This is a genomic window from Paraburkholderia nodosa DSM 21604, assembly GCF_000519185.1.
In the GTDB taxonomy this organism is placed as follows: Bacteria; Pseudomonadota; Gammaproteobacteria; order Burkholderiales; family Burkholderiaceae; genus Paraburkholderia; species Paraburkholderia nodosa.
On the sequence record NZ_JAFA01000030.1, the window covers coordinates 1 to 57,671 of the forward strand.

The 57,671-nt window shown below is 62.4% G+C and carries 47 protein-coding genes and 3 pseudogenes (1 of these 50 running past the window's edge); 7 read left to right on the top strand and 43 right to left on the bottom strand.

Annotated features, from left to right (window positions below; genetic code table 11):
- Positions 1-524 precede the first annotated feature (524 nt).
- The 3 genes from A3CW_RS0131990 to A3CW_RS0132000 all read right to left on the bottom strand — a co-directional run bounded on the left by A3CW_RS0131990 (position 525) and on the right by A3CW_RS0132000 (position 3,322).
- Complete coding sequence (locus A3CW_RS0131990; protein WP_028207207.1) at positions 525-866, bottom strand: BON domain-containing protein; 342 nt, start codon at positions 864-866, stop codon at positions 525-527.
- Positions 867-1,107: 241 nt separating this feature from the next.
- Positions 1,108-1,944, bottom strand: coding sequence for an alpha/beta hydrolase (locus tag A3CW_RS0131995; protein ID WP_322787974.1), 837 nt, complete (start codon positions 1,942-1,944; stop codon positions 1,108-1,110).
- A 202-nt stretch (positions 1,945-2,146) separates the two neighbouring features.
- Positions 2,147-3,322: a porin gene (locus tag A3CW_RS0132000; RefSeq protein WP_028207209.1), complete on the bottom strand. Its 1,176-nt coding sequence runs from the start codon at positions 3,320-3,322 to the stop codon at positions 2,147-2,149.
- 646 nt (positions 3,323-3,968) lie between these two features.
- Between A3CW_RS0132000 and A3CW_RS0132010 the strand changes: the two genes are divergently transcribed.
- Positions 3,969-4,895, top strand: a complete 927-nt coding sequence (locus tag A3CW_RS0132010; RefSeq protein WP_028207210.1) for a LysR family transcriptional regulator — start codon at positions 3,969-3,971, stop codon at positions 4,893-4,895.
- Here A3CW_RS0132010 and A3CW_RS0132015 read toward each other — a convergent pair.
- The 3 genes and pseudogenes from A3CW_RS0132015 to A3CW_RS0132025 form a co-directional block, all read right to left on the bottom strand.
- Positions 4,872-5,588, bottom strand: coding sequence for an SDR family oxidoreductase (locus A3CW_RS0132015; protein ID WP_028207211.1), 717 nt, complete (start codon positions 5,586-5,588; stop codon positions 4,872-4,874). The genes A3CW_RS0132010 and A3CW_RS0132015 overlap by 24 nt on opposite strands.
- A 73-nt stretch (positions 5,589-5,661) precedes the next feature.
- A pseudogene (locus A3CW_RS48185) lies at positions 5,662-6,277 on the bottom strand (peroxiredoxin-like family protein).
- A gap of 34 nt (positions 6,278-6,311) precedes the next feature.
- Positions 6,312-6,887, bottom strand: coding sequence for a carboxymuconolactone decarboxylase family protein (locus A3CW_RS0132025; protein WP_028207212.1), 576 nt, complete (start codon positions 6,885-6,887; stop codon positions 6,312-6,314).
- Positions 6,888-7,504: 617 nt separating this feature from the next.
- Here A3CW_RS0132025 and A3CW_RS48190 point away from each other — a divergent pair.
- Positions 7,505-7,747, top strand: a pseudogene (locus tag A3CW_RS48190) (cupin domain-containing protein); the annotation flags it as partial.
- Between the two features lie 70 nt (positions 7,748-7,817).
- Here A3CW_RS48190 and A3CW_RS0132035 read toward each other — a convergent pair.
- From A3CW_RS0132035 to A3CW_RS0132065, 7 genes are all read right to left on the bottom strand, one after another.
- Entirely contained in the window at positions 7,818-9,056 is a 1,239-nt protein-coding gene (locus A3CW_RS0132035) for an acyl-CoA dehydrogenase family protein (protein ID WP_028207213.1), read from the bottom strand.
- A 69-nt stretch (positions 9,057-9,125) separates the two neighbouring features.
- A complete protein-coding gene (locus tag A3CW_RS0132040) occupies positions 9,126-9,890 on the bottom strand; it encodes an SDR family oxidoreductase (RefSeq protein WP_028207214.1) in 765 nt (254 codons plus the stop codon).
- Positions 9,891-9,936: 46 nt separating this feature from the next.
- Positions 9,937-10,956, bottom strand: a complete 1,020-nt coding sequence (locus A3CW_RS0132045) for a phosphotransferase (protein WP_028207215.1) — start codon at positions 10,954-10,956, stop codon at positions 9,937-9,939.
- Between the two features lie 22 nt (positions 10,957-10,978).
- A complete protein-coding gene (locus A3CW_RS0132050) occupies positions 10,979-11,653 on the bottom strand; it encodes a histidine phosphatase family protein (protein ID WP_028207216.1) in 675 nt (224 codons plus the stop codon).
- Between the two features lie 95 nt (positions 11,654-11,748).
- Positions 11,749-12,648, bottom strand: a complete 900-nt coding sequence (locus A3CW_RS0132055) for a LysR family transcriptional regulator (RefSeq protein WP_028207217.1) — start codon at positions 12,646-12,648, stop codon at positions 11,749-11,751.
- A 76-nt stretch (positions 12,649-12,724) separates the two neighbouring features.
- Complete coding sequence (locus A3CW_RS0132060; RefSeq protein WP_028207218.1) at positions 12,725-13,492, bottom strand: class II aldolase/adducin family protein; 768 nt, start codon at positions 13,490-13,492, stop codon at positions 12,725-12,727.
- 132 nt (positions 13,493-13,624) lie between these two features.
- A complete protein-coding gene (locus A3CW_RS0132065) occupies positions 13,625-14,542 on the bottom strand; it encodes a LysR family transcriptional regulator (protein WP_028207219.1) in 918 nt (305 codons plus the stop codon).
- A gap of 115 nt (positions 14,543-14,657) precedes the next feature.
- Here A3CW_RS0132065 and A3CW_RS48195 point away from each other — a divergent pair, with 115 nt between their 5' ends.
- Positions 14,658-15,509: an alpha/beta fold hydrolase gene (locus tag A3CW_RS48195; RefSeq protein WP_245623792.1), complete on the top strand. Its 852-nt coding sequence runs from the start codon at positions 14,658-14,660 to the stop codon at positions 15,507-15,509.
- On the opposite strand, the gene A3CW_RS0132075 is transcribed toward A3CW_RS48195, so the two are convergent.
- The 3 genes from A3CW_RS0132075 to A3CW_RS50380 all read right to left on the bottom strand — a co-directional run bounded on the left by A3CW_RS0132075 (position 15,463) and on the right by A3CW_RS50380 (position 18,284).
- Complete coding sequence (locus tag A3CW_RS0132075; protein ID WP_063750880.1) at positions 15,463-15,858, bottom strand: carboxymuconolactone decarboxylase family protein; 396 nt, start codon at positions 15,856-15,858, stop codon at positions 15,463-15,465. The genes A3CW_RS48195 and A3CW_RS0132075 overlap by 47 nt on opposite strands.
- Positions 15,788-16,231, bottom strand: a complete 444-nt coding sequence (locus A3CW_RS0132080; RefSeq protein ID WP_028207221.1) for a MerR family transcriptional regulator — start codon at positions 16,229-16,231, stop codon at positions 15,788-15,790. Before A3CW_RS0132080 ends, A3CW_RS0132075 begins: the two co-directional genes overlap by 71 nt.
- A gap of 1,429 nt (positions 16,232-17,660) precedes the next feature.
- On the bottom strand, positions 17,661-18,284 hold the full coding sequence (locus A3CW_RS50380) for an HNH endonuclease (protein WP_154678087.1): 624 nt from the start codon (positions 18,282-18,284) through the stop codon (positions 17,661-17,663).
- 60 nt (positions 18,285-18,344) lie between these two features.
- Here A3CW_RS50380 and A3CW_RS0132095 point away from each other — a divergent pair, with 60 nt between their 5' ends.
- Positions 18,345-19,016, top strand: a complete 672-nt coding sequence (locus A3CW_RS0132095; protein ID WP_028207222.1) for an IS6 family transposase — start codon at positions 18,345-18,347, stop codon at positions 19,014-19,016.
- Between the two features lie 187 nt (positions 19,017-19,203).
- Here the strand turns inward: A3CW_RS0132095 and A3CW_RS0132100 are convergent, their stop codons facing one another.
- The 13 genes from A3CW_RS0132100 to A3CW_RS0132160 all read right to left on the bottom strand — a co-directional run bounded on the left by A3CW_RS0132100 (position 19,204) and on the right by A3CW_RS0132160 (position 30,579).
- Positions 19,204-19,842 (bottom strand): type II secretion system protein, encoded by a 639-nt coding sequence (locus A3CW_RS0132100; RefSeq protein ID WP_245623793.1) that lies wholly within the window; start codon positions 19,840-19,842, stop codon positions 19,204-19,206.
- On the bottom strand, positions 19,839-20,228 hold the full coding sequence (locus A3CW_RS0132105) for a type IV pilin protein (RefSeq protein WP_028207224.1): 390 nt from the start codon (positions 20,226-20,228) through the stop codon (positions 19,839-19,841). The genes A3CW_RS0132100 and A3CW_RS0132105 overlap by 4 nt, the downstream gene beginning before the upstream one ends.
- 9 nt (positions 20,229-20,237) lie before the next feature.
- Positions 20,238-20,765 (bottom strand): type II secretion system protein, encoded by a 528-nt coding sequence (locus A3CW_RS0132110; protein ID WP_051481851.1) that lies wholly within the window; start codon positions 20,763-20,765, stop codon positions 20,238-20,240.
- A gap of 24 nt (positions 20,766-20,789) precedes the next feature.
- Positions 20,790-23,039, bottom strand: a complete 2,250-nt coding sequence (locus A3CW_RS0132115) for a type IV pilus secretin PilQ (protein WP_028207226.1) — start codon at positions 23,037-23,039, stop codon at positions 20,790-20,792.
- A complete protein-coding gene (locus A3CW_RS0132120; RefSeq protein WP_028207227.1) occupies positions 23,040-23,645 on the bottom strand; it encodes a hypothetical protein in 606 nt (201 codons plus the stop codon).
- Complete coding sequence (locus A3CW_RS0132125; RefSeq protein ID WP_028207228.1) at positions 23,642-24,208, bottom strand: hypothetical protein; 567 nt, start codon at positions 24,206-24,208, stop codon at positions 23,642-23,644. Before A3CW_RS0132125 ends, A3CW_RS0132120 begins: the two co-directional genes overlap by 4 nt.
- Positions 24,205-24,735, bottom strand: coding sequence for a hypothetical protein (locus tag A3CW_RS0132130; RefSeq protein ID WP_028207229.1), 531 nt, complete (start codon positions 24,733-24,735; stop codon positions 24,205-24,207). Before A3CW_RS0132130 ends, A3CW_RS0132125 begins: the two co-directional genes overlap by 4 nt.
- Positions 24,732-25,613: a hypothetical protein gene (locus tag A3CW_RS0132135; RefSeq protein WP_028207230.1), complete on the bottom strand. Its 882-nt coding sequence runs from the start codon at positions 25,611-25,613 to the stop codon at positions 24,732-24,734. Before A3CW_RS0132135 ends, A3CW_RS0132130 begins: the two co-directional genes overlap by 4 nt.
- Positions 25,594-27,318 carry a GspE/PulE family protein gene (locus A3CW_RS0132140; RefSeq protein WP_081771901.1) on the bottom strand — a complete coding sequence of 575 codons (1,725 nt, stop codon included), beginning with the start codon at positions 27,316-27,318 and terminating at the stop codon, positions 25,594-25,596. The genes A3CW_RS0132135 and A3CW_RS0132140 overlap by 20 nt, the downstream gene beginning before the upstream one ends.
- Before the next feature lie 18 nt (positions 27,319-27,336).
- Positions 27,337-28,539 (bottom strand): type II secretion system F family protein, encoded by a 1,203-nt coding sequence (locus tag A3CW_RS0132145; RefSeq protein ID WP_028207232.1) that lies wholly within the window; start codon positions 28,537-28,539, stop codon positions 27,337-27,339.
- Positions 28,540-28,594: 55 nt separating this feature from the next.
- Positions 28,595-29,056, bottom strand: a complete 462-nt coding sequence (gene gspG, locus A3CW_RS0132150; RefSeq protein ID WP_028207233.1) for a type II secretion system major pseudopilin GspG — start codon at positions 29,054-29,056, stop codon at positions 28,595-28,597.
- A gap of 188 nt (positions 29,057-29,244) precedes the next feature.
- Entirely contained in the window at positions 29,245-29,919 is a 675-nt protein-coding gene (locus tag A3CW_RS0132155) for a response regulator (protein WP_028207234.1), read from the bottom strand.
- Positions 29,920-29,949: 30 nt separating this feature from the next.
- A complete protein-coding gene (locus A3CW_RS0132160) occupies positions 29,950-30,579 on the bottom strand; it encodes an SCO family protein (protein WP_028207235.1) in 630 nt (209 codons plus the stop codon).
- 320 nt (positions 30,580-30,899) lie between these two features.
- On the opposite strand from A3CW_RS0132160, the gene A3CW_RS0132165 reads away from it, so the two are divergent.
- Positions 30,900-31,997: a sensor histidine kinase gene (locus A3CW_RS0132165; protein ID WP_245623794.1), complete on the top strand. Its 1,098-nt coding sequence runs from the start codon at positions 30,900-30,902 to the stop codon at positions 31,995-31,997.
- A 17-nt stretch (positions 31,998-32,014) separates the two neighbouring features.
- Here the strand turns inward: A3CW_RS0132165 and A3CW_RS48205 are convergent, their stop codons facing one another.
- Complete coding sequence (locus A3CW_RS48205) at positions 32,015-32,794, bottom strand: response regulator (protein ID WP_081771908.1); 780 nt, start codon at positions 32,792-32,794, stop codon at positions 32,015-32,017.
- 553 nt (positions 32,795-33,347) lie between these two features.
- Here A3CW_RS48205 and A3CW_RS0132175 point away from each other — a divergent pair.
- Positions 33,348-33,980 (top strand): lytic transglycosylase domain-containing protein, encoded by a 633-nt coding sequence (locus A3CW_RS0132175; protein WP_028207237.1) that lies wholly within the window; start codon positions 33,348-33,350, stop codon positions 33,978-33,980.
- A 463-nt stretch (positions 33,981-34,443) separates the two neighbouring features.
- Here A3CW_RS0132175 and A3CW_RS0132180 read toward each other — a convergent pair whose 3' ends face one another.
- The 11 genes from A3CW_RS0132180 to A3CW_RS0132230 all read right to left on the bottom strand — a co-directional run bounded on the left by A3CW_RS0132180 (position 34,444) and on the right by A3CW_RS0132230 (position 54,705).
- On the bottom strand, positions 34,444-34,953 hold the full coding sequence (locus tag A3CW_RS0132180; protein WP_028207238.1) for a hypothetical protein: 510 nt from the start codon (positions 34,951-34,953) through the stop codon (positions 34,444-34,446).
- Positions 34,954-35,088: 135 nt separating this feature from the next.
- A complete protein-coding gene (gene ccsB, locus A3CW_RS0132185; RefSeq protein WP_081771903.1) occupies positions 35,089-36,312 on the bottom strand; it encodes a c-type cytochrome biogenesis protein CcsB in 1,224 nt (407 codons plus the stop codon).
- Positions 36,313-36,478: 166 nt separating this feature from the next.
- Positions 36,479-37,150, bottom strand: coding sequence for a c-type cytochrome (locus tag A3CW_RS0132190; protein WP_028207240.1), 672 nt, complete (start codon positions 37,148-37,150; stop codon positions 36,479-36,481).
- A gap of 146 nt (positions 37,151-37,296) precedes the next feature.
- Entirely contained in the window at positions 37,297-38,490 is a 1,194-nt protein-coding gene (locus A3CW_RS0132195) for a cytochrome C (RefSeq protein ID WP_245623795.1), read from the bottom strand.
- A 575-nt stretch (positions 38,491-39,065) separates the two neighbouring features.
- Positions 39,066-40,682, bottom strand: coding sequence for a c-type cytochrome (locus A3CW_RS0132200; protein WP_154678088.1), 1,617 nt, complete (start codon positions 40,680-40,682; stop codon positions 39,066-39,068).
- A gap of 98 nt (positions 40,683-40,780) precedes the next feature.
- Complete coding sequence (locus tag A3CW_RS0132205; protein WP_028207243.1) at positions 40,781-41,617, bottom strand: LolA-like protein; 837 nt, start codon at positions 41,615-41,617, stop codon at positions 40,781-40,783.
- A gap of 30 nt (positions 41,618-41,647) precedes the next feature.
- Entirely contained in the window at positions 41,648-42,586 is a 939-nt protein-coding gene (locus A3CW_RS48210; protein WP_063750881.1) for a LolA-like protein, read from the bottom strand.
- Between the two features lie 43 nt (positions 42,587-42,629).
- A complete protein-coding gene (locus tag A3CW_RS0132215) occupies positions 42,630-43,124 on the bottom strand; it encodes a hypothetical protein (RefSeq protein ID WP_028207244.1) in 495 nt (164 codons plus the stop codon).
- The gene (locus tag A3CW_RS48215) at positions 43,121-51,418 is read right to left on the bottom strand and encodes a choice-of-anchor Q domain-containing protein (protein ID WP_051481853.1); all 8,298 of its coding nucleotides are present in this window, start codon (positions 51,416-51,418) and stop codon (positions 43,121-43,123) included. The genes A3CW_RS0132215 and A3CW_RS48215 overlap by 4 nt, the downstream gene beginning before the upstream one ends.
- A gap of 17 nt (positions 51,419-51,435) precedes the next feature.
- On the bottom strand, positions 51,436-53,052 hold the full coding sequence (locus tag A3CW_RS0132225; protein ID WP_028207245.1) for a multicopper oxidase domain-containing protein: 1,617 nt from the start codon (positions 53,050-53,052) through the stop codon (positions 51,436-51,438).
- Positions 53,053-53,136: 84 nt separating this feature from the next.
- Positions 53,137-54,705, bottom strand: a complete 1,569-nt coding sequence (locus tag A3CW_RS0132230; RefSeq protein WP_028207246.1) for a multicopper oxidase domain-containing protein — start codon at positions 54,703-54,705, stop codon at positions 53,137-53,139.
- A gap of 597 nt (positions 54,706-55,302) precedes the next feature.
- Here A3CW_RS0132230 and A3CW_RS0132235 point away from each other — a divergent pair.
- On the top strand, positions 55,303-56,154 hold the full coding sequence (locus tag A3CW_RS0132235) for a hypothetical protein (RefSeq protein WP_154678089.1): 852 nt from the start codon (positions 55,303-55,305) through the stop codon (positions 56,152-56,154).
- Positions 56,155-57,006: 852 nt separating this feature from the next.
- On the opposite strand, the pseudogene A3CW_RS54600 reads toward A3CW_RS0132235, so the two are convergent.
- Both A3CW_RS54600 and A3CW_RS0132250 read right to left on the bottom strand, forming a co-directional pair.
- A pseudogene (locus tag A3CW_RS54600) lies at positions 57,007-57,423 on the bottom strand (TrlF family ATPase); the annotation flags it as partial.
- A 124-nt stretch (positions 57,424-57,547) separates the two neighbouring features.
- Positions 57,548-57,671, bottom strand: the end of a protein-coding gene (locus A3CW_RS0132250) for a branched-chain amino acid ABC transporter substrate-binding protein (RefSeq protein WP_028207248.1). Its footprint extends 1,022 nt past the window's final position; 124 of the gene's 1,146 nt are visible here — the last part of the coding sequence; its start codon lies off the right edge, out of view; it ends in the stop codon at positions 57,548-57,550.

Below are 57,671 nucleotides of genomic sequence, written 5' to 3' on the forward strand. Positions count from 1 at the left end.
GTCGCGACCCGGTATTGCACCGCCGTCGTACTGACGTTTCGTGAGTTGGCTCGCGTTGGACACCGAAGAGACGGTTTCGATTTCGAATGCTTCGACANTTGAGGTACGGCCGGAAGATACAGCCCGCCGTCCGGTTCGTGGGGCGTGTCAACGCTATCCGCTTGGACGGTCGCCAGGTCGCTTACGGCCCCGTCGATTTTGGACTTTGCCAACTGACAAGACCGCGCAACCGGCCGTTGTACCTTGGAAGCCGCCGTTGCGCCGACCTTGGCGCGTAAGTCCGCTCAGGGTCGAGCCAGTCAAACGAAGCGGCCGCGCCCCGCTCGTACCGTCTGCGTCGCAACCGACAAGGCGGGCTAGAAACGGAGAACCGCTTCCTTCCGACACTTCCTATCCGCAGCGCGTGCATCGCGCGTTTGTCGCGCTGGTCGGCTGAACAAAGGGAACTGTGGCGGGAGTATCAGGGGGAATGGCGAAGCCGCGTGCTTGCGTAAGCGAAAGGGCGGCACCGCCAAAGGCCTGGCTTACTGACCCGGTTCTTTGATGGTCAGTGCGTTCTTCACCGATGTCACGCCGGGAACGCCCTGAGCGACTTGAGCGGCCTTGTCGACCTGCGAGGAATCCGGAACGGTGCCTTCCAGCGTCACCGCGCCACCGCGAGCGCGAATCACAATGTTTTCCACTTTGATGTCCTTCGCGTGCTCCAGCGCGGCACGCACTTTCTTCTCCAACGCGTGGTTCGCCTGCTTCGACGATTGCGAAGTGGCCGGCGCCGTGCCCGTATCGTTCCCCTGGGCCCATGCGCTGACAGAAACGGCGACGAGCAGTGCGCCACCGGCTAGCTTGATTGCCTGAGTAGCCTTCATTCACTTTCTCCTTTTTCAGAGTTGCTACGAATCCGAACAGTGGTCTCACAGATACACAAACGGAACGTTGGACAAACTATGACTACTCGTACTCAGTGCAACGCTGCTAAAGGTGTGGGGCCGATTTCGCCAAGCCGACGTTGCAATACAACTGCCCCGGCTGCCTGCGGGCAGGCAATGTGTTTCCAACTTTATGTTTTCACCAGCCAAACCGCTGCATTGGCGACTCAAAACTTTTCGCCTACTTCGAAGGGATATATGGCGATGCCCACGCAGCGATACAACGTGCCACATACTCTGCATCTTTGCTGCCGCTGAGTAGATGGTCAGACTGATCCAGCGATATGAAACTCTTTGGATGTTTCGCCGCAAGGAAAATCTTCTGCGCCTGGTCAATGCTAACGGTGTCGTCCAGAGGAGAATGGAAAACTAGTAATGCCCTCTTCAACCTAGCGACTTTCTCTTCCAGCCGGTGTTCGTTAACGTCCTCGAGGAATTGACGCTTGATTGTGAAATCCCTACCGGCAAGCTGTACCGTCAAGGTGCCGAGCCTTTCGATTGATTCGATGCTGTCCTTGAACAAATGCTTAATATGCCGCACGTCGCCAGGAGCCCCGATCGTAACGACCGCTTTTGATTCCGGTATGTCGGAAGCCGACGCCAAAACTGCCGCGCCACCCAAGCTATGACCAATCAGTAGGGTTGGGGCCTGATGTGCCCTCCTGAGGAAATCCGCTGCCGCCAACAGGTCGCTAATGTTGGAGGAAAAGTTACTGTTGGAGAAATCGCCGTCACTGTTGCCAAGCCCTGTAAAGTCGAAGCGAAGTACGGCAATCGACTGCTCAGTCAGCGCCCGTGCGATCTTCGACGCGGACTTCAGGTCCTTACCGCAAGTAAAGCAATGTGCGAACAGCGCATATGCGACAGGTTTGTCAGGAAGCTCAAGGAGTCCGGCTAGTGATTCGCCTTGAGCGTTCTCGAAAATAATCTTCTGTTTAATCATCGCCGAGGTGTCGCATAGGTGTGAATTCAGTGCAGCCTTAAAGTTGAATACCGGCGTTTCGAAAGCGGAAAGCAAGCTAAATGCTGTCAAAAAAAGAGGGAACTGTCTGGCACAGAGATTCGTCGTCGGATCGGAAGTGTTCGAATACAGTATAGGACCTGCGGCACGGGGCCTTAGAGAGAGGTTGAATCTGATATCGTCGAGAAAGGGCCCCGACGCTGTTGCGCTGGCCCGCGTACCCAACGCGGAGTCCGCGGCCGCGGGTATGAACGCGTCTTTAGAACATCGTGCGAAGTCCGACTGCCACGCCCACCTGATTAGTCCGGCCAATGGTGTTGGTCGGAACGCCCTCACCGTTGACCCCGCCCGGGTAGTCGGCAGAGAAGGCGCCTGTGCCGCGCGCGAAGTCCGTGATCCCGTAGACTTCCGTGCGCTTCGTGAACGAGTATTCGGCGAGAACGGTAGCCGATTGGTTCACCCCTCTGCCGAGCGTGCCGTCGAGCAGTTCAGCATTGCGCGTCTGCCCATAGTAGTAGGCGAATGTGAACAGCAGCGCAGGGATGGCGTGCCAGTTCACACCGACGTACCAGGTGTCGTCGATACGGTTGGGGCTGCCACCCTTCAGTGTGGGCGCGCCCGATTGCTGCATGTAGCTGTCAGTCAAACCGGTCTGGTCCTGACCCCGCAGCCAGCCGGCCAGCAGGCGGATTTCATGGGTGACCTGAAACGCGCCGCTAATGTGCAGGAAATTGGTTTTGGCGCCATTGATTGAGCTGCCGACGCTGCTGCCGACCGAAGAGCCGGTTGCAGATGTCGGCACCGAGACCTGCTGGAAGCCTGCGTTGAGCATGGCAGGGCCATAGGTGTACGTCACTTCCACGGCATAGGTGGCGCCGAGACCGACCGCGCCCGGCTGGTTGCCAAAGCCGTAAAGGGCATTGACATCAAGGCCATCGAAGCTGCCCTTGTACTTGACCGAGTTGTCGACTTCGAGGTAAGGGCCTATGCCGTTATACATCCAGCTGTTTTGCCAATAGTTGCCAACGGTCAGCGGGTCGAAGATATCGCCCAAGGTGTCGTAGGCCGGCGCATATTGCCTGCCAAAGGTCAGCGAGCCCCACGTTTTGTTCGACAGACCCACGAAAGCCTGCCGGCTGAACAGTGTGCCGGGGACGTGTAGCTGCCCATTGAAGGCTTCGAAGCCGTTCTCGAGGCGGAAGACTGCGGACCAGCCGTCGCCCAGATCCTCACTACCCCTCAAGCCCCAGCGGCTGTGGGTTTCCGGGCCGGACGTCATCGCGACCTGATCATTGCCACCCGGCCCGGCATTCGTCTGATAACGGATGGCTTCATCGACGATGCCGTACAGCGTGACCGAGCTTTGTGCGAATGCCAACGACGCCACGACAGCGAAAAGCGCGCCCGTGGCGCTGGAAATAAGTATTTTTTTCATTAGCAATCCACAGTAATTGGTTAACTGACTGGGGAAAGGCTTTCCAGGCGCGAACAACAAGACCGTGAACGGGAGCGTAACGTGTCATTTCATTGAGGCACAGATATTCGTTACGGGTTGTTGTTTATTTGCTGTATCGGGACAGGCATGTGCCAATCGTCTGACAATTAGAAATGCAGGATAACGGCCTTTCGGTTGACGTTGACGCGCTGCGCTGTCCACCGGCACGAGCGCACAGATTCTTCAATCTCGCGATTGATAGCAAACTTTCGAGCATGTGATCGGACGCGGCGACTTGTGCAGGATATCTGTGAGGGCTCTCACGTCGGGTCACGGACAATCGTCAAACGCTGGACGCGCCGCGTGTAGTAGTCGATCATCAGATCGCCCGGGACGTTGCCTTCTTCGGTACGCATGCGCGCGAGCACGACGCGGTGATCGCGTTCCGAAATGGGCGATATCGGCGATCGAGAAATCTTTCTCCGCGACGCTCAGGAAGGGCGAACAGAAGCACGCCGATTTCGTCGTCCGGCGCTCATGGCATCAGGCTGCTGTATAGTTGCGCGGTCGTTTGCGCGGAGTGCGATAGGTCTCGCGTTCAGCAGCGCCGCGAGCGTTCCCTCCCCCATCCCGAGACACAGACCGCATGGATCGCCTTGCCGCAATGGAAACCTTCGTCGCCGTCGTCGAGGCGGGTTCGTTCTCGGCTGCGGCGCGACGGCTTCAGATTGGACAACCCGCCGTGTCGAAGTCGCTCGCGCAGCTGGAAGAGCATCTGAACGCCCGGCTCCTGTTGCGCTCGACCCGGGGCCTGACGCCCACCGACGCAGGCCAGCGGTTCTATGAACATGCGTGCCTCGCGATTGAAGAAGCCGATCGCGCGGAACATTCAGTGCGTGAATCGTCCGAGGGACTTACAGGGCGGCTGCGCGTGGGCGCAGCCGTCACGTTCGCGCGGCTGCACGTCATCCCTGCGCTGGGCGCGTTCCTCGAGCAGCACCCCAAACTTGACGTGGAGATCGTGATGGACGACCGTCCGATCGATCTGCTCGAAGAAGGCGTCGACGTCGCGCTGCGCATGGGACGGCTTAACGACTCAGGGATGACTGCGCGTCGTGTCGCAAGCGGAAGAAGGCTGGTGGTCGGCACGAAGGCGTACTTCTCGCGGCATGGCGTGCCGCATACGCCCGCCGATCTCAGCCAGCATCAGGCCATCGTTCACGCGATGCGCAGCGGTGGCGATGCATGGGCGTTCGGGCACGCGGACGGCACCGAAGCCGCCGTCACGGTGTCGGGCCGTGTGCGGGTCAGCGCCGCCGAAGGAATGCGCGCCGCTGTGCTCGCGCATATGGGACTGGCTGTCGCGTCGGAATGGATGTTCGCACCGGAACTCGCCGACGGCACCGTCCAGGCGGTCCTCACGGACTGGACGCTACCGGGCGTCGACGTGTGGGCCGTCTTTCCGTCGGGACGCATGGCAACGACGAAGGCGCGTGCCTTCGTCGCCTTCGTGGAAAGCCTCTTTGCCGCGAAGGACGCGAAGCCGGCCTCAGATACCGGCCTTGCCGATTGACGCCCCGCCGTCGACAAAAAGCGTCTGCCCGGTGATGAAGTCCCCCTCGTCCGAAAGCAGGAACGCGATCGCCGCGGCAATCTCATCCGGCTTGCCGAAGCGCTGCATCGGCACAGCCGAAAGATAGCGCTGCTCGCCTTCGCTACCCGGCGGATTGTTGGCGCGAAACAGTTCCGTTTCGGTGGGACCGGGCGCGACCGAATTGACCGTGATACCCGTCGTCGCAAGTTCCAACGCCCATGTGCGGGCGAAGCTTACGAGCGCGGCCTTTGCCGCAGCATAGGCCGTGCGCTGCGTCATGCCCAGAATGATGAGGCTGGAGATATTGACGACGCGGCCCCAGCCGCGCTCGCGCATGCCGGGCAAAAACGCCTGCACTGTCTGGATCGCGGGATGAAGGTTCACAGAGAAGACTTCATCGAGCGCATCGAGATCGATTTCGCCGACGCGCTGCGGGCGGACCAGGCCCACGTTATTGACGATACCGTCCACGCGATGGCGTTGCGCCAGCTCGCGTAGTGCCGAGTCGGTCGCAGAGCGATCACCGACGTCCAGCCTGACGAGCTCGCCAGGAAACGCCGCTTGCGAACGAGCGATCCCGATAACGCGATGCCCTGCCGCGACGAGTCGCTCGCTGAGCGCGAGGCCGATGCCTTTGGTGGCGCCGGTCACCAGGAAAGTGCGCTTTGTCATGATGGTGATTGAGTCCGAGAGAAGTACGGGAAAAGAAAAGCCACCCGAAGGTGGCGTCAAACTGCGCGTTCGCTCACGCATTCGCGTTCGCGCGCTCCAGTACCGGGAGCATATCGACCGGATCGGGACGATGCGTGTAGTCGGGATTAACTTCCGAATACAGCACGATTCCATCCTGACCGATCACGTAGCGCGCCGGCATCGGCAGCGTCCACGCCGGGTCGGCGTTGAACGCCGGGAGATCGTTTTTCAGCGCCTTGTAGAGATCGACCAGGTAGTCGGGCAGCGCGAAACGCAGACCAAATGCGGCACCGACCTCGCCGTTCGTATCGCTGAGCACCGGAAAGCCGAGCTTGTTATCGCGCACCGACTTACGGCTGTTCACGGCCGTCTGCGGCGAAATGGCCACGACGCTCGCGCCATATCCCTCGATCTGCAGCAGCACTTCGTTGATCGCCTTCAGTTCGATGTTGCAGTACGGACACCACACGCCGCGATAGAACGTGATAACGAGCGGGCCTCGACGCAGCAGTTCGGCTGACGACACCTCCTTGCCGTCCTGATCCTTGAGCGTGAAGCTGGGCGGTGGCGCGCTCCATGATCGGGTGAATTCCGGGCGGTGCGTAGTACGGCGGCTCGCCGCCCTTGAAATCCGCCTTGAATGCGTCGAGTTCGTCTTGCAGTGACATGCTGTTCTCCAGTATCGGGTGATCGAACCTGCGCTCAGGCGCCAGCCGCAACCGTCGTCTGCGGCCTGGTCCACTCGTTGCCCTTCATGAAGGCATCGTAAGGCGTATGCACGATGTGATTCGTGTAATTGCTCATCACCTTCGTCGCCACGCCGAGAATCACTTCGAACACGTTGCGACGCGTGTAGCCGGCGGCGAGAAACGCGTCAACGTCCGCATCGGTGACGAAGCCGCGCTCACGCACCACGACTGTCGTGAAGCGATGCAGCGCTTCGAGCTTCGCGTCGGGGAGTTCGGTACCGGCGCGCAACGCGTCGATCACGGCCAGGTCCATCTTGATCATCTTCGCGAGCGTGCTGTGACCGGCCATGCAGTAATGGCAGTCGTTCTCGAAGTTCGAGGTCAAATAGACGACTTGCTGTTCGTGAGGCGTCAGCGCGCTTTTTGCAAACAGATCCCACAGCGCCGAGTAGCCGGCCAGCAATTCGGGCGATTCCGCCATGAAGGACTGGAGATTGGGTACGAAGCCGAAGGCGGCTATCGTGGCTTCGAGCTGGGGCTTCGAGCCGGCCGGAGCGGTGTCGATGGTGTAGGCGTTGAAGGTGTTCATCGTTGAATCCTCACTGGGTTGACGGTGAACACATGGTCGGCCAAACGCCGCACCGCAAGAAGGCGGGCGGCGCTCATAGAAGTTATTCCCTTTCGGAATAGGCCTTGTGCGGGGCGGTCTCAGCGCTCCGCCATATTGCTGACGTAGCAGTCGGCGCGCCTCAACGCCAGCAATGGCCGACAGCTCTCTGACTACGGCCGTCTGCGCTTGGACGTAGCGAATCGCCTGTGGCACCGAAATGATTACACTTGAGTCGTTAATCTGAAAGTCGGAGACAATTGGCTCGAACCCGGCACGCGGCTTCACGGATACAACCCGCGCGATTCGAGGATCTTCTGTTGCATGCAAGCAGTCGGCCCGGAGTTCCAGGGACGTGCTCACATTACTCAATGAGTCCACCATGTACAAAACGCAACACGTCGCTAGAACCGGCATACTTATTGAAATGATTTCGTCGGCAACTTTGAGCCCACCAACCGACAGCAAAAATCCATCAAGATATCGGCTTGGTATTCCCCTCTTCCTTTCGGATGGTGCGATACCTGAATAGCGTCCCTTTATGACGATTACGGTCGTAAGTTGCAGTGAATATTCGCCTTGCGCGCGCTTACTTACAGTGGCACAGCCACGCCGACACCGACGAAACGTTCATCGTGCTCGAAGGCGAGCTGCGCATCGACACACGCGAGGGACCCATCGTCGTGCGTGCGGGCCAACTGGCCGTCGTGCCGAAGGGCGCCGAACACAAGCCCTGAGCAATCGGCGAAGTGAAGCTCCTGCTGATCGAGCCGCGCGGCGTGGCCAACACCGGCGACGGCGCGCGCAGCGAACGCACGGTGGAAAACGATCTCTGGATCTGAGTGCTGCCTAGCCTACGGAGGAAACGCGATCGCTCGTGGGTGCGTCCCAAAGCAATCGCGAGACCTCCCGCTAACGCGTCAGGTAAGGACTCTCATGGCCCGGCTCATAGGGCCGCGCCTTGATTTCCATGCGCGCAATGCTCTGGAGATGCACCTCGTCGGGGCCATCGGCGAACTTCAATGCACGCCCCCAGGTCCAGCTGTCCGCCAGCGGCGTGTCGGGGCTCAGCCCCATCGCGCCGAAGGTCTGGATCGCGCGCTCGCATACGGCGGTGTGCACGCCCGGCACGAGCGCCTTGATCATGGCGATTTCCTTGCGCGCCTCCTTCGCACCCACGTTGTCGATCATCCAGGCCGCCTTCAGCACGAAGAGCCTGGCCTGATCGATTTCGATACGCGACTTCGCGATCCACTCGCCAACGGAGCCGTGTTGATAGAGCTTCTTGCCGAACGCCGTGCGCGCCTGCGCGCGTTCGATCATCAGTTCGAGTGCCAGTTCGGCGGCGCCGATCGAGCGCATGCAGTGGTGAATGCGGCCTGGTCCCAGACGCGCCTGGGCGAGCGCGAAGCCGCTGCCTTCTTCGCCGAGCAGATTCGAACGCGGTACGCGCACGCCCTTGAATTCGATCTCGCAGTGGCCTTCGGGCGCCGTGTGGTTGACTACCGTGATATTGCGGATGATCTTCACGCCCGGCGTATCGCGCGGCACGAGAATCATGCTTTGCTGACGGTGCGCGGGCGCGTCCGGATCGGTTTTGCCCATGACGATGAACAACTGGCAATTCGGGTGCGCCGCGTTCGTGATGAACCATTTGAGGCCGTCGATCACATAGTCGTCGCCGTCGAGTCGAATCGATGTGGTGATATTGGTCGCGTCCGAGGACGCCACTGCGGGCTCCGTCATCGCAAACGCCGAGCGGATCTTGCCATCGAGCAGCGGCTCGAGCCACTTCGTGCGCTGCGCGGGCGTGGCGAACATATGGAGCAGTTCCATGTTGCCCGTGTCCGGCGCATTGCAATTAAACACCTCAGAGGCCCACGACACGCGCCCCATGATCTCGGCCAGCGGCGCGTACTCGAGATTGGTCAGACGCGTGCCCGGCTCGTCGTCGCGCAGATGCGGCAGGAACAGGTTCCAGAGGCCTTCCGCACGCGCCTTCTCCTTCAGGTCTTCCATGAAGGAAACGGGATACTGCCCCGCGCTCACTTCTTCGTGCCATTGGTGGATGCGCGGCACGATATGCGCGTCCATGAACGCGCGCAACTGCGTGCGCAGCGCTTCGACTTTCGAGCTATAGGCAAAGTCCATCTTGCTCTTCCTTGAATCGTGGTGAATGTCGTGCGGCGCGTGGGTCGATAACGCGCGCCGCTCCCATCGTCAAATCGTCAGGCCACCGTCCACGACGATGCACTCGCCGTTGGTGTAGCTCGCCGCGTCGGAGACGAGATACAGCACGGTGCCGGCCATCTCGCGAGGCTCCGCATGGCGGCGCAGCGGAATCTTCGTCATCCAGCTTTCGTACATGGCCTGGTCTTCGAACAGCGCCCCGGCGAATTTCGTCTTGGTGAGACCCGGCAGCAGCGCGTTCACACGGATGCCGAGCGGCCCGCACTCCTTGGCGAATGCCCGCGTCATGTTGACCACGGCCGCCTTGGTGATCGAATAGATGCCCTGCTTGTCGCCGGGCTGCAGTGCATTGACGGAAGCCGTGTTGACGATTGCGCCGCTGCCGTGCTCGCGCATCAGCTTGCCCGCCTCGACCGACATAAAGAAGTAGCCACGCAGGTTGACCTCCACCGTCTTTTCAAACGACGAAAGATCGGTGTCGAGAATGTGGCCGAAATATGGGTTCGCCGCCGCGTTATTCACGAGGATGTCCAGCCGGCCATGTTTCGAGCGGATGTGCTGGAAAACGCCTTGAATGTCGTCGAGACGCCCCACGTGGCACGGATACGCCTCGGCGCTGCCGCCCGATTCCCGGATGCCGCGCGCCACGGTTTCGCAGTCGCCGAGCTTGCGGCTCGACACGATCACATGGGCGCCCTGTTCTGCCAGCAGCTTCGCGATCTCTTCGCCGATGCCACGGCTCGCGCCAGTGACCAATGCAATCTTTCCGCTCAGATTGAACAAATTAGTAGTCACAACTGTCTCCTCAATGTAGTCGCGTGTCCGCGTCAAACGCCGGGCATCAAATGACGTCGACGCCCATCTTCGCGAGCGCACCGGCCATTTCACCGACCTGGCGCGCCTTCTCATGCGATGCGTTGCCGCCCAGCGCACGCTTTTTCACGCCCTGCGCAATCGCCGCGAGCCGGAAGAAGCTGAACGCCAGGTAAAAATTCCAGTTCCTGATCGATCCGATATCCCGCAAGCTGCAATACCGCTCGACGATCGCGGCCTCGTCCGGCACGCCAAGCGCTGCCCTGTCCAGCCCCGCGAGACCGCCGATATGGCCTTTGGGCGGCAGCCGCAGGCACATGCAGAAGTACGCGAGGTCGGCGAGCGGATTGCCGAGCGTGGAGAGTTCCCAGTCGAGCACGGCGCGAACCGTCGGCGTGCTTCGGTGGAAGATGAGGTTATCGATGCGAAAGTCGCCGTGCACGAGCGAAGGCTTGCCCGCTTCGGCCGGACAGTGCGCCGGCAGCCAGTCGATCAGCGCTTCCATGGCGTCGAGGTCGTCGGTCTGCGCCGCGCGATATTGCTTCGTCCAGACTTCGATCTGCCGTGAGAAGTAGTTGCCCGCGCGGCCGTAGTCGGCGAGGCCAACGGACTCGACATCCACATCGTGCAAAGCCGCCATCGTGCCGATCAGCGCGTCGTACACGGCGTGACGCTCATCAACGGGCAGCGCGGGCAAAGCTGGATCCCAATAGATTTCGCCCTCTTCAAAGCTCATCACGTAGAACAGGCTGCCAATCACGTCGCGATCCTCGCAAAGATGCAAGGCCCGCGCGACAGGAACCGGCGTGTTGCCGAGCGCGCTCAGCACGCGGAATTCGCGGTCCACGGCATGCGCGGACTTGAGCAGTTCGCCCGGCGGCTGACGCCGCAGCACATAGCGGCCGCTTTGCGCTTCGAGAAGAAACGTGGGGTTCGACTGTCCGCCAGCGAACTTCTCGACGACCATCGGCGCCTGAAAGCCGGGCACGTGCGCGGCCAGATAGCGCGCGAGTGCATCGACATCGAACTGAAGACTTGCATTCATCATGGAGCGGGAATCCGGATTCGCATCAGCCATAGGTGACGTGTTCGCGCCTCTCGGCCTGTTCGACATGCGGCAGGGTGTTGAAGGTGACCAGCGACATCGCGCTGTCATTGAAGACGTACTGGCTCACGCTGCTGTTGCGGATCTGCATGTTGAGCGCAATCGCGGCCGCAGCCGGCGCCTGCAGAACCTGCTGGGTGAACACGGCAATCGGCCCGCCTGAACTCACCACCAGAATCCGCTTGCCGCCGCCGCGCTGAATGGCGAGACGTGCATGCTCGCAGCGCGCATGGAACTGCCGCCAGGTCTCGGGAACGCGCCCGGGCAGCTTATCCTCCGACCAAAGCTGCAAGACCTGCTTGAGTCCCTTGTAGAAGGGCTTCATCGAGCCTTCGGCCAGCAGGCCGGGCACCAGACCGCTCTCGCCGAGCGCAGAAAACAGGGCGTGAAAATCGTACTCGTTCAGATCCGCGTCCTGCACGATTTCCGCGGGCGCGCCGCCCATCGCGGTGAGCAAGGCGTCCGCAGTCTGTGCGTGCCGCCGCATCGTGCCGGTCACGACGCGATCGAACGTCAAGCCTGCCTGCGCGCAGTATTCGCCCAGCCAGCGCGACTGAGTGCGGCCGCAAGCTGAAAGCTCGTCATAGTTTTCGGCGCCGAGTGACGCCTGCCCGTGCCGTACCAGGTAGAGTTCCGCCATGCCAACCTCGTCTGAACATGACGGAAACGATACTGGGACACAGGCTATTCAGGAAATTTATTCTGGTGATACTGCGTCATAACGATTCGTGACACCTACGGTCTTTGCTTGCGCATGAGGCGGCCAATCTGCTCGCGCAGCCAGCGATGAGCCGGATCGGCCGTGACGCTGCGGTGCCAGTAGCCATGTGTCTCGAGATCGGGGAGATCGAACGGCAGCGCCAGGATGCGTGCGTCATAGCGCTTGAGCAACATGAGCGGCGCGGTCAGCACGAGATCGGTGCGCATCGCGATCAAGGGCGCGACGAGATAATGCTGAACGCGGGTCTGGATAGTGCGCCGGAGTCCCAGCTTGTTGAGTTCGGTATCGACGAGACCGGGTCCCTGCCGGCGGCTGGACACATGGATATGGCCGAAGCGCAGGTAGTCGTCGATCGTGAGCTTCCTCTTCGCGAACGGATGGTCCTCGCGAAGCATGCACGCGTAACGGTCGCGGCCCATCGGCTCCTGCTCCAGGTACGGATCGTCGATGAGCGGCGCGTCGATCGCCAGATGGACCGCGCCGCTCGCCAGCGCTTCGGGAACGTCGCGGCGCGTCGTGAAGTAGCTCTCGATGCGGATGCCTGGTGCAAGACGCTGCAACACTTCTTCCAGCGCAGGAAGCAGCATTGTCTCGGTCAGGTCGTTCATGCTGAGCCGGAAGGTTCGCTGCGACGAGGCCGGATCGAAGCGTTCACCGGCATGGGTGCTCGAATCGAGCAACTGCAGCGCCTCGCGCACGCGCCCAATGATGTTCTCGGAGACGGGCGTGGGCATCATGCCGGCCGGCGTGCTCACGAACAACGGATCGTCGAATGCCTTGCGCATGCGCGCGAGCGCGTTGCTCACGGCGGGCTGCGTGATGAAGAGCAACTCCGCCGCGCGCGTGAGGTTGCGCGTTCGATAGACGGCCTCGAACACGACGAAGAGATTCAGATCGACTTTGGATGGGCGCATGGCCGGAGCCTAACCGGCCCATCGCAGCGCCGTCAATCGAGGGCGTGATCGAGCGCGGATCGCGTCGCGTCCAGTGTCAGTCCGCATACCCCGGATAAGTTCGATCGAGCCGGCGCAGCAGACCGGGCCAGACGAGCGCCCCTGGCATGACGCCGCGCGTCACCGCCACGATCTGCTGCTTGAAGCCGTCGAGAATGGGCTGCGCGATTGGCGTCAGCTTAGCGCCGCCCGACTGCGCGCGCACCTGGATCATGCAGGCCGCCTCGAAGAAGTACATCGCGACAAAGGCGTCCGCCGGCGTGCTGCCGACGGTCAGCAGCCCGTGATTACGCAGCATCAGATACGTTTTGTCGCCGAGGTCTCGAACCAGACGCGGCTTTTCGGCTTCGTTCAGGGCAAGGCCCTCGTAGTCGTGATAACCGAGCGACGCCAACACCCCGAGAGACTGCTGCGAGAGCGGCAGCAGTCCCGCCTCCTGGGCCGACACGGCAACGCCGTTGATCGAATGGGTGTGCATCACGCAGTGCGCGTCGTCACGTGCTGCATGCACGGCGCTGTGGATCGTGAAGCCAGCCGGATTGATGTCGTACGGCGACTCGCTGACCTTGCGGCCGTCGAGGTCGATCTTCACCAGGGAGGACGCCGTGATTTCCTCGAACATCATGCCGTACGGGTTGATCAGGAAATGATGCTCCGGGCCGGGCACGCGCGCCGAGATGTGGGTAAACACCAGATCGTCCCAGCCGAACAGCGCGGTGAGGCGATAGGCAGCTGCCAGATTGACTCGCGCCTCCCATTCGGCGGGTGACACGTCGTTCTTGACATTGACACACGGTGAAGCCATGTCGACGCTCCTTGGTTGGATTTGGTGAAATCGAGAGAGTCCTCATGATGCGTGCGAACTCGCCGAAAGATTGTCGGCCAGACGACAACTCCATTCAAGCGCGGCCGGCACATGCCATTCGATACCGCTCGTCTAAGGCATCGCCTTGCGATCCCATGGCGGTTCGTCGCCAAACGTCCCAGCAAGGTAATCGACAAACCGGTGCACCTTGAGCGGTATGCGGCGCACGCCCGGATACACCGCCTGGATCGCCAACTCGCTCGCGCGATAGTCCGGCAGCAGCGCCACCAGTTCGCCGCGCCCGAGGTGCTCGCCGAACACGAAGGTCGGACCATACGCGATGCCGGCTCCGGCCAGCGCGGCGCCGAGCAGCATCTGCGTATTGTTGGCCGCCATCCGGCAAGGTCCGTCGATGACGTGTGCGCGGTCGCTCGCATCGAGTAAGGTCCAGTCGTCAGCCGACACGGCCTCGCTGAACGCGAGGCGCTGCGCGCGCCGCAAGTCGTCAGGGGTGCGCGGCGTGCCATGGCGCTCGAGATACGCGGGCGACGCACACACGACCATCCGGCACGGTGCAAGCCGGCGCGTCACGAGTCCCGGGTCCTGCAGCCGTCCGATCCGGATCGCGACATCGACGCCCGCATCGATGAGGTCAACGTAGCGGTCGCTGAGCAGCACTTCCACGTTCACGTGCGGATGGTCCTCCAGATAGCGTGCGGTGGCCCCGCCCAGATGCGTCGCGCCGAACGTCACCGGGGCGGCGACGCGCAGCACGCCGCGCGCCGTGCCCTGGGAATCGCTTGCCTCCCGATTCGCTTCGTCGAACGCTTCGAGAATCCGCTTGCAGCGCTCGTAGTAGGCGTGGCCGACATCGGTCAGGCTCAGGCGCCGCGTCGTTCGCTGGAGCAGCCGCGCATTCAGTTCGGCCTCGATTGCGCTCACGTGCTTGCCGGCCATCGCCGCCGACAGACCGAAGCGCCGCGCCGCGGCGGCGAGGCTGCCCTCCTCTACGGCGGCGACAAATACGCCGAGACTCGTCAGTCGGTCCATTGCATCCTCCGATTCGATAATCCGATTATCGTCTGACCACACTGGAACGGCAATTATCAAATCCAGGGCTTGAATCTACTATGCATCCATCACCCAACCGGGAAGGAGCCTGGAAATGGAAATCAAGTCGAACGGCACACGGATACACGTCAGGCAGCAAGGCAGCGGCGAACTCGCGCTGGTGTTCCTGCACTACTACGGCGGCTCGTCGCGCACATGGGACGGCGTCGCGAGCGAGCTGTCCGACCGGTATCGGATCGTGGCCACCGATCACCGCGGCTGGGGCGATTCCGAGGCGCCCGCCGACGGCTACCGCATCGCCGATCTCGCCGCCGACGCCGAGGGTGTCATCGAGGCACTCGGTCTGCCGCGCTACGTGCTTGTCGGGCATTCGATGGGCGGCAAGGTTGCGCAACTCATCGCATCGCGTCGGCCAGGCGGGCTCGAAGGTCTCGTGCTCGTGGCGCCATCGCCGCCGTCGCCGATGGCCCTGTCGGACGAGCAGCGCGCGACGTTGACCGGCGCGTATCAATCGCGCGCATCGGTCGAATACGTCATCGATCACGTGCTGACCGCAAAATCGCTCGACGCCACCCGCCGCGAGCAAGTCATCGAGGACAGTCTGAAGGCCGCGCCGCAGGCCAAGGCGGCCTGGCCGAACGTGGCCATGCGCGAAGACATCACCGAGGCGGTGGCATCCATCGACGTGCCGACCATCGTCATTTCAGGCGAGCTTGACCAGGTGGATCGCGTGGCGACGCTGCAGGCGGAACTGCTGCCGCGCATCCCGCACGCGGCGATGCACATCCTGCCCGGAACGGGACACTTGTCGCCGCTCGAAGCGCCGGCCGACGTGGCACGCGTCATTGCGCGGTTCGTCGGCGCGATCGAGGATCACGCCGCCGCATGCCGCCCACATGTCAACCCTCGCGGGCGAACACCTCGCGCGCCGCGAACAGGCCGTTGAGCGCCGCGGGAAAGCCTGCGTACACGGCCATCTGCATGATCGTCTCGACGATCTCCTCGCGCGTGAGGCCCACATTCAGGCCCGCCGCGATATGGACCTTGAGCTGCGGCTGCGCGTGGCCGATCGCCGTGAGCGCCGCGATGGTGGCGATCTCGCGCGAGCGCAGGTCGAGACCCGGCCGCGCGTAGATGTCGCCAAACGGAAATTCGAGCAGATACTGCGCGAAATCCGGCGCGATGTCGGCAAGCGAGTCGATCACGTGCTCGCCGCCGCTGCCGTCAATCGCCGATAACATGCGCTTGCCTCTTGCGAGGCGGCTTTCCTGCTGGGCGTCGCTGTGCTGATTCATCGTGGAGTGCATTCTCGTTCCTTTGCATGGCGTGGGAATAACCTTCGATCTTGTTGTCGAGGACGAGAAGACACGTCTGGAGTTCCGCCACCTGCGCACGCACCGTTTCGCGATGCGCCGCCAGCAATTCGCCGCGCTCGCGCTCGGTTGCCTTGCCCGCCGCGCGCAGTTGCGCGTAGCGCAACATGCCCTGAATCGGCATGCCCGTGGTCTTCAGACGGCCCAGAAACCCGATCCATTCGAGCACCGAGCGGTCGTAAGCACGCTGGCCCGTTTCGTTGCGCACCGCATAGGGAATCAGCCCGATGCGTTCGTAATAGCGAATCGTGTGGGCCGAAAGGCCCGTGAGCGTGGCCAGTTCGCCAATCTTCATGCGCTTCTCCTCATCGACGTTCTGAATGGTGGGACTTCGAGTGCACTCCAGGTCAAGCATTTTTTTGTGCGAGCAAATGTCCCTGCACAATAGACCCGAGAAAATTAGCAATAGACCCGGAAAATATCGCCTGCCACCGGACAATAGAACCGAAAAACCGAAATGTAAATGAATGGTCTTTACTCTATTCGGCCAACCCGGAGCGTTACATGATTTTCGAAATCCCAGCCCATCTCTTCCTCACACATCTTACGCCGCCAATCAGATATTTAGACTTGGTGAATCATTTTCTCTCTGAAAATTTCCTAGTATGTAGACTCAACTTTCGCACACGTCATTGCATCATTGCTGCTCGCAAATTTTCGCAATGCAGCACAGGGAGCACTCGGAGGGGTTCATGCCGGAAAGTCCGACGCGAAGCTGGGACTCGTCTAGCCTGCACAACGACAGCAGAGCCTGGTTCGTGACCAAGTGGCCCGGCAAGTACGCAGGTGCACCTGAAGCAGACATCCTGTTCGTATTCGAAATTCCGCGACCGCGATGCCTGTGCATTCGGCTGGTCGCCAATTCCACGCAGGGATGGGAGCACCAAGTGCTATGCAGCCCCGCGTCGATATTCCCGCCGCCGGAGACCCTGATCACGGACAACACGAAGTTGCAGCACGCATTGGTGAGTGCGGGTGCCAGGTTTCAGAATCCAGCCACGGCGTATCTGGAAAAACCAATTACGCTTATGCCAGTAATCCATCAATGCATCCTCTCGCTGACGGAACTCCTAAATAGCCCAACGTTCCAAACACTATCAGGTATTAACGAACTCAACGAGGGGCTCGAATCATGGCGCACCAAATATAACGCTGGTAGTTGCACCGGAACCACTTGAAGTTGGCGCTCAGGGCACGTTGCCCGGCCCACAACCCCTCCAGAAACGAACCAGCGCTCCACGCCCTGCTCACCGGTCGCAACGACGCGAACAGATCGCCGCGATAACGCCGCTTATCGCGGGGAGGACACCCGGTCGCCGCGTTGTGCACGTTCCCTGCCGCGCGCCGCACCCAGCCTTGCCGGCACGGATGCCCGGTTCAGTGCTACCGGCGCACGCCAACCACCTGCTTCCGCAATTGGCCACAACTCGCTGCTCAGCCGTGGAGGAAGCTTGGCGTTGGGACGGCCGCATTCCTCCAGAACCCGAACGACGAGCTACGCGCACAATTCGGCCATAGCCGACGCTCGCCGTTCAGCCGCCGCGCGGCAGCAGCACGCCGCGTTGCTGTCATTCACGATGCTGTGCAGTCGAATGTCGGCTTTCGGGAACGGCGGACGAGTCTTGACGACCCTAACCAGAACTAACCCGCATGCGACAGTAAGCCTGGAAACGGTCATTCCATATACCGGCTGCATCTTTGCCTCAAGGAGACAAGCCACCGATTTACCTCTTCAGCGGGAGTTCTTCCGTCACGGGATTGCCGACGTCAAATACGGCGTTGACGCCCGCTCTCTTCTGCTTGCGCAGCTCTTCCATTCTGACGAACTCCCTTCGGTGCATCTCAAGATATTCAGCTTGAGCGGCGGTAGGCGTTACACGCAAGCCACCGATGAATCCCAGCTTGTTTAGGTCTTGGGCGCTCAGCGACTCGGACAAGAGGGCCGCCCCCGAAGGCGTGTATAAGATGAGATAACGGTCGTATAGCGCATCCAGGTTTGCTGACAGGAGCAGCCCATTGTTCTCATCAATGCGCTGCTCATCGGTTTCGCACCGGCCCCATGCGAGTGAATGTGAAGCTCGTAACGCCGCAGAAAGGCCCAGGCCGCTCACCGCGCACTGGCCCCCAAAGAGTCGCATCAAATCATCACGGTAGCGCCCCTGCCCCCTTCTCGCTTTGGAGACCCTCTCGTACATCGCTGCGCCTAAGCTTGGCCGGCGCTTCTGCAGCTCAGCCCATGCACGCTCCTCGAGGGTCTCCTCCGAGTCGACTTCGGGCGGCTGATAGGATGAACACAGGGCAGCCGTAATGGCGCGCACCAATACCATCGCAGAATGGTGCTCGCTCACTCGAAGATATTGCTCTTCAATCCCATCTTCTCGCTGCCCCTTAGGTTTCTCAGGAGTCAAATGAAAATGTGCGACAGGTACCCGCTCGACGTCATCCTGATGTGCGTGCGATGGTACGTAGCGTATCCGCTGAGTCTGCGCCACCTTGAACAGATGATGGCCGAACGCGGAATTTCGGTCGATCATTCGACCGTGCATCGCTGGGCCATGAAGCTGTTGCCGGTACTGGAGAAAGCGTTCCGCTGTCGCAAGCGCCCGGTCGGTAAGCGCTGGCGCATGGACGAGACCTACATCAAGGTCAAAGGGCAGTGGAAATATTTATACCGCGCAGTCGACAAGGCAGGTAACACGGTCGATTCCCTGCTGCGTGCACATCGCGACAAGGCCGCAGACCGGCGCTATTTCAGAAAATCTATCGATCAGAATGGGGAGCCCGACACCGTGACGATCGACAGAAGCGGCGCCAATCACGCCGCGCTCGACGCGATCAAAGCCGATCGTGAGGTGCCCATCAAGATCCGCCAGTCTAAATATCTCAATAACTTGATGGAAGAGGACCATCGGGCGATCAAGCGACGAACGCGTCCCATGCTGGGGTTCAAGACATTTCGCTGTGCCCGGATCCTTCTGGCTGGCATCGAGACTATGCACACGATTGCCAAAGGACAGATGAAATGTGCTCGCGGAACCCATCCGTCCGCCGCCGATCAATTCTACGACCTCGCAATATAAGCAGTACTTCGCATATCGATCTCGCTCGCTCTTTGATTCTTACTGCGACAAAGCCCATGGAACACCTCTGTCTGCACACTTGACCCACTAAGAATAGGGCGGGTCACTTACAGAGGGACTTCGTGTGCTTACGACCTGAAGTTTCCGCATGAGGAGTCATGGCGCAAGTTGACTCGACGGTCACGCGTCACCGCGACCCGGGCACCCGCTGCCCCGGCAGGAATCCGCCATCGAAGCCAGACAGCGCAGGAAAGCTGCTTGATTTCCCGGGCGCGGTGAGGCCGCCGGCGTTGCTCTGCGTGGTTCGCAGGCCCGGGGCCAGAAAAAGGAACTTCCATCCGTCGTAGGTCTCGGCTCCCTCGAAGTCCTCGTATTGCCGCGGAAATCCCGCGCGCTTGATCGTTGCCTCGTCTGATGGGCTGAAGACACCGTAGAAACGATCGCCCTGCAGCATGGGCGCCCAGTCGTTCTTGCCCGTGATCGGGTCCGGATAAGCAAAACGCAGATGATGCAAAGGCTTGGGAAAGCGTGTGTCGTTGAGCAGTTCATCGACCGATGCGGGATAGGCCCGGCCGACACGGTAGTACCGCAGAATCGCCAACCGGTACTGGTTGCCGGCGAACAGCAGTTGCTTCTCCTGCTCGCGGCGGCGTTGCAGCGACCACACGTCGAGCGCGCCGGCCAATGCGATCGACATCAGCATCAGCGCGATCAAAAGCGCCAGCAGCACGAGCCCGCGCTCACGCGCGGCACGCGGCCCCACGCGCTGCCTCGCACGCGCTTTCGCGAGCCTCGCTCCGCGCGACGAGCGAGCCGCGCTGCTCATTTGGCGCCCCCCTCCGTGCGCGGTGGCGCCCCCTGCGGACTGCTCGCCGGCGCCACGTCGTAGACGCCCGGCTTGTTTTCGTCCGGCGAGGCGATCACCGCCCATTTGTCATCGCCGTTGACCGGATCGACGGGAACGGCGCGCAAGTAGTGCTTCGCCACCAGTTCGTCGAGCGTCTCGGGATACTGGCCGTTGTCCCCGTAGTACTGGTCGATCGCATTGCGCATCACCGCGACGTTCTGCCGCCGGACCTGCTCCTTGCCGCGCTCGATGCTGTGCATATAGCGCGGCACCGCAATCGTCAGAAGCAGGCCGATGATGGCCATCACGACAACGAGTTCGATCAGCGTGAAGCCGCGGGTCTTGTGCGCGTGAGCGGGTTTCATGATGCACCGTCACCATTGTTTGTACGGGATACCGTTAATGCCGACGCGATCGGATTTCGACGACACGTCGAACACATCCTTGCCAGCCTGTTCGCCATTCATGCCCGGGTCGCCGCCCGCCGCCTGGTCCGGCGGCTCGCCATAGGCCCGCACGCTCCACGTATCCTCGGCGAGCGTGTCCGGGTCGCCGCTAAAGAAGGGATCGCGCGGCACGTGACGCAGGAACATCAGCAGGCCGCCTTTCGGATCCCTGGCGTTCTTCACGCCCGTCACGAGCACGGTCAGGGTCGGCGGATAGCCGGACGCTTCCGCATCCTTGTCGATGAGACCCGTATCGCTCGCCTCCTTGTAGGCGTCGAGTGCGGTACGGATCTCGCGCAACGCGTCGCTCAGTTGCTGCTCCTTCTGACGCTGCACCATGAGTTCCGAGAACGGCATGATCGCGAGCGCGAGAATGCCCACGAGCGCGAGCGTGATCACCAGCTCGATCAGCGTAAATCCACGCTGATCGGGCTGGCGTGTGCCGCGCAAGCGCATCGCGCACGTTCCTGTAGCCACGGCTCAGTACCCGCCCTCGACCGGGCGCAGCGGGTTGTCGCTCGGCATGGTGCCACGCGGCATCTGCAGCGATGGGGGCGGCGCCGGCGGTGCGGGTGGCGGTGGCGCGAGCGTCGGTGCCACGATGACCTCCGCTTCGCCGCCCGCCTGATCGGCTGCCGCGGGCGCGGCCGGCGCAGGCGCTGCGCTCTGGGCAGACTGCGGCGTGGGAGCCGCTTGCGGCGTGGGCGTTCGCGAGAAACGTCCACCGTACGGTTCGGGCGGCGGCGTCGTGCGCGGCGCCGGCGCCATCTGTCCGAACGCGCCGTTCGAAGGCGATGGCAGCGCGGGATACGACTCGGCGCCCCCTCGCGATGACGCACCGCCAACCGTACCGCCGCCGACCATGCCCGGCACCGGCTTCGTCGCCGGCGCGAGAGACGTTGCCGCGTTCGCCACGACGGGATCCAGCCGCAGCTGATCGGCGTGCACATTGACATCGGTGCCCGACCACAATTCCTGCGTGTCCGCATCGGCGGCGAGTTGCGGCCGAACGATGTGCGGCGTGATCTGCAACACGATCTCGGTCTTGACGTGGTCGCCCTGGTGGTTGGAGAACAGCCTGCCCAGTACCGGCAACTGGCCAAGACCAGGCACCTTGTTCGCATTTCTGCGGTCTTCATCTGAGATGAGGCCGCCGAGAATCTGGGTTTCGCCATCGCGCAGGCGCAGACTCGTCGATGCGCTGCGTGTTCCGATCTGATAGGCGAGTGAATTCAGGCCGTTTGCATTGCTGCTCGAAATCGTATTCGTGATGTTGCTGACTTCGAGATTCAGCTGGATGCCGACGTCGCCATCGCGATAGACCCGTGGCTGCACTTCGAGCTTGATCCCGACATCGAGGTACTGAATCATCTGCGTATAAGACGGGCCGCTCGTGCTCGGCGTGCTGGAACTCGAAATCACCGGCACCTTATCGCCAATCATGATCCGGGCCTTCTCATTGTTGCGCGTCCTGATGCGCGGGCTCGCAAGCAGATTCGCATCGGTATCGGTGAGCTTGAAGTTCGCCGTGGCCGAGAGGCTGCTGACGTTCAGCTCATTGATCGTCAGATGATGCAGCAGGCCCCACGTCGACGCGGTGCTTGGGGTCGACATCGTGAACGAGTTCGGCCAGTCGATGCCGAGATCGGTGAGGCGCTCGTGCGAGACTTCCAGCACCTCGACTTCCATCATCACCTCGGGATCCGGCAGATCCTGTGCGGCGATCATCTCCTCGGCCACCTTGATCGTATCCGGCGTGCCGCGAACCGTCACGGTATTCGCATGCTCGTCGATCACGACCTCCTTGACCTTCAGAATGCTCTTGAGCAACTGCTGGATCTGCTTGGCATCGACGTTCGACAACTGGAACGTGCGCACCTTGAGCTCCTGATATTCGAGCTGCTTGGCGGGGGTGGCGGGGTAAATGAAAAGCGTATTCGCGTTGAGCTGCTTCTTGTCGAGCTGATTCTGCATCAGGATCATGTCGACCGTGTCCTGCACCGACGCGTTCGTCACGAAGATCGTCGTCTTCAGATCGGCGCGGACATCGCGGTCGAAGATCACGTTCAACCCCGTGGTGCGCGACAACGCTTCGAACACCATGCGCACGTTCGCCTCGCGAAACTGCAGCGTCACCGGTTTCTGCATGATCGACGAAGCCGCAAGCTTGTCATCGCGCTCCGCGCGCTGCTGACTGAGCTTTGCGTTGAGTTCCGTCTGCATCTGCTGCGCGAGCGTATTGGTCGGGTTCTCCACCAGCACGCGATGCACCCGTTCAGCCGCCTGCGCGTAGGCGCCGCGCTTCATCATGCGTTCGGCTTCCTGGAGTATGGCCAGATCCTTGCGGTCCTGATCGATCTGCAGACCGATCTTGCGTATGCGCTCATTGGTCGGATCGATGTCGTACGCCTGGAAGAGGTTCCGGATCGCTTCGTCGAACTGATAGTTCTTGCGGTATTGATCGGCCTGGTCGAGCAGCGTGTTGACCTGAGCGTTGCGCTGGTTCAGATAGTCGACTTTCGCCTGTGCGTCGGTCGGATCGTCATGAATGTTCGGGACGTGCATGCAGCCGCTAATGGCGAGCACGGACACAGCAATGGCGAGCGCGCGCCTTCTCGCGACCTGCATCGCGCCTGGGCACGGAACAGGGAACAGGATGACTGTCGAGAGGCGTCTTGATGGGCCGCTGTCCCCGACGCGGCTCGCACCCCGTGTGCGTGAGGTTTTCATTTACTTGTCCTCTCGTGGAATGGCTACCACCTGCCTTTCGTGCAGCGGCAAATAGGTCAGCACTACGTCTGACTCCGACACCGACTCTACGCGGTACTGGTTGTCGATCACGTCGCCTGGCGACACGATCAGCAACTGATCCCCGTTGCTCAGAAAGACTTGCGGCCTGGCCGCCTTTGCATCGATTTGCCCCACGTAGGTGAAAGGCACGGGGGGCGCGGTGGGCGGAGGGGGCCGCACCGGCGCGGCCGGCGCTTCGACGGGCGGCGGCGGAAGCCACGAAGAGGCCGTGAACGGATCATGGGCCGATTCGAGGGAAAGCGGCGCGCGCAACGAGAGGAGCCTCGCATGGGACGCTGCCGCCGTCGTGCTGGCGGCAGCGACTTGCGCCGCAGATGCTGACGCCGCAGTCTTTGCGGCCGTCTCGGACGAGTGCGTGCGGTGCCTGGCATCTGGCCGCGTGTGCGCGTCGTTGCGATGCAGGCTGTCGAGCAGGGCGACTTGCGCCGGCATCTGGCGTGCCGCGACCAGCACGCGATACCCTGCCCCGGCGGCCGCGATTGCGCAAATCACCAGCAGCACACGCATGGGCAGAGCGGGTTTCATGGCTGGGCGCTCCGGTAAATCAGTTCGAAGCGCACCCGCGCATCGAGAATATTGCCGTCCACCGCGGGACGCTCGACATGGATTTCCCGTAGCGCTGCATTCGGCACGTTGTTGAGCACCAACGCAAGAAAATGCCGGATCGCACTGTACTGATCCTTGACGGGCAACATCACCTGATAGCGTGTGAAGCGCGTGCCCGCATCCGTGCTCACCTGGTACTCGGCAGACCCGAGTGTCAGATTGCTGCCGCGCGCCTGCTCGAATATCGACGCGATATCGTCCGCGCTCTGCGAAAAGCGCGGGAACAGTTCCGGCAAGGCCTCGAGCGCTACCGCGTCGACCTCCGCACTGCGCTTGTCGGCTGCATGACGCGTCTTTGCCGCCTGTGTGACCTTGGCCGGATCCTGCATCTCCCTCGTATCGGCATCCACGCTGGAGATCTCGGCGCACATGAGGGATGCCGCCCCAATCATCAGGATGCCTACGAGTCCGGGAAGGCCGAACAACCGTCGTAGCTCGAACCGCAGTGTCAGCAGCCGGTCGCGCAACTGGTCCACATTCATGACTTCCTCCAGACGGCGGTGATCTGGAAACGGACCGGCTTGCCCGGCACATTGTTCTCGACCAGGTGATCGTTGAGCACGGCCTCGCGAAGCAGCACGCTCGTCTGCAGATACTTCAGGTACGCGATCATCGCGTCGATGTTCTTTGCTTCGGCCGTGATGCGAATCTGGCTCTGCGCAGGGTTCTGGTCGATGCCGATCAGCGCGACGTCATGGTCCGGATAATCTTCCACGATCGAAAAGAGGTCCTGCCACGGCACGGTCAGCTCGCGCAGTATCGACAGACTCTGCTTTGCCGCCAGCTTTGCGGCTGGCGTGGGCGGTGGCTTCACCGCGTGTCTCTGCGCAAACGTCCGATGCCGCACGGCGTCGAGCTCCGCCTGCGCGCGATCGTTCTCGGCATACGCGTGCCAAAGCCGCGCGCCGCATGCGAGCAGCAGAAGAACGGCGACGCACAGCAGGATCAGGCCGCTCGTCCCGGTGCGTGCGCGCCTCCTGCCGAAGTCGATATCGAGGACCTGGATCATTGCGCATACTCCATCAGCCGGCGCGCGGGCGAACTGTCCGTCGCCGGTTGTGCGGGCCGGATCGCAGCCGCAAAACGCGCTTCGAATGGCGCTGGGTCGGTGTCGTTCCCGTACAGATAGATCGTGCAGTCTTCCCGCTTGAGGCCCGCTCGCGTCGCCGAGCGTTCGAACAGTTGCTCGGCCAGTTCGGCCAGCCGTGAGGCATTGCCCGCATCGCCGGGAAAGAGGCGCTGCGCGTCGTAGGCGGCCCAGCCGCGCCGCTCGATCATCACGGCCTGCATCAGCTCCTCGGCGACGAACATCAGCAGCGCGTCGCCGCCCGCCACGACGTCGATGCAATTGAGCATTTCCGGAAGTCCTAGTTTCAGGCGCGAAATCCGCACATGTCCGGAGGCCCCCACTTCATGAATGCCGTCATGAAGCGCACGCGGCATGGCGCTCGCAAACAGTGCACGGCCGCCCTGCTGCACGCAGAAGCGCACCACCAGCGATTCGCCGTCAATCCCATAGGTGTCGGTGAAATGGGCCAGCGCGACTTCTTCGAGTTCGCGCGCTCGCAGCGTGCGAAAGTCGCCGCGCAATATCGCGTGGATGCCCCAGAAGTCGTCCAGCACCAGGTGTGCGTTGCGCGGCGACGGCTTCGCCTCGTGCGCCTCGGCCCCATCGGCATCGGCGACGGGCTGGACGACGAGCGCCGCGCGCAGCGCGTCGAGCAGACCCGACTCGGTGCCGTACTGGTCATCGGGAATCGTGAAGCTGGCCGGCTCCGCGGGCGGCAGGTGCTTGCGCGAGCGCCACAGTCCAGGCGCGCGTACGCCGACGACGATCTCGCGTGTGCCGACTCCGATCGCAACCGGACTATTCGACCATCGTGACACGATTGATCTCCTCGAGTGTCGTTTCGCCGCGCTTTACCAGATCGATCGCGGCGGTGCGCAGCGACTGCATGCCATAGCGCATCGCCGCGGCCTTGATGTGCCCAAGTGGCGCGCGCTCCGACAGCAGTTGTCTCAGCTCGTCGTTCATGCGCAGCGCCTCGGCGATCGCACGCCGTCCGCGATACCCGCTGCCACGGCATGCGCCACAGCCGGCGCCGCGGCGAAATAAGTAGCTGCCCGCTGCGTCCGGGTCGATGCCCGAGCGGATGAGCGTCTCCTTGTCCACCGTGTCTTCGGTCATGCAGTCCGGACAGCATTGCCGCAACAGGCGCTGCGCCACCACGCCATTGAGCGCGGAAACGAAGGAGTACGGATCGACTTCCATGTTGGTGAAGCGGCCGATCACGTCGAAGACATTGTTCGCGTGGACGGTCGTGAACACCTGGTGCCCGGTCAGCGCGGCCTGCACGGCGATCTGCGCCGTTTCCGGATCGCGGATTTCTCCGACCATGATCTTGTCCGGGTCATGCCGGAGAATCGAGCGCAATCCGCGTGCGAACGTGAGTCCCTTTGCTTCGTTGACCGGGATCTGCAGGATTTCGCCCAACTGGTATTCGACCGGATCCTCGATCGTCACGATCTTCTCGAGGCCGTTGTTGATTTCCGTGAGAATCGCGTAGAGCGTCGTCGTCTTGCCGCTGCCGGTCGGCCCGGTGACGAGCAGCATCCCGTACGGCATCGCCGCGAGCTTGCGCATGAAGCGTGTGTCGCCCTCCTGAAAGCCGAGTGCCTCGAGCGTCAGACCGCCCGTGGATTGCGAAAGCTGATAGCGATCCAGGATCCGCAGCACCGCATCTTCGCCGAACTGGTTCGGCATGATCGACACGCGGAAGTCGATTTCACGCCCTGCATATTGCGCCTTGAAACGGCCATCCTGAGGCACGCGCCGCTCTGCGATATCAAGCTCGGAGATCACCTTCACGCGTGAGAGCACCTGATCCGCGACGTCGCGGCCCTCGGCACGGCCCACCACGGTGAGCACGCCGTCCACGCGGCACTTGATCATCAGCCCATTCGCGCGGCATTCGAGGTGAATGTCGCTCGCCATCATCTTGAGCGCGTCGTAGATTGTCGAGTTGAGCAGTCTGACCACCGGACTGTCGTCGCTGCTGATGCCCTGCAGCGTCAACGCCAGCGACGCCGGATCGACCGTATTCTGGATCGGATCGTCGAACGCAAGCGAGTCCATCGCGCGCACGTCCTTTTCGCGCACGGTCAGATACGCGTTGATGTCTCCTGCGCTTGCGAGCGCCCAGCTATACGGCACACCAGGCTGCGAGCGCCTCCGATGCTCGATCCAGCCGCGCGTGCGCGCATCGAGCGGATCAGCGATTGCGAACAGCAGCCCATTGCCGGCGTCTGGATCGTGGAAGCACACGCAGAGGCGGGTCGTCGCGTCGACGAACGAAATCACCTCGAAATCCGGTTCGAGCTGATTCAGCTCGCGCATACCGATCGACTTCATGCGGAACAGCGCGGCCAGTTGCCCGCGCAGTTCGTCCGCGCTGAGCGAGGTCTGCGCCATCAGCTCCTCGAGTGCGCGGATGCCGGAACCATGCCGCTCGCCGAGCGCTCTCAGTGCGTCGCGCAGATCTGCGCGCGCTTCGGCTTGAGGGCCTTCCGGCTGGGCGATGATGGTATCCACGCGCTTCCCCAATTCGGTCTACTGAATGCTCGACGCAATTTCGAAGATCGGCATGTACATCAGCACGACGATGCCGCCTATCACCACGCCAATGAAGATCATCATCGCGGGCTCGATCAGTCGCGAAATCAGATCGATCGTGCGCGACACCTGCGCTTCCTGGAACGCCGCGATCCGGTCGAGCACGGGGCCGAGACCGCCCGTTTTCTCCGCGACCGTCAACAGGCGGTATGCGATCGCGTTGGCGAGGCCAGCCTCCTGAAACGCATCCGAAACCTTCGCACCGTTTCGCACCTGCTGCAGTGCGCTCGCGAGGGCCGCCTGGTCCGAGCGTCCAACGAGACCCTGTGCAAGCTCGAAGGCCTTCACTGCGGGAATGCCGCCGTCGACGAGCATGGCCGTCGTGCGATAGAACTGCGACTGGCGAAAGACGCGAAATTGTTGCCCGATACCGGGCAGCGCCAGCATGCGATCGGCGATCCAGTTGCGCGCGAACGGGCGGCGCAATGCGCAGCCCGTCGCCACGGCCAGCACCGCGACGCTCACGGACAGCCCGGAGCCGTGCGCGTGCACCATGCCGCCCCAGGCCATCAGCATGCGCGATAGCAGCGGCAGCTCGCGCCCGCTGTGTTCAAGCAGGCTCGCGAAGCGCGGCACCACGAAGCCGAGCAGGAACAGGACGACCGCCGCGCCGACGAACAGCAGGACCGTCGGATAGATCGCCGCCGACACCACACGCGCACGCAGCTCGTGGAGTGTCGCGCTATTGCGCGAGTAACGTGTGAGGCTATCGGCGAGACCGCCGGTCTGCTCGCTCGCCTTCACGCACGCAACCAGAACCAGCGGGAAGATATGGCTTGCGTGCTCGAGCGCCGCGGATAGCGAGTGCCCTTCTTCGAGCTGGCGCAAGAGGTCGCGATACACTTGCGCCGACGTCTCGCGGCGCTCGTTGCCGCCAAGCGTGCGCAACGCGTCGACAACACCCACGCCCGCATCGAGCAGCGCGGCGAGCTCGCGCGCAAAGAGCTCGACGTTGAACCGGCCTCCGGGAATCCCCAGCCGGTTCGCACGATGCCGCCGACGGCCGCCCTCGGCGCGCACCGAGACGACGCGCAGACCGCGGGAACGCGCGAGTGCCGTGGCTGCCGCGGGCGTTTCGCTGTCGATGCGAAGCGTCTGGACCGAGCCATTCGTATCGAAGACACGCAGCACGTACTTCACGTCGACTCTCCTTGCAGACAACCCACCATCGGCGCGGCGGCCCCGCCGCGCGCCCCTACCACGACGAGATCGTGACGTTCTCGCCCGCGCCGTCACCGCGCCCGTTCTTGCCGAGCGAATACAGGTCATAGTCGCCGTGGTCGCCCGGCGAACGATACTGATACGCGCGATCCCACGGATCCACGGGCACCGCCTTCTGCAGATACGGCCCGCTCCAGTGCGCGGCATTCTGCGGCTTCTCCACGAGCGCCTCCAGGCCTTCTTCGGTCGTCGGATACGCGCCGACGTCGAGCCGGTATTGATCGAGCGCCTGGCCGAGCGACACGATCTGCGCACGCGCGATCTTGACGTTCGACTTGCCGACCTGTTCGAAATATCGGGGCGCAACGAGACCGGCCAGCAAGCCGATGATGACCATCACGACGAGCAGTTCGAGCAGCGTGAAGCCGCGCCGCGCATACGTGCGTGCCGGTGCCGCAAAACCGGCGCAATGCCGCGGCGCCTCTGGCTCGGGCATCTGCACACCGCGTTGGATAGAGGTCGATTCGCTATGCACGGCTCCCCCCTGTATCGACTCACCGCTTCAGCGCCGCTGAAGCCGTTGAATGCATTTTTGTTCAGGTCGATACGGGCAAGAAGTAGGGAGTGCCGTCCAAAGACATGGGTAAAGACCCTCCAGTTGCGCCATACCCGTCTGGAGGGATTTCACACATGCTCGTCGTCGGGCACCATCAGCACGCCCATGTCGATCGCGAGGCGCACGAGGCCGTTCAGGTTCCTGATGCCGAGCTTGCGCATCAGGTTCGCGCGATGCTTTTCGATGGTCTTGGGGCTGAGACTCAGGCACTCGCCGACCTGCCGGTTGGTGTGCCCCTCCACCACGAGCCGCAGCACCGTGCGTTCGCGGCCGGTCAGCGCATTCCAGAGCTGCGCCTTGTGTGCGATGTCCTCCTGCGATCCGTGCGCCCCTCCGCTGATCCGGTTGGCGCCGGCGCCGGCCACGCGCTTGCCTTGCATCACGAAACGCATTTCCCGGACCAGCTGGTCGAACGATGCGTCCTTGACCACGTAGCCGTCGGCGCCGGCGGCGAACGCCTCCCGCACATGGTCTTCGCTCCAATGAACGGTAAGGACGACGATCCGGATGCGCGGGGACTCGCGCTTGATGGCGGTGATCGCCTCGAAGCCGCTGCCGCCGGGCATCGTCAGATCCATCAGGATCAGGTCGGGCAGCGTCTCCCTGGCGAGGCGATGGGCTTCGATCCCGCCGCTCGCCTCGCCGACGATGCAGTAGTCGTCCAGTTCGGAGACCATGCGACAAAGGCCGCTGCGCAGTAAATGCTGGTCCTCGGCAATCAGCACACGATGTCTTTTTTCCAATTTCGTCGCTCCTTGCTGGACGCTGCGCGCCTAGTTGGAAGCGACCACGTCGTGATAGGCGGCGAGCAGTTCCGACGGTGTGGCGAAGCCGTCGATGCGCAGCCAGGGCTTGCCCGGCGCGGCGCGCAGGAAGGCAACCGGCGTGTGATTCATCTTGTCGCCCCGATAGACGTTGAACGCGCGCTGCGCCGCAATGCTCGCCTCGACTGTGCCGGTGTAGTGCTGCCACTCGGGGCCGGCTTCGAACCTGGCCGCATAGGCCTTGAGGCGCGCAGGCGTGTCCTCTTCCGGATCGATCGAGATCGAGACGATATGGACCTTGTCCCGGTCGCTGCCCAGATCGCTCTGAAATTGCTCGAGCGTCTGGCTGGTCATCGGACAGATCGTCGTGCAGGTCGTATAGATGAAGGTCACGATCACCGGACGGCCATCGTTCAGTTCGTCGACGAGCGAAACGGTCTTGCCGTCATCGCGCACGAGGTCGACCGAAGGCAGCGTGTATTGTGCGGTCGTGCGCGTGGTCATGCCCGCCATCATGTGATGATGCATGTGAGGATCGGCAACGGCCGCAGCATCGTCGGCAGGTGCGCACCATGCCGCCGTCGCCGCGAGTGCCATGCCCGTCAGCACCCCGATCCTTAATTTTGCAGTCCTGTTCATACCGGTCTCCAGAAATGAGGAGAAAGGTCGCTTCTAGCGATGCGCAGGTTGCGGCGCTTTCACTTCCTCGCAAGTTCAGTGTCATGAATTTGCCTACAAGCGTCATTGGATGAGGGACCCCAAACGGCGGTAGGGTATGCCCGCTTGATGGAAAACCCGCACCGTGCAATGGGGGTGTCCCCACACTACGACCCCACAAATTCCCCGTTGCAGCTTGCGTCGATCACGGCCTACAATCCCGATAGTCTTACGATTTGATTATATCGACGCATCGGGGAGCTCCAATGGATGAAAGCCAGCCAGGGGGACCGCAGGTTAGATTGCTCGATCTGATCGAAGCAATGCGCAAACTTCGCAGCGCGGCCTACTCCAGCCAACCCGACGCCGGCGTCGTCACCGACGCGCGCGGCGCAGCGCTCGCGATTCTCACGCCCGATGGGACCTTCGTGTCGGCAAACCGCAGCGCCGCCGCGCTGCTCGGCTATTCGAGCGCTGAGCTCGTCGGCAAGGGTCTCGCCGACCTCGCGCCCGACGACTCTCATAGCGACCTGGCAGACGAATTGTCCGCGAGCAAGGCTCGCGAGTTTCACTCGTTCAGCGCCGTCCTCACCGGCCGAACGGGTCATCCAACGCGACTGGCGCTGCATCAGCAATGGGTCCCCACGAAACAGATGGAGGCGAGCGTCTTGCTGACGCTTTTCGAAGAGCCGCTGATCTTCGAGCCCAGGTCTGCCGACCCGGCCGAACCGTTCGATGCAAGCGAGCGGATGTGCCAGACGTATCTGATGATGGGCCAGCAGAAGGAACGCCAGCGTCTTGCTGCGGAGTTGCACGACGGCCTCGGCCAGGCGCTAACCCTCGTCAAGCTGATGACAGAGGATGCACTGATGCGCATACGCCGAGGGCAGGTCGACGATGCGGTACAACTGCTGGATGCGACCGTGTTCAGGGTCCGCGAAACGATCGGCGACGTGCGGCAGATATGCGGGGAACTGAGGCCGCTCATGCTGGACAAGCTGGGGCTGCCCGCAGCATTGGGTTCGCTGTGCCGGCGCATCGAACATGGCACGGAGGCGATCTCAGTCTTGTTCGACTGCGATGTCGCGGATAAGGACGTACCCGAGCATCTGAAAGCGGACATGTTCAGAGTCGCTCAGGAGGCGCTGAACAATGCCGTCAAGCATGCCGAGGCGACGGAAATTTCCCTCAGCCTGCGGAGTGACGCGGGCGGCCTGCTGTTGACGATTCAGGACAACGGCATCGGCTACGAGAACCACCCGTTCGCCACAGAAGACGCCTATTCGACCGGATTGGGCCTGATCGGCATGCAGCACCGCGTCGAGATGCACGGCGGCGCGTTCTCGATTGAGTCGTCCGCCGCGACCGGTACGCGCGTCTGCGCGACCTGGACGCGCTAGCGAAGCCTTCGTCGCACTCAGGTTCCCGTTTCGCCTAGCCGGTATTCGGGCAGTTCGCCTTCTGGGCCCGAGCCCGGCGCCGGATCGGTGCGTTCCGGCAAGTGCGCATCGTCCACGTTCGGCTCAGCGCATTTGGCGGCGAGCGAGGTCAGCAAACCCATGCTCATCGCGACGAGAACCAGTTCGGTCAGGTTGGCGATATGGAGCTTGTGCATCATGCTCGCGCGATACTTCTCGATCGTCTTCGGACTCAGGTTCAGGTATTGTCCGACCTGCCGGTTGGTGCGTCCTTCCGCGATCAGCTTGAGCACGCTGCGCTCGCGCGCCGTCAACACGTCCCAGGCGTGCTTCGGCGCGGGCGCTTCGCGGCCGCTGACGAAAGAGTCGACCATGTAGCCGTACACGTCTGCGCTCAGATGTTTCTTTCCCTGCATGACTGAGCGCATCGCGACCAGCAGTTCCTCGAACGAGACGTCTTTCAGCACATAACCGTCGACGCCGGCACGCAGCGCCTCCCGCACGTACTCCTCGTTTTGATGCACCGTGAGCGCAATGATCCGCACGCCAGGCGATCGCCGCTTGATCGTCGCGCTGGCATCGATGCCATTCATTCCTCGCATCGACAGATCCATCAGGATCAGATGAGGGGCGAGCGTCATCGCCTGCTGGCAGGCTTCCTTGCCGTCCCTCGCTTCGCCGACGACGTCGTAGTCGGCTTGCGCACACAACATCGAACGTAGACCATTTCGCAGCAGATCGTGATCCTCTGCGATTACAACGCGACATTTGGTATTCACGTCTTGTCTCCCAGTGCCAGCGCCCTCGGCCGTCATAACCGCATTCACTATTTGACGAAAATTCTTTCCTTCCGCAAAGCTTTCACTCTTTACATTCGAATTCCTAACTGTTAGCTTTATGTTATTTTCGGATTACTGTATGCGCCTGGCCCTCAGCAAGGTTCACGCCACTTCGCGCAGAGCAAGCAACGGCGCACATCTCCACTTTTTGGGGCATTTCGGCAGTGCATCGAGTGCCGAAAAATGTTTCAAATTCGAACCCTTTTGAAATCTCCAGAAGATTAGCCATCGCAAGGGATAGCAGCAAATCCCTTCTTTCTTATCATTGGGTGAAAATTAATCGATGATATTGGCATCCAGTGAGAAGAATTAAGGCACTTCGCATGACTGCCGGGCGGCTTCCGTTGATTACCGTCTATTACCAATTGTTTCGAATGTTAAGTTTTTGCAATGCGCTTTTTGGCAGCTCTTTTGCGCCACAAAGTGTAGGGAGGTGCCCCATTGCCAAGCCGTTTTTTCTTCCACCACAATTCAGGTGCAGGAGAAAACAACGATGCATTACCACCCGTCATCCAGCTTGGGAAACGCGATCATCGGCGCATTCGCGATGCTCGGCGCGGTGTTGCCAGGAACGGCATGCGCCCAGATATTTGGCGCGGTCGACAGCAACGGGGCGGTCGTTCTCACGAACGTGCGGGGCAAGCCCGGGCTGAAGGTGATCGTGGCAGGCGAGCCGCCAGGCGAACCAGGCGCGAAGCGCCGGTCCCGCAAGTCACCCGGCAGCGGCGACCTCCCCTTGTACGCGGACGTGATCGACGAGGCGAGTCGCTCCTTTCGCGTTCAACCCGAACTGCTTCGCGCGGTGATCGACATCGAGTCGGGATACAACCCAAAGGCAGTTTCGGATAAAGGCGCGCTGGGATTGATGCAGTTGATGCCGGAAACCGCCAGGCGCTTCTCCGAAGGCGACATGTTCAATCCACGGGACAACGTGCTGGCCGGCGCCCGCTATCTGCGCTTCCTTCTCGATCTGTTCAAGGACGACGTAGAGCTCACGCTGGCCGCTTATAACGCCGGAGAGAATGCGGTGATTCGCGCCGGCTATCGCGTACCGTCGCTGCCGGAAACACGTCTGTACGTTCCGCGCGTGCTGGCGCGCTACAAGCAACTTCTCTCGGCCAGTTGATCGTCGGGTTCTTCGCGCGCTCGCCAGCGACGTCCAGCCAGACTGCGGTGCGCGCCCGGCAATCGCGGCATGCGCCGCCGCAAAAGGAGCCCGCGCGGGACCAATCACCGCACATTCCCCGTCCGCATGGCGGTACGGCGGGACAGCGTCACGGACATCTCCAGCGACGCGTGGCAATGTAGAGCGGATACCGGGCGCGCAGACGCTGTGCCGGGCGTCGTGAAGGCACGACGTACGTCAACGTGCGTCAACAGGTTGAATAGCGAGCCGGCCGACTGGGGACCAGTTCAGTCGGCCGGACGCCCTCTACTACGTAGAACGCGAACTTGTGCAGGGCGCCGCGTCCTACGCTCTCCCTCCGTTTTCTGCCTGTCTTCGCTTGCCGACCCGAGTTGGCGCTTCAGCGCCTGACTCCGCTCGCGTGCAACAGGCTTGCGTCCACTTGTCTCCGTTCTGGCGCGCGTCACGGAAACGCAGGCATGCTCGGGTCCGTTCCCTCGAAGTGCGCCTGCGCGTAGTGATGCTTGATCATCTGCTCGATCTCCTCCACGCGCTCCGTCGGGACGTCGATTATCAGCAGAATCTCGCCCCGAAGGATCGCTACTTCGAAACGCTTCAAGCGTGTATTTGGCATTTCGACGCCGATCAGCGCGGCTACGCACGCGCCAAATACCGCGCCTGAAAGCGTGAGGGACACCACTGTGCCGCCGGCGATCTCGATGTCTTCGGGCGGAAAGACGAGGGCAATCAGCGCGACCAGCAAGCCGGTCGCGCAGCCTGCTGCCGTACCTTGCGCAAGCGACGCAAGCAGATCGCTCCGTTGCGAGAGCGAGGCATGCGGCAAGCCGTCGATTGACACATCCTCGTTGGCGACGACATGCATATACCGCCACTCGACCCCGTGAATCAGCAACTCGCTGACTATCGCCCGCGCACACTGTGTGGTGGGCAACAGAAAATAGACGCGTCTCATTTCAGCCACTCCAACTTTACGCTGGGCACGCACCGAGACTTCTGGCGACATTCTTGTCTGCTCCGAAGCTGGTTTTAAGTAGGATTGCTCGCCGAAATGCGTGGGTAGAGACCCGCAGATAGCCTTTCATTTTTCTCACAGGCTGCCATAGCTGTGCAGCCCCGAGAGGAACAGGTTCACCCCCAGGAATGCAAAGGTGGTGACCAGCAGACCCGCAAGCGCCCATCGGGCGGCAACATGCCCGCGCAACCCCTTCATCAGCCGCATATGCAGCCAGGCCGCATAGTTCAGCCAGACGATCAGCGCCCACGTTTCCTTCGGATCCCAGCTCCAGTAACCGCCCCACGCCTGGGCGGCCCACAGCGCGCCGAGAATGGTCGCGATGGTGAAAAACCCAAAGCCGACGGCGATCGACTTGTACATGACGTCGTCGAGCACATCGAGCGCTGGCAGCCGGTCCGCCAGCACGCCCCGCTCTTTCAGCAGGTACGCGACGCCCACCATCGCCGAGAGCGCAAAACTGCCGTAGCCGATGAAGTTGGCCGGCACGTGGATCTTCATCCACCAGCTTTGCAGCGCCGGCACGAGCGGCTCGATCTGCTGCGCGTCGCGCGTGATCGAGTACCACGTCAGGAACCCGACCGCCGCGCTGATCACGAGCAGCACGAAGGCGCCGAGCGAGCGCGTGTTGTAGTGCTGCTCGTAATACAGGTAAAAGAGTGCCGTGATCAGACTGAACAACACAAACACTTCATACAGATTCGAAATCGGTATATGGCCGACGTCCGCACCGATCAGGTACGACTCATACCACCGCACCATCATGCCGACGAAACCCATCAGCACCGCCGCCCACGTGAGCTTCGTACCGATCGCTCCGCCCGACGGCGAACGCGAGAGCAGACCGATCCAGTAGAACAGCGTCGCCAGTACGAAAAGCGCGCTCATGCACAGAATGGCCGATTGGCTGGACAGGAAATACTTCAGGAAAAACGTGTTGTCGGCGCGGGCCAAATCGCCCTGATACAGCTGGATTGCAAATAGCGACAGCGCCGCGATCCCGGCGATCAGCAGCCGCGCGGGCTTCCAGCGCCAGCCCAGCACGACGAACGCTGGCGCCGAGCATACGAGCACCAGCTTGTCGTAGTCGTTCATGTACGCGTGGTAGCGCGACAGCGCGAAGCCGGCGCCCGCAACCATCACGAGCGCGAACAGCCAGTCAAAGGCGTCGAGCCGCCTCAGGAAGGGGCGTTCGTCGTACAGCACGCTTATTTGATCCGCGCTCCACGTGGGCCGAGGCCGATGCATTGCCGCTGGAGCAGGCACCGTTGCATCAGGAGAAGATGAACCTGGTTTCATGGCATTCACCGTTCGAGGATGACCTGGATGGATTGGCGTAGCGCGTACCGCCGGGCATAAAAAGGGGTGCCCGCCCGGGGGGTACGGAGCACCTGGAAAGGTGCCCGTTGAGGGACGGGGCACCAAAGCTGTAAACGGCAGCCGCACCAGTTTCAATGCCGCTTGCTCATTGATCGGCTGGCGGGCTGGCAGACACCTCCTCTTCTGGCGGAAACACCTCGACGAACGCCGCCACTGCGCGCATGTCCCGCTCCGACATGTTGGCGCACACTGCCTTCATGGCTGCGCCGCGAGGCCGGGCGTCGGTTTGCTGGAAGACCTCGAGCTGCTTCATGACGTAGTCCGCGTGCTGACCCGCGAGCCGGGGAAACTGATTCATCCCCTCGCCATGCTTCCCATGGCACGCAATGCACGCCGCGACGCCCTTGTCAGGCAGGCCGGAATGATAGATCGCCTTGCCTTCGTTGATGAGCGCGAGATCGCTCGCAACGCCCAGGACCGCGGATTGACTCGAAAAATACGTCGCAAGCTCGTCGATCTGCGTGTCGGTCAAATGGGTGAATCCCCACATGAAACGCTGCGCGTTCGGGTCGGCTCGCGTATGGCTCTTGAAGTCCGACAGTTGATCGACCAGGTATTCCATTCGCTGCCCGGCAAGCTTCGGAAAGGTGGGAGATATGGAAACGCCGTTCGCACCGTGACAGTTCGAACACACCTGCAAGGCGATGGTCTTTCCCGGAACCAGCGGGTTGTCGACCTGCCGTGAATGCTCCAGGTCCTGGCAGGCCGACCCGGCCAGCAGCATCCCGATGGAGACGATATGCGCCACTTTGTTCATGTTGCCAACCTCCTTACTGCAGCTTCTGCGGTCCTCTGTCGTTGCTTGCGTTCCGCGCAAAGACGCGTTCGCTTCGACACGACGTGCCCCCACCCGCTTGCGCACCGTTCTCGCGGCACGGCGCACGGAAAACAGCGGACGGGACATCACCATGAAGCGGCCCACAGATAGATGAAGAGCGTGTCGTTGTCTCTCGCGTTACGCCCGGCGCCGTCGTAATTGGACGAGGCGCCGAGAAACTTGGTGTAGTGCGTATACTGGATGCCTATTCTCACACGTTGATTCGGTATCCAGAATATCTCCGGCATCCAGCCCTGCGTGTTCGGATGAAAGTTCGCGCTGGCCGCGTAGGCAGCGCTGTCGGGACTGCCTGTCGTATTGAAGAACGAAAAGCTGATACCGTACTTGGCCTGGTAGACGTACGATGCCTTGAGCCTCAGCGAATCGAGATTCCCTGATGTGTTGTCGCTGAACACGAAATTGTTCGGATCATGGACGTTCTCACGCACATAGCGAGCTTGCGCGGTGATCGTGTGCGGCTCGAGCAGGTACTCGTACTGAGCGTCCATGCCGTAATCGCGGTAGCGCGTCACGCCCTGCGTAAAGATCGGGAACTGGTTGGCGTCGTTCGGATAGATGTTCACGTTCAAAAGGAACGCGCCGACCATTGCGCTATGGGGCCCCCAGTCTCGCGTCAACGCGATGCGCGCGTACGGGTTGTAGCCGCGCAGATAGGTTTGAGGGTGAGCCGGGTCACCTGCCTTGTTGCCGTGACTCATGAACGACCAGATGCCGTCGGCCGTGCTGTACGCGGTCAGTTCGGCGTAGACCGTCTTGTTCCAGTACAGGTAGCCGCCGACGCCTGCCACCTGGGTCGCAAGACTTCCTTCGATGACCGGCAGTTTCGGGATTTTGGCAACGGGGCTGATCGTCGATGAAATATACGGATAGCCCCACGCCGGCGCGGAGTTCCAGACGTCCTGCACGGTCGGATTGTTGTGCACCGTCACGCCGAGGATGAGATCGCTCGCTTCCCCCATGATCCGGTCCACGAAACGGAAGTCGGTATTGTCGGACCCCCAGTGGCCTTCCCATTTGTTCGTCACGCCATTCTGATGGTCATAGTTCGTATAGGTGAACTGTGTAAAGACGCCGATCTTGTCGGTGATCTTTCCGGCGAGGAAGATGCTCGCAAAGTCGAATATCGGCAGACCGTTCTTCGTGTTGATGGGATTGCCGCTCGCGTCGTTGTTGACCCTCGTCTGGCTCAGATCGCCGATTGCCATTGCGGCGATCGGGATCGTGCGCTCGCCAAGCGTGTAGCCAGTGAGCTTGAACATTCGCCCATAAGGCGTGAGTTCGGGAAATTGCCCCCCGGCGTGGCAAGCCACACAACTTTGTCCGGTTTGGCGCGCGAAGATCGGCAGCGCGTATGCGGGGGTTGCCTGCAGCAATGCCAGTATTGCGAAGGCGAGTATCCAGCCACCGCGGAGCAAGTTGCGAAATGCTGCATGGCTGACAGGTGCTCTTGTCATGGCTGCTTCTCCTGCGCCGCGTCGCGAAACGTATTGCACCGGCGGTGAAAGCTGAAGTCTGTATTGCGGTGTTTCGCTGCGGTAGTGAAGCGCATGCCTCTGGCTGGTGCAACGGATCACGATGAACCTCTTGTACTGCACGCGATGACTTCATTGTGCAAACGCGCAACCAGAATCGGGATGGGTCAAGGTCCTCCTCTTGCGGTAGGCGTTGAACTAGATGTCGCAGTGTGTCAATGCCCGTTCGCCGTTTTCGGACAGCATCGAGCGCCACGGCTTCTTCGGAACGAAGCCATACGTGCCATATCAATTCGTTGTGCGGATTAAAGCGTGCGTGAGTGCGCAGGTGCGTGACACGCGCCTGCAACACCCAATTGACCTCACGGCACGATCCAGCCTCCATCGGCCACGAGCTTGATGTGATCCGGCCCGGCAAAGCGGACGATATAGCCGCCCTTGGACGCGAATGTCTGCCCCGGCGCCAGCGTCAGGCGAGGATAGTAACCCGTCAGGATGCGGCGTTCGAGCATGTCCTGAATTCGCTCCACCAGGTAGTCCCTCACGAATGCATCGACCATATGGCTCAGTGTCTCAGCGAGCAGACCGCATGCAAGATAGGTGTCTGCCTGCACTTGTGGAGCAATCATTGGAATCTGTCTGATCGAGAACCAGCCGAACGCGTAGTCGACGCGCACGCGCCGCCCTTCCGGCAAATCGAACGGGTATGCGAGGCGAGTGACGCCGCGCCAGCTCGCCGGCAGGGGTGTGCTATCGAGCCCGCCCATGAGGCCCGACATGAACACGGTGTCCGTCGCCGGGGGTATCCGCGCGAGCGCCGCGACGTCGGGCGGACGCAACCACAGCACGAGCACGTCCGAACGCGGTATCCCATGCATGGCATGCGCGACGCTCTCGCCGGGGGCGAGTGCGTGCTTCGATACCGCCATGCCGTGAGCCTCCAGTGCAACGGCGAGCGCTTGCGCGCCGCGCTCGCCGTTGTCGCCCGCGCGATAGACCTGCCAGACGTGCTTCAGTGTTTTCGCCTCCTTCGTCCCCTGCGCCTGCCGCGCGCCAGCTTCATCGACAATGCGCGCCGCGATCAGGTCCGACTCGAGCAGCACGCCTTTCGAGAAGTACACGGAGTAGAAATCGTGATCGTTTTCGACCGGCACCTCCACGTTGGGAAAGAGGCACGGCACGGCCTCCTGCTCGCAAAATTCGTGAATCGGCGCCCAGTTTTTTCCTCCGAGCCCCGACACGACCGCGAACACCGGCTGGCGGGCCAGAAACTGCGTAAGCTGCTCACGCCAGGTGTCCGGCGGACCTTTGAGCTCCCATACATGCAGTTCCCAGCGGCGATTCACCATGAACATCATCTTGCGCGACGAGCGCAACGGCGGCACCGCACCGAGCGGAAAGACGTTCTTGTCGGCGAAGTAGTGCGTGAGCACATCGAGCATGCCCGCGCGTTTCACCGGGTCGGCGTCGGGCGTGATGATCGTCGCGAAGTGCAGCACGGTATCCGTTACGCCCATCGGCCTGCGCCGGTCGAGGTGTTTCAGATAGCCGGTCAGCGCCTGCATATCGGCGTCGTTCAGCGCGTACTGCGGCATCAGGCTGCTGAGCGGCTTGCCTTCCGAGTCGAGCCCTTCGCGAATGGCGCGCGCGACCGTCGCATCCGTGTACGGTTCGCGTTCGGCGCGCATCCCGGGCACATACGGCAAATCGACATCTTCCGGGTTTTGCGCGCGCGGCTCGACAAGGTAGCGCCACGTGATCGGCGGGATGCTGCTGTTGCCTTCCCTGGAGCCCAGGCCACTGCGGCGATGGCAGTTCACACAGGCCGCGGCTGCGCCTTGCAGGCGCACGCCCCCGTCGTGCATCGCCTCGAGCGGTTCGCCCGAACTCAGGATGCCCTGCTGATACAGAGACTCCCCAGCGCTCCCGGTCGCGACCGGCTGCGCGGCCGGTGCGCAACGCGCCTCGCCCACAGCCATGATCAGCGCGGCGAGCAATGCGCATGGAGCAAGCCATCGCGCCGCCAGCGAAGGTGCCCGTGCGCGGCCTCCTGGCCCGCTTCCCGCGCGGTTCATGGTCAGGGCGACGGATGGCCGGCGCCAGGCAGCGCCGGCGAGGCATCGACGTCGATCGAAACCGATTTTCGGTGTATCTGCGGCGGCGCAGGTCTCGTGAAGATTCCATCGTCCAGCGCCGGATTCAGCGACACCTTGTCGATCGTCAGCTTGTCCTTTTTGTCGGACGCCACGGCGCCGCTCACGATCTCGAGCGGTATTTGCAACCCCTCGACGCTCCTGAAGTCGCTGTAATCCACCAGCACAACGACCGTTTGCCCGAGCGGGGTGCGCACCTGGTGGTCGACCTGCACGTCAAGAAATGTTTGAGCGTCGATCCACACATGGCGGGTCACGCCGGATGGCAGCTTTGCGGCGAGACGATACGCATCGCGCCCGCCCACCTGATCCTTACCCTCGAGCGCGACGCTGACACCCTTCGCTGCATGGTCGATCAAGAGCCCGTCGATCACCTGCTCGTCGCGCGCGGACGTCGCCTCGTCCATCGAGTACGGCCGCGGCGTAGCGCTGCCCATGCCGTTCGGGCCCAGTTTCCAGCCTTGTTTGCCATCGAATACACGCACGGACTTCTGGTTGAACACGGTGACCTCGAAGCGTGTCTTGTTCGGGCGCTTCATGGCGAGGACAAACGGCAGATCCGGCGCAGGGGCATTGGCGCTATCCACGTGGCCGGACCAGATCATGGTCTGGACTTTGCGCCAGGCGTCGAGGCCACCTCTCGCGTTGACGTTCTTCTCGACGATCTGATCCACGCTCAGATCCTGCGCGGGTAGCTGCTCGCCCGCGAAGACGACCGCCGCAACGCTGCCGGCGAGCACCCATACTGCGACTGGTTTCATGGCCGTCAACCTCATGGGAGCACCCAATGGCTAGTGGCTTGCGCTCGGGCGTGGGCTCGGGTGCGCAACTGCATTGGCACTTGCGCCTGGGCTCGCACTCGCAGTCGGACGCGGGCTCAGGCTCGGGCCCGGGTTCGCGCCGACGACCGGCGCGGGGTGCGTCACTTTCGCCACCGTGAGCTGCGGCTTCGCAAACAGCGTGTCGTCTGCCTGCGGATTCAGCGCAACCTTATCGATGATCAGCTTGTGCGTGCCTCTTGCGCCGACGACAACCGTCTCGAGCGTATGTGGCATGACGAGGCCGCCCTCCTTGCGGTAGTCGCGATAGAAGATGGCGACGTTGTGCATCTTGCCGTCGAGCTTGCGCGGATCGCCGTCGATCTTCAGTTCGAGAAAGCTGGCCGCATCGATCCATACACGGCGCGATGTGTTGTCCTTCATCGTCAGCTTCAGCACATAGGCGCGGTGGCCTTCGACCATTTCCATGCCGAGCACGTCGATTCTCGTGCTCTTCGCCGCATAGTCCATGAGCGGACCGTCCAGTTCGGCCCACGATGCGGCTGCTTTGGCCTCCGCGGGCGTATAGGGCTCCACTTCATTGCGGCCGAGGAACGGCCTGACCTTCCAGCCCTGCGCGCCGTCGTAGACCTGGAATGCCGTTTGGTCGTTGAAACGGACCTCGATGCGGCTCTTGCGCGGGCGCTTGAGCGTCATCGTGAAGGGCAGCCTGGTGTTCTTCGTGCCGCCCGCCTCGAGCTGCCCCGACATCGTCATCGCGGTGACCGCGTGCCATGCCTGCAGGCCGCCGCGCGCCGCGACGTTCCGGTCGACGATCTGCGCGGCGCTCATGTGCGCCGCGCCCGCGGTCTGGGCGCTTGCCGTAGAAGATCCCGCGAGCGCCATCGGCGCGCTCGCCACGAGCGTCGCCACCGAGGCGGTCTGAATCGCCAGCGAAAGAAAGCGGTTCATGAGTCATCTCCTCTTCATCTGCGCACGAAACGCGCTTGCGCAATCATTCGACTATCAGCCCGTCGACGTGGAACGACCCCACGAATACGTCGACGCGCTCCCCGGCCTTGATCAGACCGCCCTTGTTCGAGAACACCATCCAGTACTCCTGACCGGTTTCCAGCGGGCCGCTCTGGCGCAGCGCGCCGACCTTGTCCATCACCGGGATTTCGAGCAGCGCATGGCTCGTGCGCCCGAACATCACGGCAGTCGCGGTCTTTTCGCCGAGCGGCCGCGCTGCCACCGGGTCCGTCACGCGATAGCTGAAGCGGATCAGGTTGCCCGACGCCGTGCGGCGCACGCTCAGGTGGTCGATGCCCTGCATCAGCTCGTAGTAGCCCTTCGCACGCTGCGGCAGGCTCGCTGGCGAGTACGGCGACTGCTTCGCCGCCGCGCTTGCACCGGCCTCGCCCGCCGCCGGTTGAAGCAAGGCCGCAGCGAGGCAGACACTGCCGGCCATCAGCACTGCCCGCGGCGACCGGAGGCAACGCTGGCTCATGGCAACGCTCCCAGTGTCTTCAGACCCGCCGGCGTAATGATTGCGGGCGGCGGGCCCACCGGCAGCGCAGGCTGGCCCTGATTGCCCTGATTGCCCTGGTTGCCCTGGTTGCCCTGTGCGCCTCCGGTGCCGGGCAGCCCTCCGCTGTTCGCGGCGCTCGGCAAGATCCCCTGCAGCAATCCGAGCAGCGTCGCCGGATTGTTGACCCCAAGCGCAAGCGGGTACGGCTGCCCTGCGAACACGCCAGGCCTCACGAACTCGACTGCGCCGATGTCGTAGCCACCCAGCTGCGGCCGCGGTGTGCCGAAGATGTCGTGAGTCGGCGCACCGGCCGCCGTGGCATGGTTGATCGCCGGCGAGGTCCCCGGGATCGTGTAGTTGCCGAGCAGCGTGTTGAGTTGCGCGCCCGTGCTCGCCTCGTTGAACAGCGACAGCGGACCGTACGACATGTTGATCCAGTTGTTGCCCTCGTCCGGCGTCGCCGACGGCAGCAGGCTGAACAACGGATTCGGCAGCACCGTGTCCGCAATGCCCGGGGGCACCGCGATGCCGATGCCACCCGCCTCTGGCGGCATGCGCGCACCGTTGCAGTACTGATGCACGACGCCCGGATTCGATCCGCTATTGTTCGCGTTCGGATAGTCGCCGGCGTCGGTCAGGATCGAGTACCGCGGGCTCATCGTCAGACCGGAACCATGGTTGGCGGCTCCGGTGTCGCCGAACGCGCCAATGTCCCAGTAGACCGCCTTCGGATCGCAATAGCCCGAGGCGTGCCCGGCCTGATTCAGCGACGGGTTCAGCGTGACCACGTTCTGCAGCCCCGCGATGCCCGGATCCAGTCCTCCCACTGTGATGTAGAACGTGCGGTTCTGCCAGAACAGGTCATTCGTCAGCACCGGGTTGGAGAACTTCGCGCAGCTCGGGTTGCCTGCCGGACACGTCACGTTCGGGCTGGTGAATGCCGCCACCAGGTTCTGCGTATGGCGCGCGGTCTCGAGCCCGGCCGGCTCGTACTGCGACGTCGTGGTCGGCTGGCACGTCGTTTCCGAACCTGAATTCGTGCAGTTCGGCGGCCCGACGTTGGCCTGGCTCGCGGCGGCTGTGTTGAACAGCACACCGGCCGTCGCTGTCGTGTCGTTGGAGATGACCGTGTTGTTGATGAAGCTCACGGCCACCGCATCCTGCAGCGACACGCCACCGCCAGCCCAGCCCGCCACGTTGTTCGCGATGATGTTGTTGGTTACCTTCATGCGATACCACCTGGAGCTGTCGTTCGGACTCCGTTGCACGTCGGTGCCGTTGACGTTCTGCAGACGCAGACCACCGCCCTTGCCGCTTTCCGCCGTGTTGCCGACGATCAGGTTGCCGTCGATCGTGATGCCCGGGCCCGCGCCATCCGAAAGCTGCGGCGCGCAGTCGACGTCCGTGGTCGAGTTCTCGCAGAAGGTGCCGTCGGGCGGCACACCCTGAACGATCAGCCCGCCACCGTATGTCGGCAGCGTCGGGTTGTTGCTCTGGTTGAACAGGATCCAGTTGTGCGACAGGTCGCCGTTGTAGCTGAAGCCGAAGTGCGCGACTCCGCCGCCATCACCGCTGCTGATGTTGCCGCATACCCAGTTGTAGTTGAACTTGTAGTAGTCAGCGCCCGAGCAGAACGTCACCCCTCCGGCCGAAGACGGCGTGGTCGAATTGATTTCGTCGCCATACGAAGCGTTCGACGTGACCTGGTTGTTGTGCACGTTCACGTGGACGTTGTACTGGAACGCCAGCTGGGTCACGTTATCCGCCGCGATGCTGCCGTCGGGCACTTCGACCTGGCCGACGATGATCCCGCCCGTGAGCGTTCCCGCGTTGGAGAAGACGCGGTTGTTCGACACCTCCGTATAGTGGTTCCAGCCATGCAGGTAGATACCGCCGCCGCCTTGCGAGCTGTTCGTGAACGACATGCCGTCGATGCGCGACGGGTTGCACAGGAAGTTGCTCGGATAGGTAGTGCAGTCCGCGGCACTGTTGGTGAGCGGCGTGCAGATACCGTTCGCCACGCAGTTCTGGTCCTGTGTCAACACACCGCCCACGAGCACGTCCTTCACGCCCTTGCCGAGCACGGTGATCGCCGCGCCTTCATACGCGCCCATCAGCGTAGGCTCGATCAGCGTCTCCGCGAGGTTGCCGTTGAGGTTGAAATCCCAGCCGGAAGTCGGCTCGAACGGGATGCCGTCGATCTTGCGCTGCATCGAGGCGAGGCAACTGTACCCGCCGGTCGGATCGTACGGATTGGTCGCCGAGATCAGCCCGCCGTTCAGTGCATCGCCGAACAGGCACCCTACCTGCCTGCGCCACGGGTCGAGCTTGCCCGACGGATGCGGGTTCGCGTCGACCGTCACGGACGTAGCACCCACGCCTTGCAGCCGCACCGGCTTCCACATGAGCAGCATTTCCTTGTAGGTGCCCGGGCCGACGACGATCATGTCGCCCGCGGTGGCGTGGTCGATCGCGGTCTGGATCGCATTGCCCGCGGTGTTCTCGCTGCCCACATAGGTCGGCGCCTTGCCGCCGATCGTCACGGTGACCGCGTCGATCGAGCGCTTGCCGCTGGCTGCGGTGACGACGAGCTGGCCGCATTGGGTCGGCGTCGTCACCCCGCGCTGCTGCATCGTGCAGGCCGCATCGGGACCGAACAGAGGCGGCACGACCGCCGTGATCTTAGCGTCGCTCCACGATGTCACCAGCGCCGGGATGCCCGCGATCGTCACGACACCCCGTTGCTGTCCGAAACCGTAGTTGCGCGTGATGAACTTCTGGTTGAACGGCGCGGCGGTGGCACTCGGCCCCGTGTACGCGTGGTTCGGCACCTGCTGCGTGCCGACCGACGTGATCGTCAGCGTCTTCAAGGGTCCACTGACCCACGGGCCCGCGCCGCCGTTGCTGCCCGCGGACGTATTGCCGGCAATCGCGTCGCCGGTCACGGAGGCAATTCCCGGCGTGCCGTCCGGATAGGCGCAGTCGACCTGGTTATACGCGTCCGCGAAGGCCGAGACGGGCACCACTGGCGTGTCCATGTACTGCGTCTGTCCTGGCATGAACGGAATCTCGTAGCAGAACTGGCTGTATGCCGGGTTGAAGAGCGGGTCCTTGATGGTCTGGCCCGAGTGCGTGGGGTCAGGCATGTACGGGTCGTTCATGCAGGCGACCATCATTGTCGGCGCGTAGCCCGTCGGATTCGGCGGGTTGACTTGCCAGGTCGAGTAGGTCATCCCGTTGAAGATGCCCCACTGGTCCGAATAGGTGCGCGAGATTTCATTGCCCGCGAAGTCCTTGAACGACACCGGCACGTTCGGCACGGCGAACTTCTCGCCGAACTGCGGCGAATACGGGTCGAACTCTGACGAGAAGTCGTCCAGCATGAAGCCGGTGTAGTGCGCGGCAACGTGCGTCGAGCTGAAGATCCAGAACTTCGCCAGCACCGCGCTCTGGTCGGTGAGCTCCACCTCCTTGCGGTCGCACAGATTCCTCGAAGCCCCCGCGAACGGCGAGACTTCCTGCGAACCCGGGAACAGGCTGATGTAGTCCGGCACGATCCGCAGTTCGCCAACACACGGCCAGAAGCGTTCGACGGAGCCGGTGTCGCCTTCGGCGTGCGGGGTCGATCCGAGATTCGAAGTCATGTTCTGCGCGTTGTTCCGGTTGTAAGTGGAGTTCATCGCGGCCTGGTCGGGCAGGATGTAGATGTCGCCGATGCCGCCGAACTGCTGCGTGACCGGCGCGATGTAGTTATCGCCGATCAGGATGTTCTTGTCCTCCTCCTTCACCAGTTCGTAGCCCGGCGGCACGATGATCTCGACCACGTACTTGCCGGGTGGCAGCATCTGCGTGCCGTCCTTCGTGGGATTCGCCTGGCAGATCGTGCAATTGGTGCCGGTCGGCAGGCCGCTATGCGGATCGCGGCCCGTCACGCTCGGGAACTGGTACATCCCGTCGAACGGCGCGGGCTGCACCTGGTTGAACACGTGCATGCCGTCATAGCACTTGAACTGCGAATTATTGGGCAGCGCACGCTGCTGCGGGTCGAGCCAGTTTTTGGTGTTCTGCAGCGTGAAGAAGTACGGATCGCTGGTGCTCTGGCCCGGACAGTTCATGTTCGGCACGCCGTCAGAACGGAAGCCCTGGGACCAGTCGTCCCAGCTCGCGGTCTTCGTCGTGTCGACGAGCTTCAGGCTCGTGGAGCCGTCCGCCGCGGTGCCTTCCTGGTACAGGTTCACCGTGACGTTCGGCACGTCGGGCGTCCACTTCGTGTGAATCAGCAACGTGGGATCGTCGAACGGGCGCGTGGAGGCATAGACGACTTCGCCGTGGATGCCGCCATTCTCGTTCGCCGCGTACTGCGTCTTGCCGAACTCGATGAACGAGCTCTGACCCGAGAAGCCTTGCCAGCCCATCGTGGTCACCCACGGCGGATCGACCCGGCCGGTCGAAGGATTCGAGCCCGAGCGGTCGTTGCAGTCCGCGTCGTTGCAGTACGCCGCGCCCGGCACCCGCAGGTTCGTGGGCAGATGGATCGCTTCCTTCGTGTTGGCGAAGTTCGCGGCAATGGTCGACGTCCCGCCGCCCGGCGTGCCGTCGGGCGGACCGCCCGCGTCATAGACGACGTGCACGCCCGTCTGCTTGAAGCGGGTCTGGTCGGTATCGACTACGTACCAGTTGAACAGCGGGAACTCTTCGTTGAACGACGCATAGCCGTTCCCGTCCGTGACATTGAAATCCGAATAGCTGCCGTCACGGAAGCGAATGTTGGTCGACAATAGCGCGAGACCTGGCTTGCTCGAATCCCCTACGCCGTTGCCGTTCGTGTCGAGGAAGGTCCGCGTATAGAGATTCGTCTGCCACTGAAGCACCGCGATATCTCCGGCGTCCGTTGTCGCGCCGCCTCCGAGCGTCACGGCCGATGCGAGCCCGTCGACGATCTGGTCGTTCCACTGGTCGAACACCGTGATGCGCGTAATCCCCGCAGGCAGGCCCGTGAAGCTGAACGTGCCGTCCGCGTTGCACTTGGTGAACGCGTAATCTTCGCCGTCCGGATCGCCCACGCTCACGTAGCATTGCGTGAAGCTCAACGGCTTGCGCGACTGGCTGCCATACAGGTGCTCGTCAGGCGGACGGCTGTAGTGCAGGTTCGTCACCCGGCCCTTGAGCCCGTTGTTGCAGCTCGAGGTGGCGCACAGCAAAGGCAGCCTCGCGTTGATGATCTTCGGGTTCGCAAACCCGATCGACACGTGGAAGCCCGCCGGGCCGAATTCCTGGAAGTATGCCGGGCCGCCGATCTTGATGAACGAGTCGTGGGCCTTCTCTCCGTCCAGCGTGTTCGTCTGCAGCCACTCCTCGCCTCGTGCGATGCGGTCAGCAGCGGGCGTCGCGATAATGCCGTACCTGCCCGGCATCAGGTTGGCGACGATGGCCTGGCCGACGAGCGGCGATAGCGTCTTGCCGTCCGACTCGTATTTCGGGCAGGTCGGGATCATGCCGACGAGGCCGTCGGTCGATGTCGAAATCGGGCACGCGTTGAGACCGCTGACCGGGTCGATCGTGCCTTGCAGCGAATTGGACAGCGGCATGTTGAACATGTCGTAGGTCATCTGTCCGGTCGGCTGGCCGCTGCCGCCGGCGTCGTCCCACAGCTTGATCTCGAAGCCGCCGAGTCCCGGCTCGCGGGCCGAGCCGAAGGTGTCGGTGCCGCCGCTCACATCCACTTCGCCGTTCAGCGGTGCATCGTCCTCGAATACGAACACGGAAACCTTCGCTGTCGGGAATGGCGACTCCTCCAGCAACACGTTGACCGAGGTCTGTCCGGGAGCGAGCGGCGCGCCGCCCATGCCGTTCCCGCACTTGCCCGTGCCCGGCGCGAAGTTCGCGACGGTCGGACAGTCTTTGGAAATGTCGAACTGACGCTGCGGACCTGAGGGGTTGGTCGGATCGACCGGCTGCGGAACGCCGCCGCCGTTCGTGAACGAGTTGTACGCGTTGCCCGGCAAGATCGAAATGTAATAGCGCTTCTTCGGATCGAGCGCCACCTGCGACGGATCCACCGGAACCTGTTGCGCCGCCGTTGTCCGGCACACGCCGTTGCCGACGTCGCACACAGCCGGCAGGTGGGTCTGGCTGACCGGATCGTAAACCGTCTGCCCCGATTCGCACGCGGCGACGCCGACACAGCCCGCCGCCACCACGGGCATGTAGCTCGTGTGGAAGTTGGCGCCGAGACTCGGCACCGGCAGCGGCGGACACGTCGCCGGACGCGTGGGCGAGTTCACCTGGCAGGCAGGATCGATCTGGAACGTCCGGTCTTCCTCGATGATCCAGCGGTAGTCGCTGATCTTCACCGGCGTTTTGCCCGGCTGCGTACTGGGCGCATCCAGCACGTTGACGACGAGTCCGCTGCCGCCCTTGAACGTCACCGTCACGGTCGCCGTGTTGCTCGCCGTGTTCTGCGCATTCACCGCCCGGTACTGGAACGTCACGTTGGCGGACGCAGCGCTGCCCATTGGCGCCGTCGCCGGGCTTGCCGTGAACGAGCCGTCCGGATTCAGCGTGACGGAGCCGCCCGTCGGGGTGCCGATCAGTGTCGCGGTGAGCTGCAGGCCATTCGGATCGCTGGCGTACGTGAGCACACCGGGCTCGGAGATCTGCAGCCGCGAAGCGATGTTGCTCGTATAGGCGGCGTTGCCGGCCGTGGGCGGTCCGGACTGACACCCGTTGCCCGTCGTGCACGCAGTGAGCGTCACCGTCGCCGAGGCGTTCGGATTGCCGTTCGCCTGGTACACGAAGCTGTCAGCCGTCGTGCCTTGACTCGGTGTGTACACGAACGTGCCGTCCGGGTTCAGCGTGAGCGAGCCGCCAGTCGGTGGCGTCTTCACCTGTACGCCGTAGACGTTGGCGTCCTTCGCCGCCACGCCTCTCGCCGGGTCGGACACGGTCAGCGTCTTGCCGGGTACGAAGAAATACGTGGAACCGGTGACCGATGCGTTCGCCACCGCGGCAGCGGACGCCGCGGTAGAGTTGTTCACACTGATGTAACCCTGCATGCCGCCGTCACGCGCGTTGTTCGTCGACAGGCTCAGTTCGCGATCGAACACCGGCAGCGCGGAAGCACTTGAGGTCGGCATGTTGACCAGCGCGTCGTACGTCTTGCCGGCCGACATGAACACTTCCGACTGAATCCGCGGATTGCCGGGCAGCACATTGCCGTCCTCGGCGATCAACGCGAAGCCGGAGACCGGGGTGACGCCCGTTTGCGCGCCGACCACGGCCGGCACGTGCATGCGCAGACCCGCGTTGACAAAGCGCAGCATCACCGGCCCGGTGGTCGCGGCGCTCGTCGCAGCGAACGTCGAAGCGCCCGGATTGGTGCGGTCGAACGAGACGCCGTTGATCAGGTAGTAACGCGGATCGTAGTTCACCGTGGGCGGATAGCAGGTGCCGAACGAGGTCGACTTCGAATCGCCGCAGCCGCCCGGCTGCCCGGACCAGGCCAGGGTTTCGCTAAAGCCCGGGGTCGCGACCGCGGCGGCGACCGCGGTGTTCTGCACCGGATCGATTTCGCTCAGCACAAGCGGCACGTCGGTGTCGTAGCTGATGCCCGGATACGCTTGCGCGGGCGTCGTGCCGTTGGCCGCCGTTCTCACCACGAGCACGCCATAAAGCCCCATCGGCCCCTGGATCGACGGGTGCGTGCCCGACTCGATCAGGTAGGTGCCAGGGTTCAGGTTGTTCCACGAGAGCGCCGCGGTGCTCCCGTGCGCCACTTCCGTCGCGAACGACTGCACGCGGGGCGCTTGTGCCGGTGGCGTAAAGGACGCGCCGCCGGGCGCGGTGGCGGCGGTCGGCCACGTAGTCGCGGTCTGCGTGGGGTGCGTCGGGCTCGGCATGGTCGTCGCCGTCGTGCCCAGACCGCCGCCCAGCTGCCCGACAATCACAAGCGAGGTTGGTACGGCGCCCGGCAAGCTGTTGGTGAGATTGATCGTGAGCTGCCCGGGTGGCACCGTGATCACCACGGGCGACCAGTTCGTTCCCGCCCCGGGGTTCGCGGCCGCACACGCGGCGGGCGCAACGGCCGCCGACGAGCAGGTGTAACCCCACATCGGCACAGCCTGTCCGTCCGGCATCACGGCAGTGGTGGCCTTCGCGGTCAGGTTGACGGTCGCCTGGGCGAATGCCATCCCGCTCGCGGTCAGCAACACGGAGGCCGCAATCGATGCCTTAAGCATACCTAACAGGTTTGCCTTGAGTGTGGTGGATCTCATCGCCGTTCTCCCCGCCTCTAATTCGATTCGTCGATCAGGAACGCCTGTGGATCAACGAGCATCATCATCATCATTCCGCCAGGAAAGATGTTGTTCGTGGTGATCTCGCGCTCGTTGTGCGAGTGCCACATGAATGCGAAGCCGGCTTCTGTTTGCGGCGGATTCACCGATGTGCCGCTTGGCGGCGTAGTGCCCGTGGGTGAGGTTGCGCGCATGGTCGCATCGGGTCCGAGATAAGGGCTGCCGCCGTACCAGAAGCCGTTGGTCAGCACGTGCGAGTCCGGCAACGTCACTGGCCCGCCGCTGCCCACCTTGCCGAACGGATGCGTTTCGAGCGCCTTGTTGTGATCCGCGCACCACTCGTAGTAGTTCGGCGCTGTCGGATCCTGCGTGTAGTAGCCGTTCGCATCCGGGATGCAGACGCTGCCGTCGCCGGGGTAATGCCCGTACACGTCCCAGTTCAGCCCCTTGCCCGTCCAGTAGAAGATCCCGTCCATCGCAAGGCCCGGTGTCGTCGTGGTCGTGAACAGCAGCGGGCCGGCTACCTTGGTCGCGTCCGTCTTTGCGAGCAGCATGTTGCCGTCGCGCGCGAGCACGCGCACGTGATTGCCGTGCTCGTGGAACGGATGCTGCCAGCGGCCCGTGCCGATGATCCGCAGCAGCACCAGCTCGCCGGGGTGCATGTGCGGGTTGCCGTTGTACGGCTGATTCGGATACTGCGCCGCGTAGTTCGGGTCCATGTCGTCCGGCATCGAGCGTCCGTTCACCATGAAGTATGCCGGGTGATAGGGCTCCGTCTCGACGGTCATGCAGCCAGTCGGATTCGTGCACGCGTTGCTGGCCTGCTGCTCCGCCTGTGCATGAATGCGCGGATCCATTTCGGAGAACTGAAACAGATACTCGCGGTCGTAGCACGCCGCGCTGTGGTTGTAGGCCGCGGCGGCGTTGCGGAAGTCGGGCTGGCCGTCCAGCAGCTTGCGCGTTCCGCCGATCGGGTGACAGCCGGTCGGCACGGCGACCGTGCCGGGCGACGACGTCGGCAACACGATGATCGCGCCATACATCCCCATCTCGATCTGCAGATCGCCCTGCGTGCCGCTGTAGTAGGCGTGCGTCCCGGGCGTGGCGGCGATGAAGCTGTAGGTGGCTGTGACGGTATGGGACGCCTCGCGCGTGAGCAGCCCCTGCACGCCCGTTGGCGTGCCGGAGCAGAGCTTCGTCGTCGGATCGATGGTGCCCATGCAGACGTCGAATCCGGGAAAAAGAATCGACGTATTGCCCGCCGCCGCCGGCAGATTGTTGGTGAGCGTCACCGTGACGATGTCGCCCTGGTTGACGATCAGCGTCGGGCCGGGAATCTGCATGGTCGGGCAATTCGCACCGGCAATGTTGGACGGCGAAAATCCGGCCGGCGCGGTGTTGCAGCCGTAGCCCCACGAATAGACGCTGTTGCCGTCCGGCTGGCTGATGCGGCTCGCCTCGGCGCGCAGATCGAAATGCGTGCCCGTTATGCCAGGTGCGGCCGCATGCACCGGCACGTAGAAGAGCGCCGCGAGCGCCGCCACGCCGACCCGTGCAAGCCGTCCGAGGCGCGCGAGGGTCGCGATCCCTATGCGGTAAGTGATGTGTCCCACGGCTCTTCTCCTAAGTGCAGGACTTCCTGGCCGGGTCCATGGCAGGGCAGCCGTGAACCGTTTTTAGCGAGTGCAAGAGGCGTTTCATAGCGCGCAGACCTTCGTCCTGGGGTCCACCGACCTGCAGATGTGCACCTCGGTCATCAGGCCTCCGAAATTTTCCTGATCGTTCGCCAGATGATCCAGGTTCGGCGTGTACAGGTAGAAGACCTGCCCTGACTGATACTTCGTCGTGTCGCTGGCGTCGAGGATCAGATCAAGCGACTCCCCGCCGCCGAGCGTGATCGAGTTCGTGTAGTAGGTCATGTCGTTGCCGGCCATGTCGCGCAGCAGCCGCGCATTGACGGCGACCACGTGCATCGGAATGCCGAGCGAGGCGAGCGTCTGATATTCGGTGACGTCGAGATCGGAGATTCGCAGCAGCACCTTGCCCCCGACGGGGATATTGATCAGCGATGGCAGCGGTTGCGAGAAACGCGGCACGCCGTCCGACGCGGGCGTCGAAAGCGGATTCGCATTCACGGTGTCGGGATAGCTGCGGCCATTCAGCATGAAGAACTTGTCTTTCATGTCGGTGAACGGCTCCGGATTGAACGTCATGCCGACGAAGTGGAAGTTCGGATCGAAGCCATGGATCTGCACCGGGTACTCGACGTCGTAGGCGGTCGAGCCGTCGCCGTCGTTGTAGGCGTAGAGCGTGGGCGTCCCGCTCAAATTGTTCACATGCAGCACGCCGTTTTGCGGCGGCAGCGGCGTCGTGCACAGAATGTCGGTGCCGCACCGCGTGCGCAGATCCTGCTGCTGCAGCACCAGAGACTGGTACAGCGACTTGCCTGCGGGCACGCGGTTCTGCCGCGGACGCACGAAGATCTGGCCGACCATGCCCATCTGCAAGTGCTCCGGCGGCGTGATGTGGCAGTGCCAGAAGTAGGTGCCCGCATCCGGCGCGAGGTAGTAGTAGGTAAAGCTCGCGCCGATGTTGATCGCGACCGACGCGTCTGGCACGCCGTCATAGAACGACGAGGCATTCGGATAACCATGGAAGTGCACCGTATGCTTCTCGAACAGGTCGGGGCGCATGATCATGCCGACGTTCGTGAGCGTGAGGAAGAACTCGTCGTCCTCGTCGATCGCCATCATCGGCGCAGGCTCGTTGCCGTTCATTACGCCGATGTCCATGATCGGCCGCGGGTCGACATGGCCCGTGAGCTGGCCAGGCGGCGTCGATTCCGGATCGGGCGTGAGACCGACTGCGCCGTTATACGTCGGATCGGTTCTGGGATCGCCAACGGTGTTAAACACCGAGGCGAACTCCGTGCCGGGCAGGCCCGCCTTGATGTCGGCGAGACCGGACAGCGGCCCGAACGCGAACAGATAGGTCTGCACACCATTGGCCATCGTCGCGTAACCGTCGCCCCCCGAGATCTGCTGGCACTTGATGGCGCCGTTGACGACGCCTGTCGATGCCGAGGTCTGGCCCGTGGAGGACGGTCCCGTGTACGGCGGTTCGCCGGCGCCCGCCGGCAGCGCCGTCGGATGGGACGGCGTGGCGCTCGGGCATTGAACCATGAATGACTGGGAGAATGAGGGGATCGCGAACATCGTGAGAAGCAGTGCTGCCACGCTATTGCGACACATGCGGATGCTGAACATATGACCTCCGTCCTTGGGGTCAAGCAGCGCGCTACGCGCTGTACGTCACGCTCTACTGCATATGCGGGCTCATGCGTTCCTCACACTGACCCGTATGTGGATTCTGGATTTGGGCAGCGGAACCTGCGATGGGTCACCTCCCTACACTTTCAGTAGGGCAAACCCATCGCGATGCGCGGTCGTGGTCCTGACGGGCGACGGAGTGTGCCCTGGCCAACACAAGGGCGCGTCATGCAGGAAGTGGGACGCTGCACGGTATTGTGGCTTTCAATTGAATTTCACTTGGCGACATGACTTCGGTGCGTTTCGGCAAGCGTGAGGGCCATCGTGGATTCGTCACACATATTCTCCGGTGAGGCATGGGGCGCTCGATAGTGCTCGTCGAAATAAGCTGAGGAATGCAATGTTTGTCGTTCTTACGTGTCCTGCACCATATAGAGGCGCACTTTCGGATGGGTAAAATCCCGCATATTCACGTCCTGCGCGCAAATGCGAAAACCGCATACGCTTCTCGATCACGCGGTCAGACGGACAGCACTCACCTCCTCGCTATTCACCGGCGAGGGACTTGACGTAATTGGCGGCAGGGGGCGTGTCATGGATTTTCTGGAAAAAAGGGCTGTCGTGAATCTCGTGGAGCGGAAGGATCATTCGCTTGAACTGGTCGGGTTCGAAAACGAGAAGCGGACCTATTACCCCGCCATGTCGATGTGGTTGAAGCTGGACCATCTGCAGGTGGCGCAACAACTCGTGGAGCCCCTGGATGGAGACCGGCAGCCGATACTGTTCACGTCGCTTCACGGAGTGGCGCATCTTGACGGGCAGGAACTCTCGATCATCGGCGCTCCTCAGCAAGCGACGCGCACGCTTCAGGTGACCTTCGAGGCCCGCGACGTCGGCACGGCTGACCGGCTTGGCTTGCGCGCACTGGAAGACGAACTGGGTAACTCGATGTCCGATGTAGCGCTCGGCACTGCCCGGCTAGGCTTCAATCCTGCCGATGACGAGACCGGGGAGCCCGATCAGTGGTGGCTCGCCTGCTACATTCCGCCCGCCTGCCTGGCGGTGCTTGCGAATGCAATCTCGGATGGCCAGCTTGGCGCGGTAGAGTTGGGGCTGACAATGCGGCACCTCTATACGTCCGAAGGTCCCACGGCTGACCCGGCACGCCAGCCGCGGCTCTTTCTCCGGCCCAACGAAAGCGACGACACAATCGAATGGCCAAATATCGCGACTGGCTATGTCACCCACCTTCGGATCGACTTCGCAACGGCGTCATTGCGTGGCTCCGCGACGAGCGGCGACCAGGAGGGAGCGGCGAAGGTGGTCGCGGAAGCCGTGAACTCGCTGGGACCGACGCTCCTGAACCTGAGACTGACGGTAAGATGGATCGGCATCCTGATTGCCGTGCTGCTCTTCCTTGAAGTTCTCGAGCGGCTGCGGATCTGATCCGGCGACCGTCCGTTCAAAGGTCGCGGCGAGCCGCCCGGATACCGCTATAAAATAATTAATTAACAGCCAGCGGTCGGACCGCGCTGACGTACGCGCAGTCACGCGTTCACTTCCAGCTGTGAGGGGCCCGGTTCAGTTGAAAGCAAATTGGGTACTGGCTCGCATCTGGGTGAAGAGTCGCTCATTTCATTGCTCAACGTAGCCTGACAATGGTGCCTGACAGCACAGCGACCACTGAAGAACCGAAGGCTCCGCCCGAGTGCCCGCTACCTGGTGGTCAACTGTCATTCGGCACACGCAATACCGGGAGACGGCTATGGGTCCGATAAGTGCCGGTCACGTGACCGGCTCTCCGTCCCATGTGTCAACGTAAGCGGTTGTAGCCGTGCGTGAGAAGTACAGCCATATCGCTAAGCCTTCTTGTATTGACAGCAGTTTATGAGGCCGCCGCGACCATACCGTTCCCTTTCCCGCGGCGCCTTCTTTGCCTCGTCTGATGGCTTTCGCAAGCAGCCGTCCCCGAGCGACCACTCCCCTTCCTGAGCGAACGAGGAATCCTGCCGTTGGAACCGCCATGGCGCTCCGGCATCTAACGAACTTGCTACGCACGCATTTTGACGAAGCGGACGTTCGCGGAACCCCTCTGCTGCGGCAGCAATACTGCGGATTGCGGACTGTTGCCGCATCTTACTGTTGAACGGCCGCTTCCAGCATTGGCCGCCTCATACTTTTCAGCAAAACTGCCCATCGGTCCGGTGCGAGTGCTGCGGCAACATCCGCAATGGAACAGCCATTCCGTTAGCTGCGTCGACCAACACATTCTCGGCCAAACTTGTGTGTGACACAGGTTCAGTACGACAGTCCATATTTCAACTCGCGCTGCTTAAATGCGCGCTCCCCGCCCTCGAGGACGAGACATATTTTGATTCGTATGTGGCCCTCCTCAAGCGCACCAGTCTCATATCGCAATGTTTCCGCGTCGTTCTCGGCAATAACTATCTGCTCTGCGTCTGCATTCACGACCAAAATTGCGTTGTGAGTCGCGATGATGACCTACCAGTACTTTTTAATCTTGCGAAAAATCGGGACGAGCTTCTGCACAATAAACTCGTTGTCGAGATCGTCCTCAGGTTGGTCAAAGATGAATGGACTACCGAAAGGGTCCGTCGCGAGTTTCATGCAAAGAAAAAATGTTCCGCGTTGTCCTACCGAGAGCATCTCAGGAGGTTTTCCTCGATACGTCAGCCCCGCCCGAACAGACAGATACGCGAGATTTTTTTTCGGATCTTTTGTGCACCGACACCGTCGAAGCAGCTCGACGGGTCATTGCCAAGGAATCGCGAAACTCCGTCAGGAGCCGGCTCACACCCAGACTTCCGACCGCATCCTCTTACATTCGAATAACATCCATCACCGTCTTCTTCTTGTCCTTGAACCGGTAGATCGTGATTGCCGCATCTTTGAGGTCACCGTGTGGATCGAACGCGATCTTCCCGATCACACCGTCATACTGC

What these genes read in the sequence shown, in the direction of transcription:
- A3CW_RS0131990 (WP_028207207.1), bottom strand. Translation starts at nt 866, where the DNA reads ATGAAGGCTACTCAGGCAATCAAGCTAGCCGGTGGCGCACTGCTCGTC.
- A3CW_RS0132000 (WP_028207209.1), bottom strand. Translation starts at nt 3,322, where the DNA reads ATGAAAAAAATACTTATTTCCAGCGCCACGGGCGCGCTTTTCGCTGTC.
- A3CW_RS0132010 (WP_028207210.1), top strand. Translation starts at nt 3,969, where the DNA reads ATGGATCGCCTTGCCGCAATGGAAACCTTCGTCGCCGTCGTCGAGGCG.
- A3CW_RS0132015 (WP_028207211.1), bottom strand. Translation starts at nt 5,588, where the DNA reads ATGACAAAGCGCACTTTCCTGGTGACCGGCGCCACCAAAGGCATCGGC.
- A3CW_RS0132025 (WP_028207212.1), bottom strand. Translation starts at nt 6,887, where the DNA reads ATGAACACCTTCAACGCCTACACCATCGACACCGCTCCGGCCGGCTCG.
- A3CW_RS0132035 (WP_028207213.1), bottom strand. Translation starts at nt 9,056, where the DNA reads ATGGACTTTGCCTATAGCTCGAAAGTCGAAGCGCTGCGCACGCAGTTG.
- A3CW_RS0132045 (WP_028207215.1), bottom strand. Translation starts at nt 10,956, where the DNA reads ATGATGAATGCAAGTCTTCAGTTCGATGTCGATGCACTCGCGCGCTAT.
- A3CW_RS0132050 (WP_028207216.1), bottom strand. Translation starts at nt 11,653, where the DNA reads ATGGCGGAACTCTACCTGGTACGGCACGGGCAGGCGTCACTCGGCGCC.
- A3CW_RS0132055 (WP_028207217.1), bottom strand. Translation starts at nt 12,648, where the DNA reads ATGCGCCCATCCAAAGTCGATCTGAATCTCTTCGTCGTGTTCGAGGCC.
- A3CW_RS0132060 (WP_028207218.1), bottom strand. Translation starts at nt 13,492, where the DNA reads ATGGCTTCACCGTGTGTCAATGTCAAGAACGACGTGTCACCCGCCGAA.
- A3CW_RS0132065 (WP_028207219.1), bottom strand. Translation starts at nt 14,542, where the DNA reads ATGGACCGACTGACGAGTCTCGGCGTATTTGTCGCCGCCGTAGAGGAG.
- A3CW_RS48195 (WP_245623792.1), top strand. Translation starts at nt 14,658, where the DNA reads ATGGAAATCAAGTCGAACGGCACACGGATACACGTCAGGCAGCAAGGC.
- A3CW_RS0132075 (WP_063750880.1), bottom strand. Translation starts at nt 15,858, where the DNA reads ATGAATCAGCACAGCGACGCCCAGCAGGAAAGCCGCCTCGCAAGAGGC.
- A3CW_RS0132080 (WP_028207221.1), bottom strand. Translation starts at nt 16,231, where the DNA reads ATGAAGATTGGCGAACTGGCCACGCTCACGGGCCTTTCGGCCCACACG.
- A3CW_RS0132095 (WP_028207222.1), top strand. Translation starts at nt 18,345, where the DNA reads ATGAAAATGTGCGACAGGTACCCGCTCGACGTCATCCTGATGTGCGTG.
- A3CW_RS0132100 (WP_245623793.1), bottom strand. Translation starts at nt 19,842, where the DNA reads ATGAGCAGCGCGGCTCGCTCGTCGCGCGGAGCGAGGCTCGCGAAAGCG.
- A3CW_RS0132105 (WP_028207224.1), bottom strand. Translation starts at nt 20,228, where the DNA reads ATGAAACCCGCTCACGCGCACAAGACCCGCGGCTTCACGCTGATCGAA.
- A3CW_RS0132110 (WP_051481851.1), bottom strand. Translation starts at nt 20,765, where the DNA reads ATGCGCTTGCGCGGCACACGCCAGCCCGATCAGCGTGGATTTACGCTG.
- A3CW_RS0132115 (WP_028207226.1), bottom strand. Translation starts at nt 23,039, where the DNA reads ATGAAAACCTCACGCACACGGGGTGCGAGCCGCGTCGGGGACAGCGGC.
- A3CW_RS0132120 (WP_028207227.1), bottom strand. Translation starts at nt 23,645, where the DNA reads ATGAAACCCGCTCTGCCCATGCGTGTGCTGCTGGTGATTTGCGCAATC.
- A3CW_RS0132125 (WP_028207228.1), bottom strand. Translation starts at nt 24,208, where the DNA reads ATGAATGTGGACCAGTTGCGCGACCGGCTGCTGACACTGCGGTTCGAG.
- A3CW_RS0132130 (WP_028207229.1), bottom strand. Translation starts at nt 24,735, where the DNA reads ATGATCCAGGTCCTCGATATCGACTTCGGCAGGAGGCGCGCACGCACC.
- gspG (WP_028207233.1), bottom strand. Translation starts at nt 29,056, where the DNA reads ATGCCCGAGCCAGAGGCGCCGCGGCATTGCGCCGGTTTTGCGGCACCG.
- A3CW_RS0132160 (WP_028207235.1), bottom strand. Translation starts at nt 30,579, where the DNA reads ATGAACAGGACTGCAAAATTAAGGATCGGGGTGCTGACGGGCATGGCA.
- A3CW_RS0132175 (WP_028207237.1), top strand. Translation starts at nt 33,348, where the DNA reads ATGCATTACCACCCGTCATCCAGCTTGGGAAACGCGATCATCGGCGCA.
- A3CW_RS0132180 (WP_028207238.1), bottom strand. Translation starts at nt 34,953, where the DNA reads ATGAGACGCGTCTATTTTCTGTTGCCCACCACACAGTGTGCGCGGGCG.
- ccsB (WP_081771903.1), bottom strand. Translation starts at nt 36,312, where the DNA reads ATGAAACCAGGTTCATCTTCTCCTGATGCAACGGTGCCTGCTCCAGCG.
- A3CW_RS0132190 (WP_028207240.1), bottom strand. Translation starts at nt 37,150, where the DNA reads ATGAACAAAGTGGCGCATATCGTCTCCATCGGGATGCTGCTGGCCGGG.
- A3CW_RS0132195 (WP_245623795.1), bottom strand. Translation starts at nt 38,490, where the DNA reads ATGTTCAAGCTCACTGGCTACACGCTTGGCGAGCGCACGATCCCGATC.
- A3CW_RS0132200 (WP_154678088.1), bottom strand. Translation starts at nt 40,682, where the DNA reads ATGGCTGTGGGCGAGGCGCGTTGCGCACCGGCCGCGCAGCCGGTCGCG.
- A3CW_RS0132205 (WP_028207243.1), bottom strand. Translation starts at nt 41,617, where the DNA reads ATGAAACCAGTCGCAGTATGGGTGCTCGCCGGCAGCGTTGCGGCGGTC.
- A3CW_RS48210 (WP_063750881.1), bottom strand. Translation starts at nt 42,586, where the DNA reads ATGAACCGCTTTCTTTCGCTGGCGATTCAGACCGCCTCGGTGGCGACG.
- A3CW_RS0132215 (WP_028207244.1), bottom strand. Translation starts at nt 43,124, where the DNA reads ATGAGCCAGCGTTGCCTCCGGTCGCCGCGGGCAGTGCTGATGGCCGGC.
- A3CW_RS48215 (WP_051481853.1), bottom strand. Translation starts at nt 51,418, where the DNA reads ATGAGATCCACCACACTCAAGGCAAACCTGTTAGGTATGCTTAAGGCA.
- A3CW_RS0132230 (WP_028207246.1), bottom strand. Translation starts at nt 54,705, where the DNA reads ATGTTCAGCATCCGCATGTGTCGCAATAGCGTGGCAGCACTGCTTCTC.
- A3CW_RS0132235 (WP_154678089.1), top strand. Translation starts at nt 55,303, where the DNA reads ATGGATTTTCTGGAAAAAAGGGCTGTCGTGAATCTCGTGGAGCGGAAG.